Annotated in this window: 45 protein-coding genes, 3 pseudogenes and 2 CRISPR repeat arrays (1 of these 50 running past the window's edge); of the genes and pseudogenes, 14 read left to right on the top strand and 34 right to left on the bottom strand. The window is 38.0% G+C overall.

The genetic code is table 11. The annotated features are described in order from the left end of the window. The first annotated feature begins 779 nt into the window (after positions 1-779). On the top strand, positions 780-2,591 hold the full coding sequence (locus tag CAL6303_RS08460; protein ID WP_015197426.1) for a bifunctional serine/threonine-protein kinase/formylglycine-generating enzyme family protein: 1,812 nt from the start codon (positions 780-782) through the stop codon (positions 2,589-2,591). Between the two features lie 217 nt (positions 2,592-2,808). Here CAL6303_RS08460 and CAL6303_RS08455 read toward each other — a convergent pair whose 3' ends face one another. After that, positions 2,809-3,783, bottom strand: a complete 975-nt coding sequence (locus CAL6303_RS08455) for a DUF1517 domain-containing protein (RefSeq protein WP_015197425.1) — start codon at positions 3,781-3,783, stop codon at positions 2,809-2,811. 603 nt (positions 3,784-4,386) lie between these two features. Next, entirely contained in the window at positions 4,387-7,815 is a 3,429-nt protein-coding gene (gene nrdJ, locus CAL6303_RS08450) for a ribonucleoside-triphosphate reductase, adenosylcobalamin-dependent (RefSeq protein WP_041739284.1), read from the bottom strand. A 261-nt stretch (positions 7,816-8,076) separates the two neighbouring features. Here nrdJ and CAL6303_RS08445 point away from each other — a divergent pair, with 261 nt between their 5' ends. The 7 genes from CAL6303_RS08445 (at position 8,077) to CAL6303_RS08410 (ending at position 14,202) form a co-directional block, all read left to right on the top strand. Further along, on the top strand, positions 8,077-8,658 hold the full coding sequence (locus CAL6303_RS08445; RefSeq protein ID WP_015197423.1) for a DUF3611 family protein: 582 nt from the start codon (positions 8,077-8,079) through the stop codon (positions 8,656-8,658). A 166-nt stretch (positions 8,659-8,824) separates the two neighbouring features. Further along, positions 8,825-10,108 (top strand): serine--tRNA ligase, encoded by a 1,284-nt coding sequence (gene serS / locus CAL6303_RS08440; RefSeq protein ID WP_015197422.1) that lies wholly within the window; start codon positions 8,825-8,827, stop codon positions 10,106-10,108. Positions 10,109-10,239: 131 nt separating this feature from the next. Next, complete coding sequence (locus CAL6303_RS08435) at positions 10,240-10,596, top strand: DUF705 domain-containing protein (RefSeq protein WP_015197421.1); 357 nt, start codon at positions 10,240-10,242, stop codon at positions 10,594-10,596. Positions 10,597-10,761: 165 nt separating this feature from the next. Beyond that, entirely contained in the window at positions 10,762-11,088 is a 327-nt protein-coding gene (locus CAL6303_RS08430; protein ID WP_015197419.1) for a hypothetical protein, read from the top strand. Between the two features lie 5 nt (positions 11,089-11,093). Further along, positions 11,094-11,714 carry a Uma2 family endonuclease gene (locus tag CAL6303_RS08425; RefSeq protein ID WP_015197418.1) on the top strand — a complete coding sequence of 207 codons (621 nt, stop codon included), beginning with the start codon at positions 11,094-11,096 and terminating at the stop codon, positions 11,712-11,714. A gap of 632 nt (positions 11,715-12,346) precedes the next feature. Continuing rightward, positions 12,347-12,613: a hypothetical protein gene (locus CAL6303_RS08415; RefSeq protein ID WP_015197417.1), complete on the top strand. Its 267-nt coding sequence runs from the start codon at positions 12,347-12,349 to the stop codon at positions 12,611-12,613. A 248-nt stretch (positions 12,614-12,861) separates the two neighbouring features. Continuing rightward, the gene (locus tag CAL6303_RS08410; protein WP_015197416.1) at positions 12,862-14,202 is read left to right on the top strand and encodes a sensor histidine kinase; all 1,341 of its coding nucleotides are present in this window, start codon (positions 12,862-12,864) and stop codon (positions 14,200-14,202) included. Positions 14,203-14,339: 137 nt separating this feature from the next. Here CAL6303_RS08410 and cpdA read toward each other — a convergent pair whose 3' ends face one another. The 7 genes from cpdA to CAL6303_RS08380 form a co-directional block, all read right to left on the bottom strand. Continuing rightward, a complete protein-coding gene (cpdA, locus tag CAL6303_RS08405) occupies positions 14,340-15,137 on the bottom strand; it encodes a 3',5'-cyclic-AMP phosphodiesterase (protein ID WP_015197415.1) in 798 nt (265 codons plus the stop codon). Between the two features lie 390 nt (positions 15,138-15,527). Continuing rightward, a complete protein-coding gene (locus CAL6303_RS29830) occupies positions 15,528-15,755 on the bottom strand; it encodes a hypothetical protein (protein ID WP_144051013.1) in 228 nt (75 codons plus the stop codon). A gap of 173 nt (positions 15,756-15,928) precedes the next feature. Further along, positions 15,929-16,861, bottom strand: coding sequence for an FTR1 family iron permease (locus tag CAL6303_RS08400; protein ID WP_015197414.1), 933 nt, complete (start codon positions 16,859-16,861; stop codon positions 15,929-15,931). Between the two features lie 248 nt (positions 16,862-17,109). Further along, positions 17,110-18,153, bottom strand: a complete 1,044-nt coding sequence (locus CAL6303_RS08395; protein ID WP_015197413.1) for a ComEA family DNA-binding protein — start codon at positions 18,151-18,153, stop codon at positions 17,110-17,112. Between the two features lie 179 nt (positions 18,154-18,332). After that, positions 18,333-19,286 carry a multicopper oxidase domain-containing protein gene (locus CAL6303_RS08390; RefSeq protein WP_051036780.1) on the bottom strand — a complete coding sequence of 318 codons (954 nt, stop codon included), beginning with the start codon at positions 19,284-19,286 and terminating at the stop codon, positions 18,333-18,335. 336 nt (positions 19,287-19,622) lie between these two features. Continuing rightward, positions 19,623-19,982: a FeoA family protein gene (locus tag CAL6303_RS28405; RefSeq protein ID WP_015197411.1), complete on the bottom strand. Its 360-nt coding sequence runs from the start codon at positions 19,980-19,982 to the stop codon at positions 19,623-19,625. 333 nt (positions 19,983-20,315) lie between these two features. Further along, positions 20,316-20,909: a chromophore lyase CpcT/CpeT gene (locus CAL6303_RS08380; protein WP_015197410.1), complete on the bottom strand. Its 594-nt coding sequence runs from the start codon at positions 20,907-20,909 to the stop codon at positions 20,316-20,318. A 169-nt stretch (positions 20,910-21,078) separates the two neighbouring features. Here CAL6303_RS08380 and CAL6303_RS08375 point away from each other — a divergent pair, with 169 nt between their 5' ends. After that, entirely contained in the window at positions 21,079-22,281 is a 1,203-nt protein-coding gene (locus CAL6303_RS08375; protein WP_015197409.1) for a tetratricopeptide repeat protein, read from the top strand. Between the two features lie 137 nt (positions 22,282-22,418). Here the strand turns inward: CAL6303_RS08375 and CAL6303_RS08370 are convergent, their stop codons facing one another. From CAL6303_RS08370 to CAL6303_RS08335, 8 genes are all read right to left on the bottom strand, one after another. Then, a complete protein-coding gene (locus CAL6303_RS08370) occupies positions 22,419-23,039 on the bottom strand; it encodes a class I SAM-dependent methyltransferase (RefSeq protein ID WP_015197408.1) in 621 nt (206 codons plus the stop codon). 122 nt (positions 23,040-23,161) lie between these two features. Next, positions 23,162-24,544, bottom strand: a complete 1,383-nt coding sequence (locus CAL6303_RS08365; protein ID WP_015197407.1) for an APC family permease — start codon at positions 24,542-24,544, stop codon at positions 23,162-23,164. Between the two features lie 475 nt (positions 24,545-25,019). After that, a complete protein-coding gene (locus CAL6303_RS08360; RefSeq protein WP_015197406.1) occupies positions 25,020-26,273 on the bottom strand; it encodes a glycosyltransferase in 1,254 nt (417 codons plus the stop codon). Positions 26,274-26,407: 134 nt separating this feature from the next. Next, positions 26,408-26,869: a DUF2141 domain-containing protein gene (locus tag CAL6303_RS08355; RefSeq protein WP_015197405.1), complete on the bottom strand. Its 462-nt coding sequence runs from the start codon at positions 26,867-26,869 to the stop codon at positions 26,408-26,410. Between the two features lie 207 nt (positions 26,870-27,076). After that, positions 27,077-29,014, bottom strand: a complete 1,938-nt coding sequence (locus CAL6303_RS08350) for a glycosyltransferase (protein ID WP_015197404.1) — start codon at positions 29,012-29,014, stop codon at positions 27,077-27,079. A 160-nt stretch (positions 29,015-29,174) separates the two neighbouring features. Continuing rightward, positions 29,175-30,173, bottom strand: a complete 999-nt coding sequence (locus CAL6303_RS08345; protein WP_015197403.1) for a glycosyltransferase family 2 protein — start codon at positions 30,171-30,173, stop codon at positions 29,175-29,177. A gap of 102 nt (positions 30,174-30,275) precedes the next feature. Continuing rightward, entirely contained in the window at positions 30,276-31,259 is a 984-nt protein-coding gene (locus CAL6303_RS08340; protein ID WP_015197401.1) for an NAD-dependent epimerase/dehydratase family protein, read from the bottom strand. A 225-nt stretch (positions 31,260-31,484) separates the two neighbouring features. Next, positions 31,485-32,693, bottom strand: a complete 1,209-nt coding sequence (locus CAL6303_RS08335) for an ABC exporter membrane fusion protein (protein WP_015197400.1) — start codon at positions 32,691-32,693, stop codon at positions 31,485-31,487. Between the two features lie 940 nt (positions 32,694-33,633). On the opposite strand from CAL6303_RS08335, the gene CAL6303_RS08330 reads away from it, so the two are divergent. From CAL6303_RS08330 to CAL6303_RS08320, 3 genes and pseudogenes are all read left to right on the top strand, one after another. Further along, positions 33,634-34,926, top strand: a complete 1,293-nt coding sequence (locus CAL6303_RS08330) for a ParB/RepB/Spo0J family partition protein (RefSeq protein ID WP_015197399.1) — start codon at positions 33,634-33,636, stop codon at positions 34,924-34,926. Between the two features lie 660 nt (positions 34,927-35,586). Continuing rightward, the gene (locus CAL6303_RS08325; RefSeq protein ID WP_015197398.1) at positions 35,587-35,865 is read left to right on the top strand and encodes a hypothetical protein; all 279 of its coding nucleotides are present in this window, start codon (positions 35,587-35,589) and stop codon (positions 35,863-35,865) included. A gap of 455 nt (positions 35,866-36,320) precedes the next feature. Next, a pseudogene (locus tag CAL6303_RS08320) lies at positions 36,321-36,848 on the top strand (beta-ketoacyl synthase N-terminal-like domain-containing protein); the annotation flags it as partial. Positions 36,849-36,886: 38 nt separating this feature from the next. Next, a CRISPR array of direct repeats spans positions 36,887-38,089; the repeat unit is 37 nt; unit sequence GTTTCAATCCCTGATAGGGATTTTAGTTTATAGGAAC. A gap of 259 nt (positions 38,090-38,348) precedes the next feature. Here the strand turns inward: CAL6303_RS08320 and cas2 are convergent. The 15 genes from cas2 to CAL6303_RS08250 form a co-directional block, all read right to left on the bottom strand. Then, positions 38,349-38,621, bottom strand: a complete 273-nt coding sequence (gene cas2, locus CAL6303_RS08315; RefSeq protein ID WP_015197396.1) for a CRISPR-associated endonuclease Cas2 — start codon at positions 38,619-38,621, stop codon at positions 38,349-38,351. Between the two features lie 21 nt (positions 38,622-38,642). Beyond that, positions 38,643-39,647 (bottom strand): type I-D CRISPR-associated endonuclease Cas1d, encoded by a 1,005-nt coding sequence (gene cas1d, locus CAL6303_RS08310; RefSeq protein ID WP_015197395.1) that lies wholly within the window; start codon positions 39,645-39,647, stop codon positions 38,643-38,645. Between the two features lie 110 nt (positions 39,648-39,757). Further along, complete coding sequence (cas4, locus tag CAL6303_RS08305; protein WP_015197394.1) at positions 39,758-40,348, bottom strand: CRISPR-associated protein Cas4; 591 nt, start codon at positions 40,346-40,348, stop codon at positions 39,758-39,760. A 42-nt stretch (positions 40,349-40,390) separates the two neighbouring features. Continuing rightward, positions 40,391-41,230, bottom strand: a complete 840-nt coding sequence (cas6, locus tag CAL6303_RS08300) for a CRISPR-associated endoribonuclease Cas6 (protein WP_015197393.1) — start codon at positions 41,228-41,230, stop codon at positions 40,391-40,393. Between the two features lie 459 nt (positions 41,231-41,689). Next, on the bottom strand, positions 41,690-42,397 hold the full coding sequence (gene cas5d / locus CAL6303_RS08295; protein ID WP_015197392.1) for a type I-D CRISPR-associated protein Cas5/Csc1: 708 nt from the start codon (positions 42,395-42,397) through the stop codon (positions 41,690-41,692). A gap of 5 nt (positions 42,398-42,402) precedes the next feature. Beyond that, positions 42,403-43,428 carry a type I-D CRISPR-associated protein Cas7/Csc2 gene (cas7d, locus tag CAL6303_RS08290; RefSeq protein ID WP_015197391.1) on the bottom strand — a complete coding sequence of 342 codons (1,026 nt, stop codon included), beginning with the start codon at positions 43,426-43,428 and terminating at the stop codon, positions 42,403-42,405. 113 nt (positions 43,429-43,541) lie between these two features. Further along, positions 43,542-46,898: a type I-D CRISPR-associated protein Cas10d/Csc3 gene (gene cas10d / locus CAL6303_RS08285; protein ID WP_015197390.1), complete on the bottom strand. Its 3,357-nt coding sequence runs from the start codon at positions 46,896-46,898 to the stop codon at positions 43,542-43,544. A gap of 24 nt (positions 46,899-46,922) precedes the next feature. Then, on the bottom strand, positions 46,923-47,942 hold the full coding sequence (locus CAL6303_RS08280) for a PDDEXK nuclease domain-containing protein (protein WP_015197389.1): 1,020 nt from the start codon (positions 47,940-47,942) through the stop codon (positions 46,923-46,925). Positions 47,943-47,960: 18 nt separating this feature from the next. Then, the gene (gene hepT / locus CAL6303_RS08275; RefSeq protein ID WP_015197388.1) at positions 47,961-48,404 is read right to left on the bottom strand and encodes a type VII toxin-antitoxin system HepT family RNase toxin; all 444 of its coding nucleotides are present in this window, start codon (positions 48,402-48,404) and stop codon (positions 47,961-47,963) included. Beyond that, positions 48,401-48,847, bottom strand: coding sequence for a type VII toxin-antitoxin system MntA family adenylyltransferase antitoxin (gene mntA, locus CAL6303_RS08270; RefSeq protein WP_015197387.1), 447 nt, complete (start codon positions 48,845-48,847; stop codon positions 48,401-48,403). The genes hepT and mntA overlap by 4 nt, the downstream gene beginning before the upstream one ends. Positions 48,848-48,972: 125 nt before the next feature. Next, positions 48,973-49,095 carry a hypothetical protein gene (locus tag CAL6303_RS31410; protein WP_255348452.1) on the bottom strand — a complete coding sequence of 41 codons (123 nt, stop codon included), beginning with the start codon at positions 49,093-49,095 and terminating at the stop codon, positions 48,973-48,975. Between the two features lie 13 nt (positions 49,096-49,108). After that, complete coding sequence (locus CAL6303_RS08265; RefSeq protein ID WP_015197386.1) at positions 49,109-49,378, bottom strand: hypothetical protein; 270 nt, start codon at positions 49,376-49,378, stop codon at positions 49,109-49,111. A gap of 217 nt (positions 49,379-49,595) precedes the next feature. Continuing rightward, positions 49,596-51,782, bottom strand: a complete 2,187-nt coding sequence (cas3, locus tag CAL6303_RS08260) for a type I-D CRISPR-associated helicase Cas3' (protein WP_015197385.1) — start codon at positions 51,780-51,782, stop codon at positions 49,596-49,598. 5 nt (positions 51,783-51,787) lie between these two features. Further along, on the bottom strand, positions 51,788-52,153 hold the full coding sequence (locus tag CAL6303_RS08255) for a DUF5615 family PIN-like protein (protein WP_015197384.1): 366 nt from the start codon (positions 52,151-52,153) through the stop codon (positions 51,788-51,790). Then, a complete protein-coding gene (locus CAL6303_RS08250; RefSeq protein ID WP_015197383.1) occupies positions 52,150-52,410 on the bottom strand; it encodes a DUF433 domain-containing protein in 261 nt (86 codons plus the stop codon). Before CAL6303_RS08250 ends, CAL6303_RS08255 begins: the two co-directional genes overlap by 4 nt. A gap of 163 nt (positions 52,411-52,573) precedes the next feature. Here CAL6303_RS08250 and CAL6303_RS31695 point away from each other — a divergent pair, with 163 nt between their 5' ends. Continuing rightward, positions 52,574-53,425, top strand: coding sequence for a helix-turn-helix transcriptional regulator (locus CAL6303_RS31695; protein ID WP_015197382.1), 852 nt, complete (start codon positions 52,574-52,576; stop codon positions 53,423-53,425). A gap of 52 nt (positions 53,426-53,477) precedes the next feature. Beyond that, positions 53,478-54,310: a CRISPR direct-repeat array (repeat unit 37 nt; unit sequence GTTTCAATCCCTGATAGGGATTTTAGTTTATAGGAAC). Positions 54,311-54,806: 496 nt separating this feature from the next. On the opposite strand, the pseudogene CAL6303_RS08240 reads toward CAL6303_RS31695, so the two are convergent. Continuing rightward, positions 54,807-56,475 (bottom strand): annotated as a pseudogene (locus tag CAL6303_RS08240) (IS1634 family transposase). 265 nt (positions 56,476-56,740) lie between these two features. Between CAL6303_RS08240 and CAL6303_RS08235 the strand changes: the two are divergent. Further along, positions 56,741-57,232, top strand: a pseudogene (locus CAL6303_RS08235) (IS4 family transposase); the annotation flags it as partial. Between the two features lie 360 nt (positions 57,233-57,592). Here CAL6303_RS08235 and CAL6303_RS08230 read toward each other — a convergent pair. Continuing rightward, positions 57,593-57,671 carry the final stretch of a recombinase family protein gene (locus CAL6303_RS08230; protein ID WP_015197381.1) on the bottom strand. 1,394 nt of this gene lie beyond the right edge of the window, so only the last 79 of its 1,473 coding nucleotides appear in the window; its start codon lies beyond the right edge, outside the window — the gene reads right to left on this strand; it ends in the stop codon at positions 57,593-57,595.

The raw sequence follows: 57,671 nt of genomic DNA, 5'->3' as shown, positions 1-57,671 counted from the left end.
CTAATTTCTAGTTCTTTAAATTAGTTATACCAATTCAAATAATGATTGCAGCATATCCAATGCTAGAGACGTAGCAGTGCTACGTCTCTACAAATATCTATCTGTCGCATTGTTTTTTCAAATTGGTATTAGTATTTGACCGGAAAATTTGGGATACAGAACTACGTCGTTTTAGGACTGTTTTAAGGGAATGAGTAATGGGTAAGGAAATAATTTTAATCTTCACTTATTACCTAGAGGATGTTTGGAAAGTCGTAAAGTTTACTGAAATACCTCTCTCCAAATCTCTCTCCTTGCAGGAGAGAGGCTTTGAAATACTCATTCCCTTGTAGGGAAGGGGGGTTAGGTTTCGAGGGGTTTGGTGTTTCATACAATACTTTTTAAACATCCTCTTATTATTTATTACTTATTATTTATTACTTTAGGATCAGCTACCATTCATGGCGGTGAGGATGTCAAAAATTTAAATTAGGTTTATGTGGAATTTTTGTAACTATTAAATCAAATTTTCAGTATAAATTTTTGCTGATGAAAAATTCTTGACAAGCCTAGTATTTAACAGATAGTATTCTCCATATATATATAGAAAAGGTACGCCCATATATAGCCATATTCAAGAATCCGATTATAGATGTGAAATTAATTAAAAACTTGCTCTTATCTGTCAAATTGGGCAAATTTAGATAAAATTATAACTTATTGGTTTAATTCCATACATATCGGTTTTAAAAATACTCATATTGGGGCTAACTTTGGATAAGGTACGATATCTTCCTGTTATGCGAATCTGCCAAAATCCCAATTGCTCAAGTCCATTCAATGCTGATGAGAATCGATTCTGTACAACTTGTGGACATCCTAATTTTAGTGACTTGCTACGAAATCGCTTTCAAGTATTGCGATTACTAGGGGAGGGCGGTTTTAGCCGTACCTACGCAGCTAAAGATGCAGATAGACTAGATGCCCCCTGTGTCATCAAGCAGTTTTTGCCGCAGCTACAAGGAACCTCTTCCCGTGCTAAAGCTGCCCAATTATTTAAGGAAGAAGCATTTCGCCTGTATGAATTGGGCGAAAATCACATTCAAATTCCCCGTTTGTTGGCTTATTTTGAACAGGGTGCGAGTCTATACTTAGTTCAGGAATTTATTGAAGGAAAAACACTTTTTCAAGAATTGCAGGAACAAGCATTTAGTGAATTAAAAATTCGCCAGTTACTGACAGATTTATTACCTGTACTTCACTTTATTCATTCGCGTAATGTAATTCATCGTGATATTAAGCCGGAAAATATTATTCGTCGTGAGAATGACGGCAGATTAGTATTAATTGATTTTGGAGGTGCCAAACAAATTACCCAAACTAGTCTTGCCAGACAAGCAACGGTAATTTATACAATTGGTTACGCACCCAGCGAACAAATGGCTGGATTTGCTTGTCATGCCAGTGATTTATATTCTTTGGGTGTAACATGTGTGCGCTTGCTAACACAATGTTTGCCACAACAAGATATCAATGGATATTTTTATGATCCAATTTACGATGCCATGAATGCACGATGGCGTTGGCGAGAAGTTTTGGATGAAAAAGGCTGGAGAGTTGGAGAACAGTTAGGGAATATTCTAGATAAGTTGCTGAAAAATGTTGCCCAAGAGAGATATCAATCGGCTGCGGAAGTTTTACATGATTTGAGTCTGACAGAATTGCGTAATCCTACGGCAAAAACAGAGTTCATATCAGTACCTTCGGAATTAAAGCTGTTTCCCGTCTTAAAAACCTTTGAGTTTGATGTGGTAAAGGTGAATGTGTTTGGTGTGGAGATACAACGCGATCGCTTAAGTGCTAGATACTTTATAGAAGAGTTGGGAAATAATATTTCTCTAGAGATGGTTTCTATCCCTGGAGGCTCATTTATGATGGGTTCTAAGGATAGCGAAGGTGATGCAGATGAGCGTCCTCAACATCAGGTTAATATCGAACCATTTTTTATCGGTAAATTTCCTATTTCTCAGGCACAGTGGAAGATAGCAGCGACATTGCCGAAGGTAAATTACGCTTTAAACCCCAATCCTTCCAAATTCAAAGCCCCAAATCGTCCCGTTGAAAATGTTTCTTGGCATGAAGCGCAGGAATTTTGTGCCAGAATCTCGAAACATACAGGACATAAATATCGTTTACCCAGTGAAGCCGAATGGGAATATGCTTGTCGTGCAGGAACAACCACACCTTTTCATTTTGGCGATACCCTAACTTTAGAAATTGCCAATTGTGCCAGTGGTGAAACAAATTTGAGCGAAACTCGGCATCGTAAAGAGACTACACCCGTAGGTAACTTTGAAGTTGCCAACGCTTTTGGTTTGTATGATATGCACGGTTTAGTGTGGGAATGGTGCGCTGATCCTTGGCACAATAACTATAATGGTGCCCCTACGGATGGTAGCGTGTGGGAGACAGAAGGCGATCGCAATCGGCGTGTGTTGCGCGGAGGTTCGTGGAGTTTTAGCCCGGTGTTATGTCGTAGTGCTAGTCGTAGTTGGAATGAATCGGATGGGGGATTGAGGATTTGTGGATTTAGAGTGGTGGTAGATATTTGAAGAAAAGGAGCAGGGAGCAGGGGGAGCAGGGGGAGTAGGGGGAGCAGGGGAAGCAGGGGGAGCAGGGGGAGCAGGAGCAGGGGGAGTAGGGGGGAGGGGGAGTAGGGGGAGCAGGAGCAGGGAGCAGGGAGAAAAGGGGAGATGTTTCTCTTCTTTTCTCCGACTGATATCTGTAGGGTTTAGCTAATCGCTAAAAGCTAATTGCTTTTTTTGACTCTTACACCAATCTCAAATCAGCATACTCAGCCACCAAATCATCAGATGTGAGGGTGTCACCTTCAGCTTGGGGAGTCCACAGAACTTCAATTGCTAACAATTTGTCGCTGGAAAGGCTACCAATCTGACGCAATACCTGACGTAAATCATCGGCACTGTTGACAGTGGGGAGTTCTAGTTTACCTAGAGTTGCAGCTAATAATGTGACAACTATATACTCTCCAGGACCCTCTGTAATTAGACGGGTAGGATTATCAAGTTCTCCTGAAGTTGGTAAGGCAGCTTTCGGACTTGCCCCTTTTAATTGATTATTTACATTAGAAAGGGTTTCTTCACTAAACTTACTACGTTCAGCCAACGCCAAGCGGTTAAATTCAGATTCAGCGGAAGTTAAACGTGCTTGTTGTGTACCGCTACCACCATATACCCAGTATTCGGGGTGGCGAAGTAATGCTAAACTTGCTTCTTGGATAACTTCGGTTCTACCTTCAGCAGTATTGGTATCAGCAGTTTCGGCAATGCGATTTAATTCACCTTGAAGCTCACGGGCGCTTGCCAGTAAACCTACTTGTACCTTGGTTACAGCTACAGTTGAGTTGGAATTATAACCCATATCCTCAGTAGTTTCGCCACTGGAAACACGACGAAAAGTCTGTAGAAGGAAATTAGCGATCGCAATAAAGACGAAAAGCCCTAATAAGCCACTAAAGCCACCGCCGATTCCCAAAAATGGCAACATAAAGGGGAAGCCAAATCCACCACCGGGATAGTAGCCACCGCCGCCAGGTGCATAGGTACGGGGTGCAGAATAGCCACGACTACTACTAGGAACTCGGAACGAACCACCACCGATTCTACCGCCACTACGTCCTGCTAATGCTCCATCGGCGTGACTAAATGCCAAGCTGAACACTAGAGACAGCAGTAATAAACTTTTTAAAATTGGTTTGATAGCTTGTTGTAGTTTGTTATGCATAATGCACTCGCCCAAAAATTTATCAGTTATGTTTTCCTGTCTCAGCTACGAGTGTGACGCTAGTTTGTTAACGTATCCAATGAGCTTAAGGAAATTTTAAGTTATCAGTAGCCGAGAACATTAGTTACTTCAACTACCAATGTACCGTTTCTAATATTTCTGTGCCGCTAACTCTGGAGAGATTTCTGGAGGGGATAACCGAACATATCTTATTGTGGCGCTTTTGCGACGGCTTCACAATAATTCGTAATATGCCGATAGGGCAGCCTAGACAAACTGCTGTAATATGTTTTTCTTTTTTCGCATGAAATCCCCTGCTATTTACGGCTGTACACACAAGTCGGTAAATCCCTCACTCCGCCTCTTGTTGAAAATCCCAGTCTCACAGCACAAGTCCATTTCAATGGAGTAAAAACCAAAAATATTCAGTCATCTTGCAGATGACTTTAGGTATTAGACGGCGAGCAGCGCGTTGCGGGGGTTCCCCCCGTTGTAGCGACTGCGGTGGGTTTCAACCGTTGGCGGGCGTGGGATTATAGAAAATCGAGGGAATTCAAGACTTGTCTGTACACCGTAGCTGCCCCTTCCCTCTTCTGACTCTCCTTAATTTGGGCTTTGTTCAGGCATCATGCACTTATCAGAATCACAACCAGCGGGACCAGCTTCCGACATTTCTCCTAAATCATAGCGGCTGAGAGCAGCATGAAAATCATTGGTTTGTTGTCGAGTTTTAACTTCCTGCATCAATTGTTCATATTTCTGTTTAGAAATAGGTTCAAATGGCAGACGGGGGAAGGTTTGTAAGTCATCAAACCGGGCTAAAAGGGCAGCACTCATATAACCTTCGTTGTCACGGATTGCTTCGTAAATCCGGGTTCCGAGGGTTTCGATTTCGTTTTCCCGCAGTTCGATGGTGGCAGAGGTGTTGTGAGTGACGTAGTATTTTTGCACCTGCATGTAAAAATCCATCTGTGCCATGGCATTAAATTTACTGATATCGATGGTGTCAGCACCAGGTAAATCAGCCCAAGCAACAGCGACGGGAATCTCAACTAACCATTCAGTACAGCGCGGATCGAAAGGATCATTTAGTAAGTTGCCGTTCTCGTCTTTATCAGATTGAGAAGGTACAATACTATACCCATACTCTAAACAAGCTAAGGCTACAGGGTCATTTTTGCGGCAGGTAATGCGGCGCAGAAAACGCTGTGCCTTGGGTGGGTGCCAACCGGGTGAAGCCCCTGTAAGGAGGGATTTGGTACCGCTAGGTTGGACTGTGGTGCAACGATTGGGGCGTTTGATGTGTGTAGAATTATTTATCTCGTTAATTCTGTCGCAGTATTCCCAAACTACCCGATGTACCGTTTCTTTCCATCTGGTAAGATATTCTTGCTCTTTGTGTTTAAATGCTAATCCTTGGGGTGTTTCAGGTCTACCTGCTTCCCACCACCGTAACCAATCTACACCAAAAGCGTTGACGAAGAAGTCAAATAACCCGGTGAAGGAAACGCCAACAATGGGGTCGAGTTCGCGGCTATATTGATAACGTGGTTCGATAAATTGGTGGTGTAGTAGCACAGCAACAGATAAAGCCCCAGCGGTGAATGCTTCTTCCTGTTCTTTGTAGTTGTCAGGATCGATTTGATTGAGGTGAATTTCCGCCAAGTTACAGTGGAAATTACTACCAATTATTTCTCCACAATTGTGTGCCACAAAACCATTAGCATCAAATCGTGAGGGACCAGGAACAGTGCAATCGTAAACGGCTTCTTCACCATCTGGAATGATATCAGAAACTGTGACTGCAAATCTTTCTCGGTTGATTTGGCGTTTATATCCTAATAGTAATTCTTGCAGACGCTCTGCTTTTGCGGGTTCTTGAAAACCCACGATTTCTTGAAACACCAAAATATTGTTCTTGGCAATTACCAACTCATGTTGAGCTTTGCAAAAATATTCAGCAGGTTCCCCTTGGGAATCGGGCATCAAGCGTACACCTTCTGGTCTACGATTTTGATAAATGCAAGCAGAAATACCGATGCGGAGTAACATTCGCTGAACGGCTTCTAACAAAAGTAAATTGCTTTGAGATAAGCGGATACTAATGCCTTTATCGTGATTACCTTGTACACTACCATCGGCATCAAATAAACCACGGAGAAACCCTCGGTAGAAATCATAGCTAGCTTGCTCGATTTCTGGTGTTACTGTTTTGTTTCCTGGCTTAATTCCGTAGCTGTTGGCTAATTTTGCTACATTGGCAGAGCCAATTTCATAGTATTTGTGGCGTGGATGATAGCAACCATTTAATCCTGACTGTGGGAAACCAACGGCTGTCTGAACTAAATCCAGCGCGTATGCTTTCATCTCCTCTTGGCTTTCTCCCCAGAATCGTAATTTAGCTTGGTAACTATAATTCGACTCATTAATACCGAAACAGCCATCACCGACGAAATTTCCCAACAACCAGCCTTCTTCCGATGTACCCTTTCCATCCCAAGGTTGCAGGTTGCGGTGATTGTGAATGAGAACTTGATCACCTGGTTGCAGTTCAGATACTTCAACCCATTCAGAATATTGTTTTTTCTGAGTTTGGGCTGTGACTTTCAGAACTTGGTGATTACTAGTAAGTCTGAGGCTGTAGCCTTCTTTTGTTGTCAACTTGACTACAGGTTTGACTCCAGTAAAGAAAAACCCTTCTGGTGTGGTGCTGAATAATTCGCCATTTACAAATGTACTATGTTGCTGACCAATTAAATCTTTAACCAGTCTGGCTCCATATTCTGTGTGAATCCAAGTATCAGCAGTTACACAGGGATTGAGTCCATATCTTGCCAAGCGATGCTCTAATTCTTGCTCACTCAAATTAGGGTGATGCTTTTGTAACCATTCTCCAGCTTTTCCTTGTTCATAAGCTTGGAGAAAATCAGCTTTTAATTCGGCTGTGGAAACTAAATCAATATTTGCCCTGGCAACAGCTTCTCCAGCCCATTGGATGGCACCTTCACCGCTGTAATATTGTTTGCGAACGGCGGCAATGGATTCTTCCAAGGTGGGTTTGCGATGGAAAACACGGGTATGATTTGCCATGCGTAATGCATCCCGTTCGGGGTCAATGCGCCAATTTCCTTCTGTGTCCTGCTGCCATAAATTTGACTTGGCATCCGCAAATAAATCGTCAGTGCTGCCACCTTGACGCATCCCCGCACTGCGTCTAACGTTCCCGGCAACAACCACAACGGCAGCTTCATCGATGAGTAGACAGCATTCCACTGGATTCAGCTTTCTACCCACTGCCTTGTTCAAGATTGCCGCACAACGAATGTAGAGTTCTGGTAACTTAATGGGGTTGGCAACACCACCAAATCCTTTGAGGGTTTCACCCGATTGGCGAACATCGCTGAGATCAATAGTAACTTGGACATCTCCAGTAAATCTTTCATTGGTGGAGAGTTCTAGTAAAGTTTGATACGATGTCACCCAACCTTGGCGGCTATCGCCAACGTGGATATTTACTTGATTTTCTTGAATTTGGATTTCAGTCTCTTCTCTTCGCTGTGCTTCAGGAGTTGTGCCAATTTCCCCAGCGAGAGTTACATGAATATAATTACGGATAGCTGGTAGTTTATTAGTATATTTAGGCTCTAAAACTGCACCCGTACCACAACCCATCATTGCCAAACCCATCATTAACCCAAAGGCTTTCCAGTCTTCCAGGTTGGTAGAAGTGCAATTGTAGCCGCCGGAGAAATTTTTGGGATTTTTCATCCAATCTGTTCCCCCAACCCACAACCAGCGTCCACTGGGAAGGGCTTTGAGTTGGCGTTGCATTCGTTCGATAATGGTGGCTTCCTGGGGGGTAATTTGACCCAATTCCAGGAATCCTTGGAGAGTGCGATCGCATACTTGATCCCAAGTCTCTCTTTTACCATCTTGGCGACGGCTATAAGTCCGGAAAAATACAGGATTTGCTACAGGGGCATTCTCAGGGAAGTCTACACTCTGACGTTTTCGTTCTAGCTCACGAACCATAATTCTTATATCTGACAGCTCACAGATATAAGAATATACGCTAACTAGAGGCAGCAAAGAAAGCGTTGCCAAATGACGGAACATACGCTACTCAGCCTGAAATAGTTGTGTTGTCAGTATGATAAGAATTTGTTATGGCGTTGACTGGTGTTTGGATTTGTAAATACAGCAGCACAAACAAGAAGAATTCAAAACTTAGCGCTCATAAACTAGACCAATTGCTGTAATATAATCTAGCCCCTAGCACATTGGTGATTTTGTATGTCAGAAAAGTCCGACTACCAGTCGTCATCGTCGCAAATTCAAGCGATCGCTAAATTGTTCCGACTCACAGGTTGGATTACTTTTTGGTCACAGTTGGCACTTGGTATCGTTTCTGGGGGAATTTTGTTGTTCGCTAGTATACCTCGTAACACTGGCGGTACAGTCAATAATTCTGGTGCTGGAATTGGGGTGTTTTTTGCCATCACCGGGTTGGTGGCTTTGGGAATAGGTCTTTTTATTTCCTTCCGTTATATTCGTATCGGTAGACAGTTAGATTCTGGCAACCCTAGCAATCGTCCCCGCAAAATAGAAACCGTCCAAGTTGTGCGTCTCGGACTTGTAGTGCATTTGGTGGGAATTCTCTTAACTTTGGTGGGAGCGCAGGCAATTGTCGGGATATTATTAACAAAATCCCTCACCGTTTCCCAAGTTATACCTGGAACAATTACCCAAGTTGATCCCAGTCGGGTGATTCAACCTTTGGATATTCTTGTTGTACAGGCAAATACAAATACAGTTTCGGCTCACTTTGCCGGATTACTCGGATCTATTTGGTTGCTAAACAAGATTACGAAGTGAAGAGAAGGCAGAAGAAGAAAAGGAGCAGGGGGCAGGGGGCAGGGAGAGGTTAAAATTTTAATGGTTAATAACATCTACAGTAAATTTCCAACCCTGTAGAGACGAGACATGTCGCGTCTCTCTCTATGTATTTAAAATTATTCAAAAAAATATCGAGAAAAAGTAAGTGTTAGATATAAAACAGATCCGGGAGAACCCAGAATTAGTCCAGAAACGATTAAGCGATCGCGCTGAGTCAACTTTTGAGATTCAACCCATATTAGAATTAGATACTAAGCAGCGGGAATTGGAAGCTGCAAAGAACAAAATGCAGGCTCGTAGTAACGAAATTGCCGAGTTAATTCCCCAAAAAATTAAAGCTGGTTCTGATCCCAAGGGTGAGGAAATCTTCGCGCTACGTGAAGAAGGAAAAACTGTTAAAGCTCAAGTTGCCGAAGTTGAATCCCAAGGTAGGGAAATTAAAGAGCAAATTTATCAACTTCTCCTCGCACTTCCCAATTTACCCAGTGAATCCACACCCATTGGGAAAAGTGAAGATGATAACGTCGAAGTTAGACGTTGGGGTGACGAATACCTTCCCCAAAACCCACAAATTCTCCCTCATTGGGAAATTGGTGAAAAAATGGGAATTCTCAACTTTGAACGCGCTGTCAAAGTTGCCCAAAGCCGCTTTGTTACCTTAGTTGGTGCAGGTGCAGCTTTGGAAAGAGCATTAATTCAATTTATGCTCAATACCCACATTGCTACTGGATATATTGAAATTGCTCCACCAGTTTTAGTTAATACCGAATCCCTCACCACGACTGGGCAATTACCGAAGTTCGCCGAAGATAGCTTTAGATGTGCTGAGGATGATTTATGGCTAGCAGCAACCGCCGAAATCCCCGTTACCAACCTCTATCGCGGTGAAATTATCGCTGCTGAAGAATTACCCATCTACCACTGTGCATACACACCCTGCTTCCGTCGAGAAGCTGGTAGTGCCGGAAGAGACACCCGTGGATTAATTCGCTTACATCAATTCAATAAGGTGGAATTGGTAAAATTTGTCCATCCCAGCACCTCCTTTGATGAATTGGAAAAACTCCTCAACAACGCCGAAGCAATTCTCCAAGCTTTAAAATTACCTTACCGAGTCATTGACTTATGCACAGGTGATATTGGTTTTAGCTCCACAAAAACCTACGATATTGAGGTTTGGTTGCCTTCCTCTGGTAAATATCGGGAAATTTCCAGTTGTTCTAATTTTGTTGATTTCCAAGCACGTCGCGGAGACATTCGCTTTAAGGAAGCAGGTAAAAAGGGAACCCAGTTTGTTCACACCCTCAATGGTTCCGGTTTAGCAATTGGACGCACAATGGCGGCTGTTTTAGAGAACTATCAACAAACTGATGGCAGCATCAAAATCCCTGAAGTTTTGCAACCATTTATGGGACGCGACATTTTATAGTTTTGAGATTGTTTAAAGATGCGGGAATATATAGCGAGACTTTTCTTAGAATTTTACATATCTTAGAAAATCTTTCAATATGGAAGGAGTTCAGACAACTTTGAATTTAAATAATCATCGGAATTAAATGTGTGCAACAATTCACTATTTATATTGATGTAGATGATACGCTTATACGTACATGTAGTGGTAAGCATATTCGTATTCCGGCAACGATAAACCATATTAAAGAACTTAAACAACAAGGTGCTATGCTTTACTGCTGGAGTTCCGGCGGAGCAGATTATGCGCGAATGATTGCTGAAGAACTTAATATATCAGACCTATTTGTCGCTTTTCTACCAAAGCCAAATATGTTACTTGACGATCAAAATGTAAATGATTGGAAATATTTAATCCAAGTTCATCCAATATCCATACCTTGTGATTCTAAAAGTTTAGATGATTATCGACAACAACTTATTGATAGAGCATCTAGATGTTTTTAATTGGAAGTAAAGTCCCAATTGTAGGTTTGGTGAAGCAAAACCCGACAAACCCGGTAAAAGTTGGGTTTCGCTCCGCTCTAACCAACCTACAATATATTCAAGTATTTTGCGTGGATTCATTAAACTAGAAAACATAGCTACAATTCTGAGATTAAGAATCAAGCAATGGAAGGGATAAAAGTAAAAATTATTGAAGTTGCAACAAAAATAATCAATGATGACATAGATTTATTATACGGATGTCGTACATTGGTAAATCTTGAAAGGTATCTGGAAGATTCACCAAATGAATTCTTGATATTAAGAGGAATAGATTCTGAAACAGATATTTTCCCTATTGATCAGACAGAAAGAAAACAATGGAATCCAGATAAATTATTAGAGTTAGATAAGGAAAAAAGCGAATATATTGCTTTAGTAAAGAACCAAATAATAGAAGCTTGTAAAACAATAATAACTAGTATGAATAGTTTAAATAAACTCTACGAGTAATTTTTATGACTCCAAAACTACCACTACAAGAGTTATATACCTTTGAAGAATTTATTGAATGTTTCCCCAGCGACGGGAAACGATATGAGCTATACGACGGAGTAATTGTTGAGATGCCACCACCAACTGGTGATCATGAAGACGTTTTGGGTTTTATAACGGAAGAAATTGCAGCCGAATTTAAACGTTGTAAGCTACCCTACCGCATCCCCAAAACGGGTTTAGTTAAACCACCATCAGCTAAATCGGCTTTCATCCCTGATGTCATGATTGTCAACCGCGATAACCTTAAAAATGAACCTTTATGGCAAAAACAATCCACGCTTATTTATCCCGAATCCGTACCATTAGTTGTTGAGGTTGTTTCAACTAATTGGCAAGATGATTATTATAAAAAGTTTGCTGATTATGAAAACATGCTTATTCCAGAATACTGGATTACAGATTATAGAGCGTTAGGTGGACGTAAGTTTGTCGGTAATCCCAAACAACCTACTATCTTTGTATGCGAACTAATTGATGGTGAGTATCAAATGACACCCTTTAGAGGTAATGACCGGATTATATCGCCTACTTTCCCACAGTTGAATCTAACCGCTCAACAGGTTTTTGACTCAGTTATTTGAGTGAACTACCACACACTGACCTATGCCTGCGGCAGGCTAACGCCAACGGTACAGTGTGGGCTTCCCAATTCATCGGGAATAGCCTCCAGAACTCCGTAATTCTATTGGTCTGACATCCTCCAAGGGCAGGAATCCTGGTTCCCAAGACCCAAATCTTTATTCTTGCAACGTATACCTATTAGCTTGGTTTTCGCTTATGGCATTGATGGTCAAGATTCCAATATTCTATCAAAAAAACAAGCGGGATTCTTCATCTATCTCATAGATAATATTTGGAAAAACCTCAAATGTTCTCCGCCCTCACTCGGCTATGCCTCGTATTGATTGAGAACGATTTCGGTTTTTCCCGCCTTATATCCCGCCACTGATTTGGATTACCAAATTCAATGGGGGACTTACGGCGATATAGTTAAAAATTCCCCCATCAACTGGGTTTCTGCACAAAAAATCACACTTGCGCGTATCCCGCTGAACCCCAACATCACCAATTGAGTAAGTAATAAGTAATGAGTAATAAGTAATAAGTTCGTTTTTGAGACAGGGATTCAAACCCCGCCCCAAAAACTATCTGCCTCAAGGCAGGGGCTTTGAACCCTTGTTACTTGGTAAAGAAAAACATATAGAGTGTTTAGATGCACATGATCTCACATTTACCCCTCATCTTAGTTTTTGGTGCCGCAGGTTTCGGGATTGTTTCAATTTTTATTGGCGCTTTTAGACGTTCGATGCGAGAAGACGGATATCGCCGCTCTCCTGGAGTTTATATTGATGGTGGCGTTAGTGATGATTTATGGATCAATTCTGTTGATAACTACCACCCTCATCACGACTGTAGTAGCAGCGAGTTTGGAGGTTTTGGTGACAGTGGTGGAGATGCTGGAGTTGGTTGTGATGGTTAAATAGTGTAGTTATGGAAAGCGATATTTGATTCACTAACTGGGCTAGTGGGTTTGTAAATGCGAAACTGTTAGGTATGCGACTCAGACAAAGGCAGTATTTAAATTTGTCCTACGTCTCTACAATCGTGGTTCTGAGGTTGATCTGATCACTTTGGATAGATATAAAAAATCTGCGAAGAATTTTGTTATTAGTGGGTGATTAAGAGGGAACTTTAACAATATAAATTCTTTTCATTAAAATAAGGGCTATGCACCACAGTTTAGAAGCAACACAACTTACTGGGTTAATACTTGGTGAAAATATTATTATTGCTTGTTCCTATTTTGCCATTTCCTGGGGTGTGGCTTTGGGAATTTGGCGCAATCGGGAAGTTGGTATTGATCCCCTGATAGTTGTGGTTGCTCTTATTTTTTTGAGTTGTGGTTTTGGTCATAGTTTCCACGGTTTACAGGGACTGGGGTTGCCCTATTCCCTAGTTTTACAAACTTTAGCAGACGGCTTTACGGTTATTATCGCTTTGCGATTTTTAAGTTATTATCGGAGCTTTGATTTGCTTGCTCGTTTTAGCCAGATTTTTACATCTAAAATCCAACTGGAAAAAAAGAATGAACTTTTGGAGATAACCACGAAGGAAGCGGAGCAAAAGAATAAACTCTTAGAAATAGCCATGAAGGAGGTGGAACAAAAGAACGAACTTTTGGAAGTAACCATGACAAAACTAAAACAAACCTATACTCAATTAGTTCAACAAGAAAAAATGTCGAGTTTGGGTCAGTTAGTTGCTGGTGTCGCGCACGAGATTAATAATCCGATAAATTTTATCCACGGCAACTTGACTTACGTAGAACAATATGCCGATACATTATTGAATTTGCTGGAAGCCTACCAAAATTATTGTCCAACTCTGCCTATAGAAATCCCAGACTTAAGCGAAGAAGATAATTTAGAGTTTATTCAAGCAGACTTACCGAAAATTATTTCTTCTATGAAAATCGGTACTGAGCGTATCAGACAAATTGTCCTATCATTGCGAAATTTCTCCCGTATAGATGAAGCTGAACTAAAAGCAGTGAATATTCACGAGGGAATTGATAGCACACTGACGATTTTGGAACATCGTCTCAAAGCAAAGCCAGATTTTCCGGAAATTAGAGTTTTGAGAGACTATTGTGATTTACCTAATGTTGAGTGTTTCCCAAGTTCGCTAAACCAGGTGTTCATGAATATTCTGGCAAATGCAATCGATGCATTAGAAGAGGTAAGGTTAAAACCTCAGGTTCAATTAATTCAAGAGGATCATGTCCAAATTATAATTCGGACTTCTATTATTGATGCACGATGGATACAAATTGCGATCGCAGATAACGGAGTTGGTGTTTCTGAAGATGTTCTGCCTCGAATATTCGATCCATTTTTTACGACTAAGGCTATAGGTAAAGGAACCGGAATCGGTATGTCTATTAGTCACCAAATTATTGTGGAGAAGCATCGCGGTAAGCTAACCTGTTTTTCTACCTTGGGTAAGGGAACAGAATTTTTGATTGAGATTCCGCTGAAGCAGGAAATCAAAGTAGTCACGCAAAACTAGATACGAAATTACACCAATTTGAAGAAAGATTTGGGAAGCAAAAACCCCGAAATGTTTGCGCTTACTCCTACTCACTATTCGCTACTCACTACTGACTCCCCACAACGACAACTTTCAACACTAACCTATCTACCTACTTAATATCCCAATGCTGTTAATTCCAATGTCTGCTCAAAGGCAACTCTGGGAACAGAAGTTTCCCAAGTTCCGTTTCCGTGAAGCTTGAGCAAACGAAACCCTGGGTAAATAGGATCGAGGGTAAAATCTTGACTCCCAGGTTGAAACTGAATACAGGTGGATGGTGTTCCCAAATAGCCTACACCTTGACGGTGTTTCTCGAATTCTTGATGAATATGCCCAAATAGTACCAGCTTTACTTTGGGATAAGCATCTAAAACTGCGAATAATTCCTCTGGATTCTGTAATCTGCTACTATCCAACCAACTGGAATTAACTAAGAATGGTGGATGATGTAAGGCAATAAGGGTAGGTATGTCTTTAGTTGCCTTTAATTGGGAATCTAACCAAAAAAGGGTTTCCTGAGATAAATGACCATGCACCTTCCCAGGAACTGAAGAATCAAGTAAGATAAAATTCCAACCACCCCGCTCAAAGGATTTACGCTGGGAAATTAAGCCAAAACTTAAAAATTCCGACATTGCGATCGCATGATCGTGATTTCCAGGTAAGCAGTAGGTTGGTATTTGCAGTGGAGATAATAAGTTTCGCAGATTTTCGTAGGATTCACTTTCCCCATCTCCAGATAAATCACCTGTCAATAATAGTAAATCTAACTCTTGCTCATGCATTTGTAAGTATTCAATTACTGCACCTAGTGATTCCATGGTTGGTACTCCCAGCAGCTTTTGATCCTCATTTGCAAACAGATGTATATCTGTAATCTGGGCGATTGATAATGGGAAAACTTGTTTCATTTTAACTGGTGGCAAGATCTACCACTTTCATGTTGAGCTTTTTTAAAAAAAATCATTATCTAAACCGCAAAGTTAACTATGCTTTTGTCTTGATGATGCATATGTTTTTATACTTATTTTTCAATAATGGATAATCATAGCAGCATCTTGTCAAAAAAAAATCATCTATCTTTAGATAGATATCAATATTTTTATTATGTATTATATAGTACTTGCCTGCAAAAGTATTAATACTGGTATGTTTTGAATTTTAGATGTATATTTAAAAACAATTTTTCGGTCAATTTATTATGCAAATTCTGCTGTAAAAGACAATATGTATTGTGTGGGCTTTAAACCCCTATGGGGCTAGGGAGCATCCCACTTTTTTGCTTGTCATTGCGTTCGCTCTTAGCGTGCGCGATAGCGCTTACGTAAGGTTCGTCGAAGACGTTCCCGTTCCCAGAAGGGGTTGCCGTTCGCGTAGCGTCTCGAAGAGAAGGCTAGGGTAGTGGGGCGTGGCAATCTCATCAACTCGTTAATATTGAAGGTTGTGGGATTACTACCCTGTGGGTAGACACGTAGTGGCTTCTGAAAGTAGCAAGCAACGCCGTTCCTCCATCCTACGAGAGAAGACATAGATTTTGCCCTGAATACTTCCCAGCCTAAAAGTTGGGAACCAATTCTGAGAGCCTCTCTATACTCAGGACTCCTAAATTTTACCTAGAAGGGAACAGAGAGCAGGGAATGGCAAAGATCTCAAAATTGCTTTGAGTTACGAGTTTTCCTCTCTCTATTTTCTCAAATCTGATCTAAAGAGCAACCTTATTTCTTTTTGGGGTGGCATTATTAGAAATATTACGTATATATGTCCCTCCAACCGTAAATAAAAATACAATATATCCAATAGTTTGAACAAGATAGAGGTGCTCTTTATAGCCAAATAAAGCGCTGAAAACTACACCAGGAAAATTTTCTTCGGGAAGGATCTTGGCAGTATTCCAAACCATTGGACCTAAAATACAGGAATGGATTTTTGTAAATCTTTCGTAATAAAAACAAAGACTTGCAGATGCGCGATCAGCAGAAGCAAGGGCGGCTATGGTTTCATCAAAGCGTTGTAGGGTTGTGACGACTAAGCCAGCAACAATAAATACTAAAAAAATGCCCATAACTTGGAAAAATTGCCGAATATTAATTTTGATGCCCCATTTAAACATAAGTACACCGATGGCAACCGCAGTTAACAAACCACCCAAAGCGCCCAAAGCTGGCATAAAACCTTGTTGAAAATTGGCGGCAACAAAAAAAACCGTTTCAAAGCCTTCTCGCAACACGGCAATTAAGACTAAGCTAAAAATTCCCCAGCCAGTATTTTGTGAGAGTGCGTTACCCACAGCACCCTCAACTTGGGCTTTCATAAATCTAGCTTGTTTTGTCATCCAAATCAGCATCCAACTGAGTAGAAAAATAGCAATCAGGCTAAACACAGCTTCGAGGGCAACTTCTGTAACTGATGCATATTGGGGGTTTGCAGCACTGAGGGCTTTGGTTGCCCAAGTCAATAGCATCCCCACAAAGCCGCTAAGGGCAATTCCAGTACCGACCCCGGCATATACCCAAATATTCAGCCGCGATTGCTTGGCTTTTTTGAGTAAAGCTAGCACAATCCCAACTATAAGGGCTGCTTCTACCCCTTCTCGGAGTGTAATTACAAAAGTAGGTAAAGCGGTACTAAAGTCCATTGTTTTTTTTGATTAAATTACTAGTCTGTTCAATGTTAAATAAAAAAAAATTAAGTGCGGTAAGGGATTTGCTTTTTAATAACGTACCAATCTAACCGTAGTTATCATTGGTGCGTGACGCTACAAATACTAATCATTCCAGGATCATATTGTCGTAGCGTCACACACCCTACAAATTGATATTTTATTTTCCCGGAAGTCCCTAAGGAGTAATGAGAATTCAACTTTTCTAACTCCTTTTTGCTAATCTATTTCTGGGCTTGGGTACTTCCTTTATCTATGAGTTTTTGAGATTCTAACTCAATAGTTTTGACAAGTTTAGTCACCTCTTCAGGGGTTTTAACTGCTGCTGCTGGGGGAATAGCTGCGGGCCAGTTTTTAACTAAATCTGCCATTGCGGTGGTAATGGTTTTATCTGCATCTGGGCTATCTTTAGCTACTTGGGCAGAAATTCCTTTATAAAGTTCTTGAGCATAAATAACGAAGCCACGGGAATCTTGATATTCTATAGGTGCAGAAATTTTTCCACCTGCTACGGCTGCTGTATACTCAGAATTAGCGGAATCTAATAATCCATTGATAATTTGGAGAACAAATGCAGGTTTGTTACGTTGCCCTTCTGGTAAAACAGCGATCGCATTCTCCACAGACTGCATAGAAGTCTTAAAATCAGGATTGAGTTTATCTGATTTGGGGTTAGATTTGACCAAATCTTCCAAGCTGACTAAGGTTGTCTTGAATTCCTTGACTTTGCGCTCATTTAGTTGTTCTTCCACATCCACATAGATTTCTTCCACTGGGTGTCCAATATGTGGTTCTGCCTGTTTCGGTTGGTTTTGATCTAATAATTCTTTTGCCACCAACAGGTGTCCTTTCATCAATCCCAATTTCGTCATATAATCTACGTCTTTGGCTTCACCTTCCAAGACAATCTCTTTGATTGTCACCAAATCTTTAATTTGATCAAACTGTGCTTGAGAAATAATCTTCTTAGTTACCAACTCTTCAGGAGATTTGTAAGGACGATTTGCTTGGATTTTATTTGAGAGTGCCGGAATCCCCAACTTCCCTTCTAACTTATCCAATTCTGACAAAATCGCATCGTTAATATTAATCTGCTTCCCACCATGTCCGCTATGTCCATTCTGACTTGCAGCTTCTGTTGCTGGGTTAGTTACACCTGCTACAGGAGATGAGGAAGTTTCAGCAGTTGGTGTGTTGCCATTGCAGGAACTGAGGGAAACGACAGTGCAAGCTGCCACTGCCATAAATATGTAATGAAGTTTTTTCATTTTTGCTCCTGAAGGGTATCTGAAACTAGTGTTGATAATATGACGCTCTGTCGTAGCTTTACTTTTGCATAGAATGACATTTTTTATCAACTAGCTTAGTCAAATATAGATAGAAATTAATAATTTTTCTGATTTGGCTATGATACTGAGTGATTTTATTTGCCTTTTCACTTCTAGCTCTAAGCTTTCTTTCCCTTTACATCCTCTGGAATCACTTCAAATTGCCCCATACAACCATTTTCGGCTATCCAATCTTGGTGCGGGTGAAACATGTACTTGCCGGGATAACGAAAACTAAATTCTAAAATGTGTCTTTCTGCCACACCCATGGTGATGACATCGCTTTTATAGCTAGGAGTCATTGTCATTCCAGTACGGTACACATCAAAGAAGTTTGCGTGCAGGTGAAAAGTTACCGCTGGATCAAATTCTATAATATTGAGAACATATGCCCGAATTAACTGGTTTTGGTAGATAGGAATCGGGTTTTTCATCAAATAATGAGGTAATCCGTTGAAAGCATAAAATTCATTACGGTTATCTTCATTGGGATCATACCCAGACATAATCAAAACAATTTCATCAGCTGGGGGTCTGGCTTTGGGTGGATCTATAATAAACATGCCATACAACCCTTTAGAAATATGTCGGGTGACTGGTTCAATATGGCAGTGATAAAGATGCACACCGTATGGTTCAGCATCAAATTCATAGATGGTTGCTTTATTATTGGCAATTGGGCGCACACCATCCATTTCCGCAGTGTGAACACCATGGAAGTGCAGAGAGTGGGAATGTCCACCTTGGTTAAAAAATAAAACCCGAATTCTCTCCCCTGCTTTTGCCCTTAATGTTGGTCCGGGGATACGTCCATTTAAATCCCAAATATTGTAGCTAACAGCGGTATTGAGTTGAATTTCCGAAGTTCCGGCTGTGAGGCGGAATTCTCTGACTGTACGTCCATTTTCCTTTGTAACAGTCCCATATTCAAAGTCTCGTACCACCTTCATCGGGTTGGTAGCCCCCAAAGATGTGGGTAGTTCTATAGGTGGTATTTTGGGTAACTTCCCTTGGGCATTCAAAGCTTGCCATACGGCGGCTGTAGTCGCTGCACCTGCACCCACCAATCCCATTTTTATTAATTGGCGGCGACTCCACAGCTTTTCTTTGGTTAAAATCAAGATTTTTAAATCCTCAATTCGGTTAATGGGTTAAGAATGGCGAAAGTAAGTAGGTGGGTGTTGAAAATTGTAATTAAGACAAGGCAGTGGGCAGTAGGCAGTAGGCAGTAGGCAGTAGGCAGTAGGGGTAAGGGTTTGAGGTGAGTTTACGTTCTGTTACGTAGTTCGGTTTATTTCTGCCTACTTACTTAGGAATTTGATTAGTGATAAATATTTTCATAAAAATAACGCCGCAGGTGATTGGCAAAATCCCATGAGAGATGTGTCTAAAGTAGCTGAAAACTACTGCTAATATTTAGTGCAAATAACTTTCTGAGCCATACTTGCACCTAAACCAAGGCGATTGTTGGCAATTGAGAATATGACTGATCCGTTGATAATATTTAGGATTTCCAATTCTGCACCCGGAAGCAAGCCCATTTCGCTTAACTGGGATAAGGTACTGTTGGAAGCGTGAATTTGAGCTATTTTTAAGCGTTCTCCCACAGATGCAAGACTTAATGAGAAAGATTGGACTTCTTCTACGTCTGCTTTTTCCCCAAAACTATCTTCTGTTTTAGTAGTTTCTGGTGTCCCTCCGCAATAGGTAAATCCTTTTCCCAGTTGGTTTTGGCTCTTCTGCTCTTGTTTGTGATGAATTTTTGTCATTTTTCTTTGTCAAATTTCTGATAAATTCAAGAGTTTATTTAATCTAAATGAGAATTTATCTTATATTAGCAGAAAGAATAAAGCTGGGTATGGTATATATTGGTGGGGAATATAGAAAATTTAGAATCTTAATTAGAAGATATATTTTCTCTTCTAGATACATGATCAAAAATTGCTACTTATTAGTAATAATTCTAAATATGTTGCGATGAGTTACGATCTGCTGAATGCAGTGTAGGTTTGTCGGATTAGCGATCGCTTTTTGTCACAAAACGGAACCCTAACGCGGGAGAAAAGTTCACACCGCGTTTTACCTTCTTGGCAAAGTAGTTCCTAACCTAATTTGACTTCCTCGGCAAAATTATGCCACCGTCGGAAGTGAAATGCACCAGCAATGGAACCCCAAGCATGTTCGTTGGTTTCTAAATCCCGTCCTCTGTCTAAGCTAAAAAATTCCTGTTCATCGATTTCAAATTCGTTGTCTAGGTAGGTTTCTTTGCCATCGCGCACTACACGGCAACCTTTTCCTGGTTCCACATGACCTTTGAAACTTTTACCAGTCCATTGGACAATCATATTACAACCGGGCATTGGTTTTAATTCGTCCACCGAGAGTTTGGCTAAACGGGACAAATCACGGGATGCACCATAGTAGTTTTGTTCTTCGTTGATTGTGAAATGGGTGATTGCGATGTGATCATTTTCTGTGGTGAGTTTCATCACTCGCATTCTGTAGGGTTGATTCAGGGCAAAATCATAAGCTTGTTCTAAAAATAAACCCACTTCCGAAAATAATTCAAAGGGTAAGGGACGGATACAAACGCGGATGTGGGCAAAAAAAGGTGGATTTTCGTAAGCTTGTTCTTGGTTACTAAAATCAGCGGACATCCACCGTGCTAAGGTGGCAATATCTGTAGAATGTGTCATTTATATAGATTTTTATTTGTACTCAACATCTCACATAAATATTTTAAAGCTTAAGGATGTCAACAGTTACTTTCCCTGCAAGGAAAAGTGCTGGGTTAACTTCGTCAGTTTTACAGGAGAATTTTGAGATAGATGTCGTCATGGTAAATGGTATTATCCCCAATTCCCTATGCTAAATCGTTCTACAATCAGCATCACATTCGCTTTAGTCTTGGTTTTTAGTAATTCTGTACTGGCGGCACCCAAAAAAACACCAACTCCAGATAAGTTTCCTCCTAATCCAATTGAAATTACCACACCTGACCCGTTACTGCCTGGGAATCGGGGGAAACAACCTCTGACTACCCAGGAATTGCGGGAGTTGGAGACGGCTTTGGATAATTTGAACCAGGAAGCAAATACCCTGTTTCAATCTGGAGATAAAATTGGTGCTTTTGATACTTGGAATCGAGAATTACGGTTACGTCGTTATTTGGGTAACGTCTCTGAATTGCAAGCTTTGGGGAGAGTTGGGGAAATTGCTTGGCAAAATAACGAGCGGTTGCAGGTGCAGTATATTACACAGCGGTTGCAAAAAATTCAAAAACAAACCGTCGCGGATACAGATTTAGAGACTTTGCAAAGCCTAGCCCAAGGATATCAAAAAGTGCGATCGCCTAAAAGCGCAATTGAGGTATATGAGCAGATTTTGGGTCGGGTGCGACAACAACCAGGTAGTATGAGTGAGGCTGAAGTTTTGAATGCGATCGCTAACTTGCATATGAGTTGGTTTGATTATGGCAAAGCTGCCACTACCTACCAACAATTGTTGGGGATAGCGACAGCTAAGGGTGAGGGAGTTAACCAAGTTAATTATTTAAAGCAATTGGCTTATGTGTACCAACAAGCTAGACTACCAGAGGAATCGATTAAAATTCAGAATCAGTTAGCTGGGATTTATGCTCAGGATAACCCGATTTTGGTACCCGGAATCAAAATAGCGATCGCATCCGACTACGAACTGTTAGTAAAATCAAACCCGGAACTGTTACCGGAAGTATTTAAGAACTACCAAGAAGCCTATCAGATTGCTTGGGCACAACAGCAGTATGCGACTGCGGGAGAAGCATTGCAAAAGTTGGTGGCAATATATCGTTCCCAAGGACAAATTGATGCGGCGTTGGAAACTAGTAAAATTCTTTTAGAGACAGAAGAAATCGCCGCCGACTTTTATGGTTTGATGGAAGCATACAAGCAGATGGGAGAATTGTACACAGATAAGCAAGATACCGCCAATGCGATCGCATCTTACCAGAAAGGCTTAGAAATTGCGATTCAACTCAACCATCAGCAAGATTACTTTACTCAACAAATCCAAAAGTTATCTTCATAGCGATACTAATCATCGGTTGTGTACAAATCGGCAACCCTGTAGAGACGCGAAATTTCCCTGCGGGTAGACACGGAGTGTCTTCTGCAAGTAGCAAGCTACGCGTCTCTACAACCATCATTTTTATCTTGACAGACCACTTAACGCAAATTAGTAGGGACATTTTCGGGAACAACCCATAGGTAAATAGTTTTACCATCTACTTGCTGTACTTGTTGTGGTTTCCAATCACCCATATCAAAGGCATGGGAAACAATGCGCGTCCCTGGCTTAAGTTCTTGTAATAACTTAGGGCGGAGTTTTAAATTAATTTCTGGTAGTAAATAGAGCGTCACTACTGAGGCTTGGCTGAAATCTGTTTCAAATAAATCTTGTTGGCGGAACTCTACAAGATTTCCCACTCCAGCACTTTGAAGATTCTGTTTTGCCTCTTTGACTCGTTGCGGATCAATATCTATACCAACACCACGCGCCCCATATTTCTGCGCTGCCGTAATGGGAATTCTGCCATCTCCACTACCTAAGTCGTAAATGAGATCCTTATTGTTAACTTTTGCCAGTCTTAACATGGCATCCACTACAGATTGTGGAGTTGGCACATAAGGTACATCGGTTTTAACTTGTTGTACGGGGATGGCAGGGGCAGTGGTTTGGGCATCTGCTTCCGAATCACGCCCTGTGGTTGTGGTGCATCCAATAACACCTAAGCTAACAGCACTAAGAGTTGTAATTAGTAAAAGTGCAATTCGTTTTGATTTCATGATTTTCTCCTGGAATAATTGTTAGTTATTTGAGCAAAACAACAGATTTGAAATTTAGTCCAAGCAAATGAGAAATAGAAAAATTAAGTTTGTTGATCAGCTATTTACGGTTGCTTTAACTATTAGCTTCTGAGATTATATTTTTTGCCTCGGTACCCATTCCAAACCCACAAAGGAATACCTGCACCCACAACTAAAATACCTACTATTGCTCCTATGCTTGTATATGCCAAACTGGAGTAGAGCAAGTAACCACAAATAATGCAAAATAGCAATGGAGTCCAAGGGTAAAGTGGCACTCTAAAAGGTCGAGGTATGTGAGGATCTCGTCTTCGTAAAATAAAGAGTGAAATAGCAGAAAGTAGGAAGAAAAACCAAAATACAGGTGCGGTATATTCCACCATTGTTTCAAACCCATTACGGGTAATTGTTCCTAGAAACACCAATGAGAGGGCAATTACACCTTGAATTAATAAGGCTTGAGTGGGGGTTTCCTTTTGTTGTTGCCAGCCTCCCATAAAGGAAAATAGTGAGAAGTCTTTTCCCAGAGCGTAATTACTCCGTGCGCCTGTCAAAATTGTGGCGTTAATTGCTCCCAAGGTACAAATTGCTACTAATACACTCAGGAATAAGGAGCCTGTTTTACCTACAGTTTGATCCATTAAAGTAGCGGCAACGGCTTCAGATTTTGCCATTGTCGTTAATCCCAAGCCTCGCAAATAGGCGAAGTTAATTAGTAGGTAAATAACGGTAATAATACCAATACTCCAAACAAGCGATCGCACTATGTTGCGTTTCCCATCTTTTATATCTGCTGAGATATAAGCCGCTTCATTCCACCCACCAAAGGAGAGTAAGACAAATACCATTGCCAATCCCCAGTTTGTTGAAGTTGAGGGAGTAGGAAGAGTTGCAGGATTTAGGGGGGCATTAGAGCAAACTCCAATCACGACAACTAGGAGTAAACCCACGATTTTAGCCACTGTGAGCCAGTTTTGCGTCCATTTACCAGGGTACAAACCGAGAATGTTTAAACCCGTCAGCAGGACAATTGCAATGGCAGCATAGATAGAAGGTGAGTAAGTTCCTAACTGCCATAAAGCAGAGAAATAATCACCAAAAACAAATGCTAACAAAACAATTGAACCACTTTGAATTACCGTCATTCTTGCCCAGGCAAATAGAAACGCAACTGAACGCCCAAAAGCAAGTTTCAAGTAATAGTAAGTTCCTCCCACATCAGGGTAAGTTGTGGCTAATTCTGCGTAGCATAAAGCCCCGACTAAGGAGATTGCACCACCAAGTAACCACAGGATTAATAAATTAATACCACTACCTGCATTCGCTGCCACAAATGCCGGAGTTTGAAAAATTCCCGCACCAATTACAATGCCAACGATTAAAGCAACAGCATCCAAAAAAGCTAATGATTGTTTTGGTGCTGTCGCCGAATTTATAGTAGTAGTAGCTTCCTGTACAACAGCGTAGTTTTTGCGTTTATTCACGAATTACTACCTTTTAAGTTTGTTTTCTAGATTAGTAAATAGATGCGATTTTTAAGTCACATCTGCTATTTGCCACGAATTTTTAGCTTCGACTAAAATTATTAATCACCTTACGAATCTATTCGTTCGAGGATTGATTTAGCCATTTTTCATCTACCCACGGGGATTAAATGTGCTTTCTAGAAATTTAATTACACAAGTATCTTAAAAAAACGTTAAATATTCCACATCTTCCAATAGGAATAGGAATATAAATTATTCAGCATCAAATCGATATTTTTACATATGATCTGAATTGCATTTTATTTCGATAGATAGTTATCAAATTGATAAAAGTTTGCGTCGAAAGCAATAATAGTCTAAATGTACTATATCCCCGGCTTTTTTAAAAAGCCGGGGATATCGATTGGGACTTTATGTACTTTTAATTAGAAAAAGTATCCAAGACTGACACTATTTTCCTGTCTTCCATCTCCTACTCACTTCCTTTCTTTGCTTCCACAACTTCATAAAGCTTATCTTCAAACTTTTGTGAACAAGCTGCCCAATCAAAAGGTAAAATAGATAATCTAGCTTGTTTTGACATTTCTGCTTTTAATTGGGGATTTCCCAAAATTTCTACAATTTTATTGGCGAAATCTACAATATCATTTGCTTCAGCCAAAAAGCCATTTTTACCCACAATTACTTGTTCGGCAGTCGAAGGTGCTTTCGCGGCAACAACTGGAGTTCCTGAAGCTAAAGCTTCGTTATTTGCAGTACAGAAATTCTCAGTTAAGGATGGATTCACAAATAAATCTGCACGGGTGTACCATCCCAATAATTCATTCCCATGAGATTCGCCCCAAATAGTTATTCCTGGTACATATTTCTCTGCACGCGTTCTCATTTCTGCATCCAAAGGACCACTACCAATAATTACCAAATGCACATCAGGTATTTTGGCAGCAACTAATGGATAAATATCAATTAATTGGGTGACATTTTTCTCTGCTGTGATTCTACCAACAAATAGTAAAGTTGGTCGTTTATCTTCGGGAATTGGATTATAGCAGATATTTTTTGGCTGGAATTTTTGACAGTCTACACCTTGATATGGTAGGTATTCACTACGTTGTGATTTCAAATCTTGATATTTTTTTAATTCTTCCCGTGAAGGGAAAAAATTGGCATCATATTCTTCACTAAATTTTTTGATGATACCAGGTAAAATTAGGCTAATTAAATTAAATATTTGGTTGCCCAAATAGTAGCGGATATAAGCAACAATATCTGTGTGGAACAATGAAATTATTGGTGTACCTGTTTTTCTGGCATAATCAATTCCCACAGGACGACCATAACCCTGTAGAAAAAGTGAATAAAAGCCACGTAATTGTGGTGCTTCTTCAACGATAATAATATCAGGTTTGAAGTTTTCTAAAAGTTTTGTATCGCTCCAATGACGATGATTTAAAGGTTGTGGTAAAGACTTGTAAAAAATCAATGGTTCTGTGGGAAAAGCAAATGAATAAAAGTTGGGAAAAGCCTGATTTTCTTCTATACTTGGCATGGGACGATTGCTAACTTTTTGAGGGAATTTATCGTTAATTTCTGGATGAATCAAAAATACTTCATGTCCCTGTTTTAACAACCAATTAACCCGTTGATGAACTGCGACTGAAACACCAGTTAAAAAGGGAGCATATAAACTAGTTATGATAGCAATTCTGAGGGGTTGTTTTTGCATGGTGATAAATTGGTTTTACGGAGATAAATGTGAGTAGCTTGGTGTAAATTGGTGATGCTGATTTTAGGTAGGTAAGGTATTTAATGTAGAGACGAGACATATCGCGTCTCTCTTTCTATTCTGTAAATCAGTAATTAATCAAGAGAATATTTCATCCGAATATTAATAACAGTATTTTTATTCAATGAAAAGCTTGCCTTACTAAATTTTGGTGTACCTGTTGTGATAGAAACTGTCGGATTATTAGAAACACCAAAACCTTCTTGAGGAATACCCAGAAAATCAGTATTTAATTTTCCATCTCGGTTACTATCATCAATTACTGTAACTGCATAATTTCCAGGTTTTAATCCAACAAATTGTTTTTTAACCACGCTACCAGTTTTTTCGACGCAACCACTTTGCACCTCACTTTTATTACTAAATGGAAACCCCTGATCACTGGAGTAAACTCGAAAACAAACTCTTCCTGATTCGGATTTGATACCATTAACAACAACCGTCATGTTCGATGTTGATTGAGCAAGAACTGGATTATAAAATGCATTAGTAGTAGCAAAAGTTAAGCAAAGTAAAGGAAGCAAATTGAAGCGCATAAATTTACAAACTAGGTAATAACTGTGTTAAAAATTGCCGTTATGACAAGGTAGAAAGGAAAAGATTTTTGGAGGATTTTACTTTCTATTACATACTACGTTTAGAGAAGCAACTCCAGATGTAGGACTTCTGCACCATTCTAGTTAAATTGGATATCAAGCCAAAAATCAACTCTAGCGGCAAAAGTTTGTAGTGCGACTTTTGCATTAAAAAATGTGTTTTTTCTGCTGGAGTTTAAAATTATATGAAATCCAATCATTGACATAAACATATTTCATCAGTTCCCAACTTTCATCAGAACTAAATTGATTATGAATTGATAAATTTGCTGAACAATCAGACATTGATAGATAAATTGAATCAGGAAGCAAAGCCATCATGTACATCGCTACAAATAATGACTCCTGGGCAAGTATTCTACTGAGATCAAATACTGGTAATCTCGATAACCCTAAACCATAAGAAGTATCAGAAACATATAAACCATTTAAAGCAACCATCAAATTATTATTACCAGATTCAATTACAATTTCGGTAATTGATTTAGCAATTTTTTCTTCGTCTTCAATCACTAATTTTCCTACTTTGTCACCAGGACAGAAAAAATGTCCTCTACTTCCCCTTTCCATGCCAATTAATGGTAAACCACATGCAGCAGCTTCTCCATGAGTAATTCCGTAGGTTTCTGTATCTGAAGCACTAATAAAAAAGCCAGAGTTTTGTCTAAGAAAGTTGTAGATATCTGGCAAAAGATAATTAGGAACAAAATCTATAATTGTCGCGCTGCTTCCTAAAGTTGATGCAATTTCTGATGCGGCAAAACCAGTACCGATAAAGAGAAAATGTACCTGATTTTGCAGATTATCTTGGTGAAGTAAACGTTCACAAGCATTAAGTAAAAGAGAAATATTTTTCTCATCACTTAATCTACCAACATATATAAAACATCTTTGATTAATTCTCATAGGGTGAGAGATAAAATCAATTAGCTTTTTGGCATTAACTGCTGAGAGATTACCGATTGCTACAGATTTTTCAACTTTAAAAATTAACTCATCAATATTTGGCTGATAGACTTTGAATTTTGCCGTATCATATCCTAAAGGTACTTCCCAAATGTTACTTTTTATGCTATATCTACCAATGTCTTCATGCCTGGAAATAGTTACGCGATCGCATTGATTCACAAACAGAGATATTTGCTGCTTTAATGCCACACCCAGGGTATTACCGAGGATTCCAGCTAATCCAGGTTGTTTTCCAAGTTCATCACCCCGACGCAGAAAATCAAATACTAGTTGAAATGGTTTTGCAATCAGTTTAAATAAACTAAAATTTTTCTCCCGATAGCGCGATAAAATAAAGGGTTCTCGAATAGAATTCATTGCCAATTTGACTTCACTTTCAAATTTGGGATATTTTTTTTGCAAAATTAGCTTATATATGAATCTCACTGCTTTTACTAAAAAATCTTGAATTTGCCCCAGCAAAGATAAATTTAGAAACAGATAATAAGCTGATGCAGCAGAAATAGTATAAAGTACCGATCTTACCTGTCGAGATGGATTTGTACTTTTAACTAAATAGGAACCTCCATCCACACTATCGGCAACAATTTTGAAGAAAGGGGAAGAGTCGATAATTTTGTAAAAAGATATCACAACACGTCGCATGTAATTAGCTGCATAAGTGTCAATTTCACACATCACAGTGTTAATTAGTGTGACTTGTTGCTTTCGCATTTTCATTATCTTAGCGGCAATAAAACCCGCTAATTCAGTAACCCCAAATGTTTGAAATGTATGGATGACATCTGGCTTTTCATGAATAATATCTTTAATTATCTTTGAATGGATAGGAAAAATATCTAAGAGAAAGGGAAAAATATGAGGAGAAACCAATGGTAAAATAGTGCGATTGCTCAGATGTGGCTTATATTGCTTAAACAACACACTATTAAAAGCACGATATACTTTTTCTTCTGTACCTAAGCAATAGACGATAATCTGGATATTTGGGTCTGAAGTTGATTTACTAATCCAATCGGTGATAACTTTTTGAAAACCAGAAAAGCTTCCTTCAACTGCACCATAACCTAAATAATCTGTACAAATGACTATTTTTAAAGGCTTTGTTGTTTGCATTAGTTATTTCCTAAAATTAGTGATGAGTAATAAGTCTGTTTTGCGAAGGGGATTTAGCGCAAACTTAACGGGGGCTGTGCCTCCGTTAAAGTTTGTAAGACAGACCCCGACACAAAACGAGTTGTCAACATCTAAACATGGTTAATTTTGATGTGAAATTTTAGATGGAAACAGATGGTCTGCGAATTTCTACTTTAACGGAAACAGAAACTCTAGGAATATGTTGCCAAATTAACCCAATAGCAACAATTAAATCTTTAATTAATAAAGTCTCTGTACCACTTAATTTTTTAATGATATTAAAGTAACAAATTAAACGCTCGTACCACTCCATTTTACCCATCCATGCCGAGCGTAAATACTCTCCTAAAATTCTCCAATGCGGAAATAGGAGCTTACCTTTATTATTAGTGTCAAACCACTCTGCATATGCATAAAAATCTGGTAATTTATTGGCTATTTTTTGAGGTTTTTTATCAACGCATGACATGTATTCTGGAAAAAACATACTTAGTGATTGCTGCGAATGATGCCGAGCAAAAAATAAGTATTCGGGGATTTCATAGAAGCGTCCAAATAAAGCAAGTCTTAACAAGAAAATTGCATCTGCTGCACCATAACTACCCATTCTAGGGGCATTTTTGAGAATTTTAGTCCGAATTACACCATAGCATTGATAGCATAAATGCTTAGTAATTAACTCACTAAATCTTTGATGTGCTTTTGGTAAATTTGCTTTGATATGAATATTATAGTCTTGGATATATCTGCCAGTTTCATCAATGAATTGGACTTGAGAATGACATAATATTAAATTTGGATCTTGATCGAGGATATTGATGCATTTTTCAATGAAAGTTGAATCATGTAAATCATCATATGCTACCCATTTAAAGTATTCACAGGAAGCTAATTCTAAAACATAATTGAAGTTGCGAGCACAACCAACATTATCCGGATTTCGGTAGTAACGAATTCGACTATCTTTATCTGCATATTCTTGACAAATTGCTTCAGTAGCATCTGTAGAAGCGTTATCAGAAATGATTAATTCAAAATCTTGAAATGTTTGATTTAGGAGTGAATCTAATGCAGGGCGGAGAAATTTCTCACCATTGTATACGGGAAGTCCGATACTGAGTCTAGGTTTATTTTTCATAGTCAGGATACGCAGAGATGAGAATTGCAGAGAATAAGAAATATCTAGATTCGGGGGATTCAGATCTCCGATCTTTTAAAGATGTCGGAGATCTAAATAAAATTAGTTATTTAAAACATTTGCTTGTAACCATTTTTTTGTGAGTTGCAAACCTTCTTCGAGGCTAACTTTAGGTTTGTAATCTAATAGGTCTTTAGCTTTGATGATAGAATATGCGTGGGGACGTGTCATAAAATCAACTGATTCAGGCAGAATATCTGCTTCTTTACGAAATAGTTTTTGTCCTTGATGACGTATTTGTAAAAACAGTTTCATTTCATCTTTAGGGAGAGAAAAAGGTGCTGTTAATTCGGCTATTTCGGCAAGTTTGGTAAAGTATTCTTTCCAGGATGTTTCCTGCCCATCGGTAATATTAAATGTTTCTCCATATGCTTGTTTTTCGATGGCAAGAAAAATTGCATCAATGAGGTTATCGACATAGAGGTGATTCATCACCCCTTTACCTTCATTTGCATAGGCAAAAGTATTCTGACGCATCAAAGTTACAGGACGTACAATCCAAGGAATACTTTCGGGTCCATATACATCACCTGCACGAATAACAATTACACCAAATTCTGGTGGATGATTATATTCAATGATGGCTTTTTCGGCTTCGATTTTACTTTGACAATAGGGATTTTTTTGAGTGTTTAGTGGTGCTGCTTCAGTTATGCGATCGCTATACTCAAAGCCGTATACTAATACCGTGGACAAGTGGACGAATGTCTTGACTCCAGCTTGCTTTGCAGCATTAGCGATATTCTTGGTTCCTTCGACGTTAATTTCGCGGAAAGCTTTAATTGCACCTCCTTCTTTTGCCATTTCTGCTGTATGCAAAACTATATCGACTCCCTGACATGCTTGTTTAGCAATATCTGGTTTGGTAATGTTACCAACAATGATGTCTATTTTGGATTTGTCAAAGTCTTTTACTTTGTCAGAATTACTTAGAATTCCTTTAACTTTCATTCCTTTTGCCACAGCAATTTCTGCTGCACGCAAACCAATACATCCGTCAATTTCGGTGATAAGAATTGTGGTCATGGTAATTATTTTGAGGGGTAATGAAGGGATAATAATGGTTGATAAACTTGTCTATTTTGAGAACTGTAGTTTTAGTAGATATAATCCTGAGGAAGCCTAAAACGTCTACCTTGTGTCGCAATCACAAAACTCTACTTTTAATGATGGGTAAGTCTTAACTGATTACTGTTAACTGTTCACTGTTAACTGTTCACTGTTCACTGTTCACTGTTCACTATTAACTGTTCACTGATTACTGATTTGAATTGCCACATCAACCTGTAGATTAGTTAAACCTGAAACCCGTTGACTATCTTGAGGGTTATCGATACGAATTTTAACTTTCACGACACGACGATCGCTATCAGGACTAGGATTAATACTGACGATACTTTGACGTTCTACTTGTAAACCAATATCACTAACGGTTCCAATAATTTTGCCTTTAAAAGCAGTACTAGTAATGATAGCTTTTTGAGCAATATGAACCTTTTCTAAATCAGTTTGGTACACCTCTGCAACTACATACATTTGAGATGTTTTGCCAATTTGTGCAACACCCTCACTACCAATTACCTCCCCAGTTTTACTATGCACCTTGAGAAGTTTTCCCGCAATTGGTGTTGTAACATAGGTTAGCTCATGTTCAGCTTGGGATTGTTGCAATGATGCGATCGCACTTTTAACTTCAGCCTCTGCTAACTGTACATCAACTGGGCGCACTTCGCTCAAACTTGCTAATTTTGCCCTAGCTTCCCGGAGTTGATCTTGGAGGATATTAGTGCTACGATTCAACCTAGCTCTACCTTCTACCAGTTCTTGCTCAACAGTTTGCATCTGTAACCGTTTACTATCAGCAACAGAAACCGAAACTGCCCCTTGTTGAAGTAACATTTGGTAACGCTGGTTTTCAGCATCGGCATTTTCAACTTGAGCAGCTAGTCTAGTAATTGTGGCACTTTGGGTACTAATTTCCCCCTCCAACTGTGCTTGTAAACTACTAATGACAGCTTTTTGAGCGTTGATATCTCCAATTTTTGCACCTGCTTGGATTTGTGCAAGTTTAGCACGAGCAACTTTAACATTTTCTACAGATTGCTGAACTGCTGCTGCGGTTTTTTTATAACCTTCTAACCAAGCAAGAACTTGTCCCGCTTTAACTATTTGTCCTTCCTTAACTAAGATTTTTTCTGCACGCACACCACTCAAAGAACTAGGGGGAGATAACCTTGTCACCTCTCCTTGGGGTACGATTTTTCCTAATGCGATGACTGCAATTTTTGTAGGTGTAATTTTGATGGGTTCAGTGCTTTGTTTTTGAATATAGAATTGATACTTATAAATTCCATATGAAGATGAAACTATGCCACCCAGAACAATGGGAATTGCAATTAATAAGTGCCAAGGAAATAGAGGTTTATGTTTAAAGAATGGTCTGTCACTGTCCAATGTCATACTGTCATCCTAATGATGCTGCTTGAGATTCCCAAAAATCCAGATTTACCACCAGCAGCAATCAGTTATCAGTAATAAGTTAACAGTTATCAGTAACTTTTTCCTGTTCACTGATTACTATTCACTGATTAATGTTGATTCTGATAATTATTTTGCTGTATGTTGATTTTTCTTCAAGTTGTCTGACAACAATATAGGAATCCGGTTTGAATTTTGTTGGCGTAGCCTGTGCTTTCCACTTACAAAATTAGGTATTGTAGGGTTCGTTAGAACGGAGTTCGTAACGCACCAAATCCTTATAAATGGTGCGTTACGCTGTCGCTAACACACCCTACAGATCTCTTCAAAAATCAAATAGTAATCCTATATATAGGAATACTATTTCCTATAGTCAGAAACTTATACAAAGCTAAAATGTGAATGATGAGGGGATTGCAGATGAAGTTTTGATAAACTTGTCTTTCAAATATGGCAAATAAAGATCATTCTGTCAACATAGTTTTGAGATATTAAGTGTTTTTTGAGGAATCAGTGTGTAATCAAATATGTAGAGATAGCTATTTTGAAATGTTTGATACAAAATCTAATTTCACTAACATTATGTTCAATATTTGGCAGGAACAAATAGATATCAATAAAGTCTTTAAAGTTAACTATGTACTTTTTGAATATTTTTCGTATTCACGTTGATTATTCTGAAAATAAGTAAGACAAAAATCAATATCAAAACTAGTACAGGACGGCGGAAATAAACCTACCATCGCAACCAGACAAAAAGCTTATTTATGGGCTTTATTCCTTAGGTTCCTCTCCGCAGTCCCTACAACGGGGGGTACCCCCGCAACGCGTTGCTCTCTGCCTACTTACTTCTGACGAATTGTACTAGTTAAAAGTTATCAAAAGTTATCAGTGGACTAATTGAAACTCAACTTCATAACCTATGTCTAAAGTAGTTGCATTAGATATTGAACAAATCCGCATCGGTGAAAATCGTCGTCCCATCAAAGATGCAAAAGTCGCAGAATTAATCCAATCAATTCAGGCAAACGGTTTATTAAATCCAATAACTGTAGATCAAAAATTTAATTTAGTTGCTGGATTACACCGTTTGACAGCTTGTAAACTGTTGGGTTCTAAAGAAATTGAATGCAATGTAATTAATTGTAGCGATGCCGATGGGGCAAGACTTGCCGAAATTGATGAGAATTTTGTGCGGAGTGAACTAGAACCCCTTGAACGTTATGAGTTGTGGTTAGAACGCGATCGCATTTTAGAACGGATGGGGTTACGAGCGAAACCGGGAGACAACCAATATAGTCGCAGTGGTGGTGAATTTATTTCACCACCTCCCAAAACAACTTTGGAGTTAGCCCAGTCATTGGGTTACAGTGAACGCAGTTTTCAGCAGGGGAAGCAAATCGCTAAAGATATTCACCCAGAGGTGAAGCGGGAAATAGTGGGTTCATCCCTGGCTAAAAGTCGCACCATTCAACTCCAAATTGCCAGGGCAGCCGCAGCAGAACGGATGGCGGCGGAAATTGCCGAAAAAGCCCTGGAACTGGCAATACAGGCAGAAAATCACCAGGAAGCAGAAGAACAAGCACAGTTAGCAACCCAAGCTAGGGAAAGGCAAAAACAGATACAAATAGAGACTTTGCAAGGTGCTATTTCCCGGAAGGGAAGAAGGGGAGAGGGGAAGAGGGGGGGAGGGGAGGAAGAGGGGGAAGGGGAAGAATGGGTTTTGGGGAGACATTTGGTGTATTGCGGGGATACTGCCAGTGGGGATTTTATCAAGAAATTGCCCGGTCATGCCGCGTTAGCGATCGCTACTTTGACACAATCCCCATGGAGACACGATTATTTGGTGAAGGAAGCACGAATAGTTGCAGTGTTGCGTAGTGCAGGGAACATTTACGAATTTTTTAATTGTCAAAAAATGCCATTTCAATATGAATTTATAATTGATGATGTCTATGTGGGTATATTTTCCCAGCAATCGATTCCTAAACCCCAGGGGAAAATCAATATTGGGGGGGTGGAAGGAATAATTAGTTATTTGTTAGGTACTTATACTCAGCCTAACAACTATGTGATTGCTCCATTTATGGGAAATGGCGAAGTTCTGCTAGGATGCGATCGCATGTCCAGAATTTGCTTTACTGGTGACAAGAATCCCCAATTAGTTAAGGGGGGAATTGAAAGATACCAAAAGTTCGGGAATAAAAGGGAATAAATCTTAATTTTGGGGAATTAATAATTTGTGATTAGCTAACTACAATTATCTGTAATTTTCCCCAATCAAATATTTTAAAAACTCCCAAATAGTTCTATTAGAGATAATAAATTCGCTTATATAACAACCATAATTTAGATTTGTTGCACTCATAACCAAATAAAAGTTTAGTGAGTACATCTCGCTAGTAAAATTCACCAAATCATTATAATAGCTGTAAGATATTTCAATAATAGCCACTAAAAGTAGTTAGCTATACTTTTTTATTCGCACTAACATTTACATTAGTAATACTCACTTCTTAGAAAATTCACAAACACTTTGTTTAACTCTCATCAACACCAAATAGTTAACAGTTATCAGTTAACAATAATTTAATAGCGATGAAATTGAAATAATTCAGGACATAAAACTTAGCTATCCTACGCTGATGTTATGCAAACTAACTATAATTGCTAATCCTGAATTTTGACTTTTGCCCTATACATAATTAATCTTACAAATAACGCGAAATATAAAAACTTCTAAAACAATTTCGCGTAAATCCTAAAGCTGAAAAATAGGTGATTTTTCAGTTTTTCCTTGAAAGGGAATACAAGAGGAGTATTCTCGTCGCAATTTTCCAGCATATTCTTACCATCTTGAACCCTACAAATAGCTATGTCATTTATCAAGATACAGAACATTATCATTAACACCAGTTATATTGCGGCAATTAAACTAGACAATATAACCAGTTCTGGAGAAAATAGTGTTTCTGTTTTAATAGCTACCCCAAGGTTTCCTCTATTTCAGCTAGAATCAACTTCCCAAAACCTTTATCATCAGGAATGGGTTGAATTTACCGGACAAGCAGCACAAGCGTTAGAAAACTACTTTACTAGCTTCAACAATGTGATTGACTTGTTACCAGCACATCAACAATCAACTACTATTTAACTTTCCGAATCCTCACCAAAGTTATTTAAGTTAGTTGCCCAATCAAGAATCAGTTAAATCCTCTACTAATATTCTTGATTATCTTTGCGTATAGAATCACAAGAAGAGATATCCTGTAGGTTAAGTTAAAGCTTTACATTAGCTTGCTACTTCATTTTGAAGTGCCCAACATTCTCATCCCATTAATGTTGGTTAATGTTGGGTTGCTTTACCCTCGGTTTGTAAGCTACAACACACCCAAGCTACTTTCTCTTCCAACTTCTGTAATTCAGATTTAAAAATCTTCACTTTGGGGGATCTCTGTAGATTTAGGTAAATCCCAAATCTATATTGAATCACTATATTTTCAGTAGGTACAAGTCTCTAGGATTACTGCTACCAAAAATCAATTTGCAGTAAGTAGTTATCACCTATCTACAAATTAAACCGCCAAATAAAACCCTAGAAAATTGCCTATGTCTGCTTCTTGGTTGAATAATGCCTTAGCGCAGTTAGAAGAACATATCAACAATTGTGAACAGGCAGTAATTAAACATATTGAGGAGAAAAAACGGATGTCAGATAAATCGGTACCAGTCAATCCCATGAATACGAAATTACAACACAATCCCATTGCCATAGTAGGGATGGCTAGTTTGTTACCCCAATCTCGGAATATGCGGGAATATTGGGAAAATATTATTAAAAAGATTGACTGTATTACTGACATCCCCGATTCTCATTGGAATGTTGATGAATATTACGATCCTAATCCCAGAACACCCGAAGATAAAACCTACTGTAAACGGGGTGGTTTTATTCCCTACGTTGATTTTAATCCGATGGAATTTGGACTACCACCAAATATTTTAGAAGTTACAGATGTCTCCCAACTTCTGAGTTTGGTAGTTGCTAAAGAAGCAATGGAAGATGCAGGTTACGGACAAAATAATGAATTTAATCGGGAGAAAGTTGGTGTAGTTTTGGGTGTGGCATCAGGTAAGCCTTAAGCTAGTTTTACCATGCGATCGCTTTACTCGTCGTTTCAATCCCTGATAGGGATTTTAGTTTATAGGAACAGTACCTTCAGCCCAGAAAATTTCATCGAATAAAGGTTTCAATCCCTGATAGGGATTTTAGTTTATAGGAACGGAACAGAGGACGCAGCGGGTCTATAGCTGCATACCTCGGTTTCAATCCCTGATAGGGATTTTAGTTTATAGGAACCTGCTATTGGTGGAGGATGTGATCAAGATATTAGGTTTCAATCCCTGATAGGGATTTTAGTTTATAGGAACTCCACGTTGACTTTTCGCAGGGGAACAGTAACTGCGGTTTCAATCCCTGATAGGGATTTTAGTTTATAGGAACAATGCACTTAGTAATCCGTCGAAGCTGCCTTCGTCCGTTTCAATCCCTGATAGGGATTTTAGTTTATAGGAACAACTATTTGATTTTTCTTGAAGTTGTACAAAGCTTGGTTTCAATCCCTGATAGGGATTTTAGTTTATAGGAACGTGAAGATCCTACTTTGAGATTTGGCGCGATCGCATATGTTTCAATCCCTGATAGGGATTTTAGTTTATAGGAACTAAGTCCTGTAACGGCTTGACCTAAAAAGGTTTTAGGTTTCAATCCCTGATAGGGATTTTAGTTTATAGGAACTGACCTGGCGCGCAGCGCCAGGTAGCGACCAGAGGTTTCAATCCCTGATAGGGATTTTAGTTTATAGGAACAAAAAGCCGCATTTACAAAAGTTATTGAGGACGCGTTTCAATCCCTGATAGGGATTTTAGTTTATAGGAACACCCAACAACAAAACAGGATGATTGGGGATTTAGTTGGTTTCAATCCCTGATAGGGATTTTAGTTTATAGGAACAGTTCGTCGCTCAATTCTTCGGTCACATTCGCTAAGTTTCAATCCCTGATAGGGATTTTAGTTTATAGGAACTTTAAAATTTCCGACTCGTTGGTAGTTCCTACTAGGTTTCAATCCCTGATAGGGATTTTAGTTTATAGGAACAATATATGCTGATAGCAACCGATTTAAGGTTTGAGTTTCAATCCCTGATAGGGATTTTAGTTTATAGGAACGTGATTTTGCTTCTGCTAATTCTAGCGCCTGCTTTAAAATGTTTCAATCCCTGATAGGGATTTTAGTTTATAGGAACAAAAGGAAATTATGATGATGATTGAGCGTATATCTGTTTCAATCCCTGATAGGGATTTTAGTTTATAGGAACCGCTTTGAGATACAACCCTTACTGTATTTAGTTTTCAAGGTACAAAAGTGAGAACCTCATTTAAAATAACGTTTCAGCCACTAACCTGTCAACTATCGCAGCACATAAAACTGCAAAAAGCCTACAGAGCAATACTTTCAGCAACCGTGCGAACCGATTAAGAAATAGAAAACCCTCAAACGCATATAGCGCAAGTAATACAAGGCGAAAAAAGGCTCACCATTTTTCTACACCCCCAGGTTCGCACAACAAACTAGAATCAAATAAAAAACATTGTATCATTCCTGGGCATTTCACCACCAATACGCTCCACCTTACCTTTACAGCAAGCACAAAGGAAATAAAACCGCACGCTATCTTCTTGAGGCTTGATGAGCTTGGAGAGACGCGATCGCAATTTAGCATACTGGGTATCAGTCAAATCGCACTCAAAGAGAGAATATTGCATCCACTGTCCGTAGGATTTGAGAGTATTGTGAATTTTGGTACGACGCTTATCTTCGGGAATGTCGTAAGAAACAACAACAAACATAGTTAAAAACTGATAATTAAATTACTTCATGATTAATGGGGGATATTTATCTATTTCTCCCATCAAATATTTACCCAATAAACGTGCTTGAACTTCAAAACTTTCTTGATATGTTTTTTGAATTCCTAAAACAGGATGTTTGAACTTTGCCTGTTTTTTCTCCTGGTATAACTTCAAAAAAGTATGTAAACCTTCCTTCGTAAGTGAAACTGCATTGCTAACAGGTTCGGTAATAAAATCAGATGGCTTTAATATTTTCTTGTTAATCGAATTGATAACTACCGCATCAACAATTAAAGGACGAAACTCTTCCATCAAATCTAAAGCCAAAGAAGGTCTTCCGTATCGTTCGACATGTAAATATCCTAGATATGGGTCAAAACCAACAATATTTAATGCACTTTGAATATCATGACGTAATAGGGAATATCCTAAGCTTAAAAGTGAATTTACAGGGTCTACTGGTGGACGGCGATTGCGATTTTTAAAGCTGAAATTATCGACTCGAATGAATTTATCAAAGCAACCAAAATAAACCGCACTACCAGCACCTTCGTAACCTCGAATCGAATCAATATTATTAACTTTTTCCAAAGATTCAATCGATTGCTTTAATTGAATTAAACTTTGACTCAAGTCATGTTCAAGATAACTACGTTGTAATCTTAACAACGCATAGCGATAGTTTTTTAATTTTCCCCTGACAAATGCCTTAGTAACATGAATCGCTTGGGATGAATCTCCTGCCGCTTTCCACTGAGCATTTCGCAAAAATATATTCTTACTCATTTCTGGCTCCAAACGGGCAATATATTTACCATTAATAGTCAGAAAAGTTAGAGGGATTTTATTTTGAATTAATTCCATGATTGCCATTGGAGAAATACTCGCTCTTCCCATAACAACTAAACCATCAATTTTAATCAAAGGTACATCTAAAATTGTCTTTTTCTCAATTCTTACATGCAATCTCTCATCAACTTTACCGATAAAAGCATCATCCTGTGTAACGTAAACAGTACCCATCTTATTTTACTTTGTGCTAGAAAAACTATATTATTTATCTGACAAACTGTACTTTTAGAGTTAGGAGAGCAACTTACTCCTTGCTGTTTCTAGGGTACAAAATACCCGCACTAGTCTTCACAATATTTACCAACTTTTTCTGTGGCTTTTGGTAAACATTGTTCATATAAGCTACAACCCTTACACCTATTGCTGTATATGGCTTGTGGCATTGCCCCAGTTACTAATAGCCTAGTAACATCAGTAATTGTATTAATAGTTTGACGACGCAATTCTGGGTTAATTTCGATTAATTGACGTTGATGAGTTTGAGCATAATAAACATATCCAGTTTGGATATGTTTACCTGTCATTTCTTCCAAACATAAAGCCTGAGCGCAAACCTGTAACTCATCATTGTCCCATTCACCCTTTTTTCCTCGTTTATATTCCACTGGCAACCATCCACTATTCTCCAATTCAATTAAATCCGATTTTCCTATAAGTTTATATTGCTCTGATTTCAACCAAATCGCCCGAACTTGCCAAATTTCGTCCCGATTTCCTTCACCAACAGTATGAACGCGATCGTGCAAACTCGTTCCTTCAATTGTGTATTGATTATCTGTAAATTCCCCAGCACAATGTATTCGCCAACAACGATGCGGACAATAGGTATATTGATTCAATGCCGCAATCGGGATATATTCTTCATTTTTCATTTTTTGAACTATTTTTTATAAAATACGTGATGTATGGCGTTTCTAGATTCTCCTCACCATCCCCATACCCATTGTCGTTTTACGTCCAATCCCTGCATATATAGCAAAGTCAGCTAATGTATTTAATTGTTTAATTTCAATTGGTTCTATATCTCCCATAATCCGGTAGGAAATTTCACCAATACACCCGATAAACTTGCTGCGAGAATCACTGACAATATCGGTTTTAATATTAAAAAAGTTTGGGAAAATTGTATCCAGTTTAGATTCTAAAAATTCTAATCCAGCATATTTATTCCAACTCCGAAGTAAACTATTAAAGACACTTTCACGAGTTGGTAAACAGGAATCATAACTACCCTGACGGAAACAAACTGGTGTTGAAAATAGAAAGTTTAAAATGCGATCGCTCTCGCTTGCTTGTTCATAAAGTTGATGATAACTGCAAGCATTTGCCCAAGGTTGAGTTTGTCTAAGTGTGGCTAAAATACTGGTAATAAATAAATCTGCACTTCCTAAGAGCCAGGGTTGTTTGGGATTTATATCCAACCACAAGGGTGTTAGTTTACTGAATAAAGTATCATCTAGAAGCGAAATTCTCCACCAACAGGGAGTACCCGGAGGAATCGGTTCGTTTTGGTTTACTTGTAATAAATTACTGCGCGGTGTTTTTTTTGGATAGTTATGATGAATGCGATCGCTTACTTGCAATGGAGAAAGGGTAAAAGCCTTATCTGCGGTAGAATCATGTAGCTTGTCCCCTAAACTGCGATCAACCGAACTAATAAGACTGAGGAATAAAGCATGGTAATGTCTCCCCGTCAGGTAATTGGGGTAGATAGTTGACTGTGGGAGGATATTTAGAATTAAACTGTAGGGCATAGACTTTAACAAATTAGGTAAAAACCTGGAAAAAGCTAAAAATTAGGAAAAAACTTCTGAAAATTGATGATCGTAATCATGCGATCGCACTAACTGAGAAATTAAAAGCCAGCTTAGGAGCGTGGATTAAATAAAGTACAAAAGTAGGGTGTGTAAGCGGAGCGTAACGCACCATTTCATTGTCTAGCAAAATTGCATGTTATTAAATTCCCGTTCCTTACCAATGAAAGTACTACGCAATCACAGGTTAAATTTATTATGTCATCGAGGAATAAAAACTGGGATGCACCCGAATTAAAAGAATATCAACGTCAGTGTACTCGCAAGTTATTTTTACAAGAGAAAAGGTAGTTTTGCAAACGAATTTCTAGCAATTCAATCTGTAAAATCGAAGAAGCGTAGTTCTAGTTTTGTAAAATAGGGACGCAACTTATTGCGTCCTCAATTTAATTGAGAAACTTAATTCCGAAAACGGTACGAAATATTCACGGGTAATCTCACATCTTTGACATTTTCAAAATAGTAATATTGTCCACGCATTTGCACATTTTGAATTAAACTAACTGGTGGCATATTTATCACATCATAACTAATTACTTGATTAGTAAACATCACATCCAGCGGGTTTAATGGGTGAGTACAGATAAATAAATCAGTTTTAGTTTTTGGTTCTGGTAATTTTTCCACAGTAACCTCAGCTTTACTCATCCATTTACCCAAGCGAATCCATTTTGGTAGCTTTAATTCATTTTGAGAAATTATCAAAAACTCAAATACACTTTCCGGTGCAATTTCCTTTGCTCTACCAAAGCTGGGAATATTCTTTTGGGTTTTTTCCATCTCCACATGGTAGTTATTATTCGCATATTTCCATGTGTTGAGTATGGATGTATGGCTAATAGAACAAGCTGGAGTTACATAAATACCCTGTTTATTTAACGGGGTTAAATGTTCCTCATATTTTGGTACTTGTTCAGGACAAAAATAGCGATAGGAATGTTCTTCAGAGACAGTGGTTGCATATTTTTCGCTATCTACTAATCCGAGTGCATAACAGAGCGCGTAATTATGAATGATTGGCTCAGTTTCGTAGAGTCTACCAATTTCGCGGGTTGCGTAATAAACACTATCGTGTAATTCAATTTGACAACGGTAAATTATCGTCATGGCTATTACTTAGCTGCTGCTTTATCTTTATCCTTTTCTTTGTCTTTGCCTTTAATGTGAACTTTTGCATAAGCTTTCGCTTCATCATCAGCTTTTTTCAGCATTTTTTTCAGTTCTTCCTCGTTTGCAGTAATTGCTTTTACTTCTTTCAACAATGCTGCAAATTTATCACCGAGAAAATCTTCATGCACGATAAACTCATCCTCCATTAATGTTGATATTGAAACTTTCGCAGATACAAACACCTCATCTTCATTTAATGGATCGGGAGAATTTAGGGTATTATTACTTTTCATCTGGTCATAAATTGCTTGAGTCCAACGTAAATTGCTAACTATTTCACCATCGGCAAATATTACCCCAATTAATTCATTTCTTACCCTTCCCGTGCGGGTAGTTTGCGCTCCATAATGACGAGTTCTGAGGATGTTATTAAACACATACAAGAAACTTGCTTCTGTTGGGTCTTTTAATGTGACAATACTGGGGAAAAATACTTGGGGTTTAATATGGTCTTGTTGATTAATTCTACTAGTTACTTCACCCACTTTAGAACCATTTTCACCCTTAGATGCCATCGTGCCATTTTCAAAAGGTGCATTTAAAGTAAATGTTTCGTGGGATTCATCAAAGGATTTAATCGAAAATGCCGTATCAACAACAACTTTTGATTTTTCAGAACCAGAATCACCGATTGCAAATCCGTAAATAATGCAATCGGGGTTATTCATCGCAAATTTGACATTATATTCACATTCCTCAGCAGTCATTAAGCCATAATTACGTAATAATTCCCTCCCCACTAAACGTTCTGGTGTAGATTGCTTACGTTTGAACATAGAAAGTCTACTAATGGTAGTTTTATCTACGATTCCCGCTCTTACTCTTGCTTTATTTAGTTCGCTATCTGTTTGAAATAATGGATAGGATTCAGTAACCCTAACTGTTAAAAAATGTACGTATTTACCCATTGGTTTGTAGGGAATTTCGGAATGAAAAAATTTCGCATCGACAGTTTTCAAAAATGACATGATTTATCTCCTGAGATAATTGATAAAAAACTTATTCAGCGTAGGTTGCTTGTAGCGAAGCGGAACCCAACATTTTTTAGGTGCTAATTAGAGAATACAAGCTAACTCTAATTTCAATCTTCATTTTTATCATTTTCCTCCTCTTTAACATCTTTATTCGCATTTTCTTTATCATCTTCTAAGCGATATAAAAACTCACAAGTATCTTTAATTAAGTTCAATTGCCTACCAGCTAAACGAGCGCGATCGCTTGAAAATGAGTTTTCAAAAACATCCATCACAAAATACCTCGCAAAGTCCAAAACTGCCTGTCTTTCTTCTTCCCGTTTGCTCATTACCCAGCGTCCATCCGCAGTATTTGCATGAACTCTATCCATTAATTTAAATACTTCTGCTGCAACTGCTGCGACTAATGTTTCTCCAGAAAAAACGCTAACTTCAGCTTTGAGAATTGTTTCTGCGGCAATATCAATTGGTTTTAATACCGCGTTTGATTTGGGATTATAGCGTTTGTTTGCACGGTAAAATTTACGATATAAATCAGTTAATTTTTTCGGATGATTTAATTGTGATTCTGGCATTAATTTCCATTCCTTTGATTCAAAATCATATTGTGCATAGGGGTCAAAACAAGGATAAAATTTATGGGCATAAAGCCTAATTTTTTCAATGCGTGCTGTTTCCACTCCTTGACTTCTTACCCAACGATTGAGATAAGCAAATACATAAAGTGGAGTCGTTTCAAAATCCTTTGCCAGTTCTGTAAATCTACCCCAGTTCGCATCATAACCAGACTTTCCACTTTTAGCATTAACATCTATATGAATTGCGTAAGCTGCGGTAAGTACGTTGAGTGGTGCAGGATAAGATTTATTATTTTCTGTCCATCCTTCGAGGATATAATCAAGTCGAAATCTATCCCTTCCTACCAAAGTTCGGAAAGCATGAGGTGCGCTATCCAGAAATACGCTTTCTTCAAATTCTGCACCGTCATTAAATGGGGGAATTGGTGATTCTGAAACCACTGTTTTCACGTCTAAAATCATCGGAAAAGCAAATGCTAACCAAGTTGGCATTACCCAAGATTCGGTGTCGCTGCTATCCCTTCCTGGTGGCATTGCCATAAAGTAAAATGTCAAAGGTTGGTCATCTGGATAGGAAAGTTTAAAGGTTCTATCTTTGTCTGAATCTAAGTTTTCATCAATTAGGAAAGCATCAACATTTTGATATGTATCTTTATCAAAATTAGCTTGTAAATCTTTACTAATAAAGTGATTACGAATCCTGGTATCGAATCGAGTTTGAGAAATTCCAGTGTAAGCTTTTTGCAAAAATTTATTAGTTTCCGGGGTGAAGTAATAAGTAGGGTAAAAATAGAGATAGCGGTATTTACCATCTTCAAATCGTTTACCAACAGCTTGAGTTTGATTCATCAATATTTGCCGTAGCATCATTTCTAATCCCGCAATACTAGAAATATTACGTTTGGCATTAGAACCATTCAACATCTGTTTATTTGTATACACCTGGGGAGTAAACAAAACAGCAGATTCCATTTGTTCTGTGACAGTATAAGCAGAATGGGAAATGGAACAAATTAACTGTCTTCCCCGTCCCGATTTTTTGGCAGCATTGTAATTAGCAAGTTCGTTCAAGAAATTATCAGGTGTTTGTGTTTCCTGATTTCCTGGTAACATTACAACTTGTTTTACCCAGAGTCGTAAATCATTCCAACCATCGGGTAGTTCGTATTGAGAAATAATTGGGGAAATTAAGTTATTAATATACTCAATAACTTGCTGACAGCTTTCTCTCACATTCTCAATACCGGGATGTTTTTCCAGAAATTTAGCTGCAAGATAATACCATTCGTAGGGAACTCCCCCAGTATTACCCTTTAATTTATTTTCCTTGAGACTTTCATTAATGCGTTGAATCTCTCGGATTTGAGGTAAATATTCTGCTAATTCCCAAAATTCTGCCACTTTGTAAGTTAAATCTAACTGTGTTAATTTGGGTAGATTTTTATCTTTTTTACAAGCTACTTCAATCCTATTTGCACTCTCATCCCAAATTTTTCGACAGATTAAATCTCCGAATTCTGCTATTTGGTCGATACGAATGTCATCAGTAAATTTGAAGTCGTAATCTACAGATAATACTTTTTGTTGCTGAAACTTAACTAGATTATCGCTACGACTTTTAGCAACCGAATCTTTGTTAGGATTTAATATCCTTAATGTAGCATCTAAAGCTACTTTCATCAAGCCAATTTCATCGAAAAATAAATTATAATACTCGGCATATTTCATCCCTTTCCCATCACGTCCAAATCCTGTTTGTCTAAGTTTTAATTGCCCAGAACAAAGTGATTTGATATTTTCAATAACTTGATTAGGTACATCATCTAATGAAATTTCTGGAGCATCTCTTCTGGCAAGGTAAATCACTCCTGTTGGTAGATATAATAGAGGTTCATAATAGATATTTTCATCTGTATTGAGTTTAGTATGTACCTGAATTAACGCATTATTTACCACATTTGTTAACACACCTCGGTTTTCTGAAATGCGGTGATAGGTAAATTTTAATTTCCCATCACTCAAACTGTGAATAATCTCATTCAGTCTAGGATTTTCCGCATCTTGAGGATGTTTAATAATGGAAGCAAGAGAATCTGCAAGACAAGTTAAATCTGATAAACTGCGAAGTGTTCTATCTTTAAGAAGGGGATTTAAGCCAAATTCCGAAAAGTTCCAGTTAGTATCCCAGCGTCGTTGTGCATTATAAGCCATACACAACAAATCATCAATATACTCTTTATAAGCTTCGGTATTTTCGGAATCGATAAATTTATCTAGTCCTAATTGTCTTACCTTTTCATCAATAATTTGCCGATGTTCTTCGAGTGGTAATTTGCGACAATCATTAGGAACATCAGGAAATTTTTCAAAATCATGGAGAATAAATCCAGCAATTACCAATCTCCTTTCCCGTTCCCTAACAACTCTTTGTACAGTAGTATCGAGTTTATGCAAACGTCTCTCAATTAAATTTGCAGGAAATAATCCATTAAGTAAATGAGTATTTAAAGATTGATCAGCAGCATTATCCCGTCTAACTTTAGCTTTACCTTCTGCTTCTCGTTTTTCGTCGATTTCATCAAAGAATTTACCACCTTTAGCTGTAACTCCAATAGCAATACTCAGCAAATTAGGTAATACATATTCGCCAAAATCTGCCATTACTTGGTCATCAGGGTTTTGTGCTTTAATCGCTTCCCGTAATAACTTAAGAGTTAGTAATTCACTTTTGGTTTCTATAGTTCTGTCAGAATCACCATCAAATCCAAAATCACCCTCTAACCAGTTATCATCTGCTTCATCTGTAATTTCTGAGTTTAAATCTAATCCACTTTCAAATAATGAAAGCTGTTTAGATTCCTCAGATTTTTTTGTTTTTTTAGCCATTGACAACCTCTAAATTATTAATTATTACTCTATTCCCTGTAACAGTTTTGCTACTTGTTCTGGTTCGGGAAGTTGATTTATAAGCTCTTGTGGAACAGTTGAAACTATTTGATAAGTTGCCACACCAATTGGCTTATTTGATTCTCGTAATGCGTACTCAACAATCGTTTTATTTTTAGATTTGCAAAGAATAATCCCAATCGATGGATTTTCGTCAGGTTGTCTTACCTTGTCATCCAATGCGGCCAAATAAAACTGCATTTTGCCAATATATTCAGGTAAAAACTTACCAATTTTTAACTCGACTGCAATTAAGCATTTGAGAATTCGATGGTATAACAAAATATCTATGAAATATTCCTCATCATCAATTTCTAGTCGATATTGACTGCCAATAAAGGCAAACATTCCACCCATTTCTTTCAAAAATGGTTCAACCCTGGTCAAAATTGCTTGCTCTAACTGTCTTTCGCTATGTTCGTCCGCTAATTCTAAAAAATCAAATGTATATTCATCTTTGACTGCTAATTTTGCTTGGTTGCGAATTTCTTCCGAAACAGTTTGGTTAAAATTCGTTTGATTGAGTAGAGTTTTTTCGTATGTTTGATTTTCAATTTGATGGATTAAAACATTTTTAGTCCAGCCAAATTTACGAGTCATTCTGATATAGAATTCTCTTTCTAAATCATCTTTACACTTCTCTAAGATGACTAAGTTATGAGTCCAGCCAATTTCTCGCACCATTGGTGCGAGTTTTTCATTGTTAGCAAAAGTGTCATAAAATAAGCGCATTCTCCAAAGGTTAGCGGTAGAAAATCCACTAATTCCTGGAAATTCATTTTGTAAGTCTTTTGCTAGTTGCTCAACAACCGATTTACCCCAAGTTGCACCTTCTTGACGGGTAACAATCATTTTGCCGATATCCCAGTAAAGTGCAATCAATTCTTTATTGACTGCTTTAAGTGCTTCATATTGTGCAGAACGAATACGTTGTTTTACTTCTACTAATAAATTTATGTATTCTTCTGAAGTGGGTTTATTCATACTGGAAACTTGTTATTATTAGCTACTTTCCGTATCAAGAGAAATAAGATAAGCATTTATTTGTTGTACGTACAAAGGATATTGTTGTAAAGCAAATTTGATAGCTTGATAAACCTGGTTAGGGTCTATGTCATCATATTCATGAACTAAGCGATTCCTTAAACTTCCTGATGGTGCAAGTTGCTTTGCTAATTCCGAAGTAATAACCTCATACTTACCAAGTTCGATAAATGCTTCAAAGTTAGTAGCTGAATTTCCAGGATTCAATCTTGATAAAATATGGTCATTAATATCTATCGCGGCTTGAATCATCAATTGTAAAAGTCTTTCGACAATTAACTGTTGCCTAAATTCCGCTAAAAACTCATTTATATTTATAGACCTAAACTCCTCTAAAGTATTTTTATACTTTGTGATTAATCTCAATCTAGCTAACACAATTTCTGGGTCTATCTTACTCATATTGACCACTGCTTAAGTTGCATTTCAATAAGTTGATGTTGTTCTTTTCTGAATTTCTTTAATTCTGATTCAGGTCTTAATGACGTGAGGCGAAAATATTCAAATCCTGATGATTCTTTTTCAAAAATTAAAATGCCATCACGCGCTACAAAATGAGCAATTAACCACGAACAATGATTGAGTTCTACAATATCAATTTTGTCAGGATTAATATTTAATATTTCTCCGATAAACATTGATAGTCCAAATGCACCCCAAGCATTATCTTTTGTATAAATCTCTTGTTGTGCTTTATCTATAAGAACAGCAAAATCCCAATCACTATTTACGTGGGTTTCCCCTGTTGCTCTCGAACCAAATAAAACTAACATTTTGAGATAAGGAATTTTCTCAGGAATTTGTTGAGCAAGTTGTTTGAGTTTTTCTATTGTTGGTGTGTTCATTGTTATGTTGTGTGTGAAGAGTTATCGAGATACTGTATAAACTAAACAAGCTTGTATATCTTCTCGTTCCAACCAGGGATATGCTTAAAGTAAGGTTTCTGTTGTGTCTCCTGCTGCTAACATTCTTAAAATATGCTCAACTGCAAGACGACGAAGCTTGCGCGACGAAGTCGTTCGCGGATTATTGGTTTACCTCCAAATATTTTGGGGTTGACTGTGATTCGTTCTAAGAGTTTTTGTTCGTTCATTGTTGATCTTTGTTTAATCAGGTGGACAATAAAAATCTACAAGGTTCTGTAATTCTTCATTTTGGTCAACGAGGTGTCTAAGATAAGGAATCTCATTGTAAATATTTTCCAAATTATCAAGTTTTTGTAATATTTCTTCATTTTGTGACTCTAGGGTATCGATACGATGCTTAAAACCGCAGTTTTCAGTAACTAATCGAAGAATTAAAGCTTGGTTAATTTGCTCAAGATCAGCATTCATCAATAGATTGAGCAAGTGGGGGTCAGCATTATGACTAAGCATGAAGACACCTCGAATGATTAAGGCTATTATATTGGATAACTCGTAACCATTATAGATTTTGTCTCAATATTTTGCTATCCTTTTTAGTGGGGAGAGAAAAGCTTAGTCAAACCTTAATCCCTATCAGGGATTGAAACACGAGCTATCCTTATAATGATTGGCTTCTCCCTTGCTTGCATAAAACACAAGTCTCTAATCCCTATTAGGGATTGAAACCCTAAATTATCCATGATTCATCCCCCTTACTCTTAAAGGTGTACGCTAACGTATCTAATAACAACGCAGATTGACCAAACGCGATCGCATACGGTGCAGAACTATCATGTAAACTAAGCTCATCGCAGATTGGGTACAGTTGAAAGTGCATCGGTAAACGTAAGCGATTTCTCACCTCTGCAATGGGACGACGCAACACATAACAAACTAAAGCTTGTTTTTTCAAGCGTTTGTTAATCTCCCTGACATAATTATTATCAGGTTGCCAAACTTCAATCCCCGTCAGTACTTGCACTTTCCAAGCATCAGCTACTGGTTGCAAGTCTCCGGGATATACAAATTTCCAATTCAACCTTTCCTCACGGTAGCTACGCAACTTCATAAACCCCAAACAATACTCATACTTACCTTTGGGAATGGGTTGTCCAGTGACTTGTGCGGTTTCCTTCAATGTCCGCATAAATCCCGTTTCCGTCCACATTTCGATTTCTAAATTCCCCAATATTCCCGGTAAATCGTAGGTTTTAAACCTGTCTGCTGGGTTTTCTTCCGTCAAATCGTACAAACCACATTGCAGGGAACTCGCACCACGGAAACTAGAAGCATCTTCAGCGATGGGATTACCAGATTTCCCAGAAGCATTTTTCCAATCTTTTGCCCAACCAGAAACACGTCCAGCGATCGATTTTAAACTAGTATTAAATACACTTTCGCAAGCTTTTTGGAATTTTTCACGACTTTGAGCGTATGGTTGTTGAATAGTGCGATCGCTCAATTTGTGAAACAGGTAAAATGACTGTACTGCACCCCAACGTTTGTAGTAACCACGAAAATCATTGATTTGCCGATATTTGTCTTTGATTGTGGCGTTTAAAAATGCGCGATTGTAATTTTCAGTATTTTTTAAAGGTGGATTATCTCCTAAAAATAACCGTTCAACTAGAAAATTTGGAACTAGTGCGTAAGCGGTATATTTCTCAAATTTAATATCCTCACCGTCTTTATTATAACCATCATGTCTTCCCAATCTTCCCAAACGCTGAATAAAATTACCTGCATCGGAAGACTCAAATATTAATAGGTTGATTTTAAAATCGACACCAACGTCAATTGTACTTGTGCCAAAAACTAAGTCAGCTAAAAGTGATTTTTCTTTGGTGATTTTTCCCGATAAACCAGTATTTTCACCAACTATTAAACCATGTGTTTGAAAAATTTCCTGAAAAAAGGACACAAGTCGCTTAACTGCGGCAATGGAATTGAGAATAATTGCACCTTTACTACCTGGGTTGTTTTGAAAATACTCTAAAATCAGATTACTGTTTTCTTTTATCCAAGTTTCTGAAGCTTTAAATGATGGCTCTAAAGAGATAAAATTCAGGTTGATAGAGCGTGATACTTGTCGCCAATTTTGAAGCTGTAATTCCTGCTCTTGCTCTAAGTTGTCAGGAAACTGATATTTTTGATTATCGAGTGGATTAATTTCTTGGCAGCGAAAACCTGCTAACTTTAACTTATCAATAAAATCTTTATCTGGTGTTGCAGAGAGAAATAGAAACTTTTTGTGACGATTCGTGCAATTCATTAACAACATTGTGTTAATGACACCTGCAATTTGTGGTGCTGCAAAAATATGAAATTCATCAAAAATGAATAAATTAAAATCTTTGTCAATACGTCCCCATAATTTATCAGGACTATCTCCGGGAATTAAATAAGCTCCACGATGTAAGTAATGTAAAATATCAGGATTGGTAAGTATAACTTCTCGTTGATTTGTCAGAGTGGAAATCGCGGCACTTTTTTTTAACCCTTCATTCTCGGCATAAATTTCTAATTCTGCACTGCTCAACCTTGCCACACGGGGATTATTCGCAGGTTTAAAAGTATCAATATACCCTTTTATTTGTATTTCTTGGTCGCGGGCAAGTTCATTTGTTGGGTATAATCCAATGGCAGAAAATTCTCCTTGCAGCACTTCCAAATATGCTGCCAAACTTTTACCATCCCCTGTCATTGCAGTATTTATAATAACGTCAATATTTGGGTTACGTAATGCTTTTAAAGTTTCTGCTTGATGCCAAGAAAGTCTCCAATTCTTGGGTAAAGTGACATCTTGTAATTCTGACTCTACTGGTGATGAATATACTGATTTTAAATTAACTTGGTAGATACTTTCATTAATCATATATCTTACTCAATTGCTTGATATTCCTGAATATTGCCACGTTGAATAATCCATAACTTTCCTGTAACTTCTGCTGACTCTAATCCTTGAATTAATATCTCTATTGCTTGCTGGCAATCAGCAAAAGTATATCGAGAAGGCAAACGAATAATGACAATTCCTGCGTAATTTGAGGGATTATATTTAACCCGATTACCAAAACCTCTATCACAAGTAACTAAGCACCTTTCTTCACGACGACAGACTTCAATCACTTCCTCATCTGGTGCTGACATCAAACCTTTTTCCGGTACAGTTGCAACATCATGTCCAGCTAAACGCAACAAGGTAATAACACGAGCATCAATATTTTCATCTAACTTTAAATTCACGCAGTTGCTTCCTTTTTTTTAGTTAAAGGAATCTCCACAAAAGCACCCCGTGACATCTCTGCACCATAGGCAATACAAGCTAAAATATCCTCTCTTTCAATGCTGGGGTAAGCTTCAAGAATCCCCTCAATTGTTTCTCCCCCTGCTAAATAATCCAAAATCATTGATACCCAAATTCGATGTCCCTTAATACAAGGTTTACCAAAGCAAATGTTGGGGTCGATGGAAATTCGAGCAAGTAAATTCTCGCTAGTCATAACCTTTAACCTGTCATTATTTTCTCTAATTTATCTTGATTTTTGAGTTTTGACTTGGCAAATGCAAAGTTTGATAGTGGCTTAGATTGGTTATTTAACTTGTATACAGTTACAATAACTCTATATAACCAAATATGTCAATAATGTAATTACATTTTTGCAAATGTCTAGGAAAAAAGAAACAATTACACTGTCAATACCCGATGGAAGCAAAGAACAACTGGAAGAAATTGCCCGTCGTTTAGGTATATTCTGGGGAAAGTCGCCTAGTATATCAGGGTTATTGGTGGCGATCGCACAACAGCAGTATGAGGTCGGTGAACCTTTCCGCTTTAACCCATCCCAAGTTACAGCACTCCAACAAGCGATCGCATTACTCAAGGATTCAGGATTTATCGAACAGGCTCAAATTACTTCCAGTTTGTTATTAGAGCGGGGAAATCTTGAAGCTCCCATGCGTCAATTGCTGTTGCAGCAGGTTAGTCAACCCACGGAAGCGTGGAGAATTCTCATCGATCAACTGCGCCAAAATCAACAACCATTCCACCTGCTTTACGGGAATGCTCAAGGAGAGGATTTATCCTATACAGTACGTTATGCGGAAATTTCTTTTGAAGAGAAACGCTTTTACTTAGATATTTGGTGTGACGAGACTGAAGACATCAAAGATACTGATTTTCCAGAACTCATCCACAATCGCTGTTTGCGTCTAGATCGAGTTAAGGGTGTTGTGCCAGTGAACGGACAATGGCGACAGGAAGGTTTAGATTACCTAAAAGTGTACTTACACTTTTTTAGAGGAATGATCAAAGGCTACGAAACTAAAGCAAATGATATTAGCAACGAAGTTATAGGAGATGTGCGTCAAGTTGAGCGAAAGGTATCGAATCCGTTTTGGTTGATTCGGGAAATATTAAAGTATGGGGAAGATTGTGTAATTGTATCGCCAGATAATTTGCGCGATCGCATGAAGCAAAAATTATCAATTCTTTGCACACTATACGATATGGCTTAGGAATTTTACTTTATAGGAACGCGATCGCAATCGGCGATCGCACTCGTGCTGGGTTTCAATCCCTGATAGGGATTTTAGTTTATAGGAACAGTATGGGTAAAGATTCCGCGAACGAATGGTTACTGTTTCAATCCCTGATAGGGATTTTAGTTTATAGGAACAATTACACCAGAGTATTCAGAATACTATTATCAAGTTTCAATCCCTGATAGGGATTTTGGTTTATAGGAACCTACAGCCTTGTCGCCAGGTTGATAGCTAATCAAAGGGTTTCAATCCCTGATAGGGATTTTGGTTTATAGGAACAGGGATATTCAGACTTATTCAGACTTATACTTCTTTGTTTCAATCCCTGATAGGGATTTTGGTTTATAGGAACTCATTATTTATCCCCCAAGTTGCACCGTTATGAGTTTCAATCCCTGATAGGGATTTTGGTTTATAGGAACTTCGTGAAATGAGTTAACTCGTCATAGCCCAGATGTTTCAATCCCTGATAGGGATTTTGGTTTATAGGAACAAGAATTGCCTGATTGCTTGCTGCCTGGTTTCTGCGCTAACTGTTTCAATCCCTGATAGGGATTTTAGTTTATAGGAACAGCAAAATTAGCCCTAAAATCATCTAGATTTTCGTTGTTTCAATCCCTGATAGGGATTTTAGTTTATAGGAACGCTAGAATTCTTTGGCGCTCACTCTTAGGGGTTGGTTTCAATCCCTGATAGGGATTTTAGTTTATAGGAACGTCATTCAGTTGCTGATATCTTCCTGCTGAGTAAGGTTTCAATCCCTGATAGGGATTTTAGTTTATAGGAACTTTTCCGGGCAATCTTTATCAGGAAAAGCAACTGTTTCAATCCCTGATAGGGATTTTAGTTTATAGGAACCGCTTTGAGATACAACCCTTACTCTATTTAGTTTTCAAGGTGCAAAAGTGAGAACCTCATTTAAAATAACGTTTCAGCCACTAGCCTGTCAACTATTGCGGCACATAAAACTGCAAAAAGCCTACAGAGCAATACTTTCAGCAACGGTGCGAACCAATTAAGAAATAGAAAACCCTCAAACCCACATAGCATAAGCAATACAAGCGGAAAAAAGGCTCACCATTTTTCTACACCCTCAGGTTCGCACCAACGTTTGTTTGTAACCCACATTCCGCACTTCAATTTGAAGTACAAAAAGATTACAAGTAAGGAAAAAGTAAAAAGTCAGGATGATGAAGAAATAGAATGCTGAATGAATATACTTTTAAAAATAAATAATCAAAGACAAAAAGATTGACCCATAAAATAGATTACGTAAGCACTAAAAATTTGAGGAGCAATTACTGCTCCTTGAAATTTCAATAAATTTTTATTTCCTGTCCAAATCTTGTTTAAGTTAAGAAAGTAAATAATATTTTTGACAAGATGAGGGCAGACAACTCAAAATAAAATGACGTTCTGATGTTAAATTAACAATTTGATTAAGACCATCTAACATTAAAAAATGAATTCCTTGAAAACATTGAAATACCCATCTTAATGTCGGAGATAAAGTTAGTTTTCCTAATTGATTCTTGATTCCGATTTTGATTCTTTTTAAGCTATTTCTCAGTTCCCTTTGACCAAGGTTATAGACTAGCAAACATAAAGACATTAAAAATAGCATAGTTTCGATTCTTTCAGGGTTTTCAAGAAAAAAACTATCTGACAAAAAACAAGGGGTCTTTTAGAAATCTAAATCCTCGTTCACAAGACTGTTGATTTTTATAAGTCGTAATAATTTCTTCTGGTTTTAATTTATCGTCGTCATTAACTAGGTTAGTTGCTAAAATAAACCTTCCAGCTTCCTTTCTTTGTATTTCTATTTCTTCGGGTTTTTCATAACTTACTCCTTCCATTTTATAAATAGTTTTATTATTTTTTGATTTACTTTCAATAAAATTAGCTTCTTTAATTTCATGGAATTTTAGCTTTTTATTGATACCTTTTAGTTTATATCGTGCTTGCTCTGGAGTTTCAAAATCTTCTCTTTTTAACTCTTTAAGCAACTTTTCAACTTTATCTTTTTCTTTTATTAGCTTTTTATCTAGCTTTTCTAAATCGCTATCTTTTCTTTTTTGACTTTCTACTATTAGCCAAATTTGTTTAATACCACCATAATTAACTATTTCTTCTTTCCACTTGTATCCGTCTAAATCTTGATATGTCTTTTTCTTCTTTTCTTCCGTTTCTATCTCCTTTTCTTCTGTTTCTATCTCCTCTATCTCTTCCATCTCCTCTGTATTTACAGACTGAACTAATTCTTGTGCTTTCTTAATCGTCATCGGCACTCGACTTATCCATTTTAAATTCTCAATTAATTTGAGATTCTCTTGGCTATATAATGCGCTGTCACAGACCATAATACTGTCAAAAACTATTTGTTTTTTAAATTCTATTAAGATTTTTCCAAATACTGCTTTATCTGCTTCGTTCCCATCTCCTGCTCTCATTAATAATGGTATATCTCCATCACTACTCGTGATTAAATCTAAAACACATTGCTTTAAATCTGGTCTATGGTCACGAGAATATCCTTTGGTTATGAATATTGGTCTTTCTTTAGTGATTTCTTCTTCTTTTTCTTGATTCATTTCTCTTTTATACTTCCCGTGTAAATGAAATGAAGTTGCATCTAAATGTGAGTATTTTGTATCTATTTTAAATTTCTTAATTACTGATAGGACAATTTCTATAAATAAATTATTCAATCCATATTTATATAAATCATCCATGACTCTTCCAATTTTATCGTCGTTGAGATAATTACTTTCTACACCTTCTCCCAATAATAATTCAATTGCTTTATCATCAAAAAACTGCTTGAATAAATATAAAGGTCTTGATACAAATCCTAATCCATTGATTAAAACAGCTTTTACCAATACTCCTGCTGTAATCTTCTCACGGGAGTCTACTCCTAATTTGGAATTAATTGTTTCAACTATTCCTATTTCATCAATTAGCCCAGCTACTATTCCGAGATGATCTATATTTTTAATTTCTGCAATTGAAGTTGGTGACATTTTTACCTCTCAAATATTTTTGAGTTTTTTTAATTGTCTCACTTTTGCTATCTAAGTAATTTGGCACGATAAAACAATATATATTAACTTTTTCTCAAAAGCTTGAAACCAGTATTAATCGCCTACGCAATTTTCTGTATACTTAATAACCTTTGGCTGATTCTTAATACTGTCTTACTTGAATTTTACGAGTATTTTTATTTACTCGTGCCAGAGAGTTCTAATGTAGCATAAAATGCTACATTCTGAAGTGCGGAATGTGGGTTCTAACCCTTGTCAGCGTCCAGTTCGCTTAGTTTCTGTGTTGTGGGGTTCAACTTGGTACTACTACCTGACAAATGTACTTGACCCCCAAAAGTTGTCTGCACAGCAGGTCTGTGAATTATATCGCAGGCGTTGGCGTGTTGAAGACGCATTTTTGCTCACAAAACGACTTTTGGGTTTGGCTTATATTTGGGTTGGCGATACCAACGGCGTACAAATCCAAATTTTTGCCACTTGGATTTTTTATGCTGTTCTCAATCAATTGTGTATTGATGTGGCTGTGGCTTTGAATCAACCATTAGACCTTATTTCTACTGAAATGGTTTTTCGTAGTTTATACCATTTCTCTGCTGCTGTTCTCCGTGGTGAGGCGGCTGACGTTGTGAGCTATCTTGTGGAACGTCACAAGCTGTTTGGATTAGTCAAATACAGGCGTAAGCGCCATCGAGAGATTGACGCTTACACCCAACAAATTTGGGCTTTATCTTCTTAAGTTGACACCAATGGCATTGCTAAACCCCTACCCCACGGTTAATTTATCGCTAAAAACAAATTGGTCAAAGTCTGAAACAAGCTATTTCGGTGAAATCATACCATGACTAATTTGTACAGTGCGTAACTCCTACTTTAATTCCTGGGCTTGACTGCTTTCCCAACAAATCTGTCAGTCAGCTTGATATAGGGGCAAAGGTTCCCCTCTAACAAAAACCGTTATTACTCTCCAGATAAAATAAAACCCCGCTTCAGATAAACTCTAAAACGAGATTATAAAAATGTTAAGTAAAGCCGCTTCAAAAATTATTACTAGGGCTATCGATAGGGCAATTGATAGATTATCCCCCCAAGAGAAAGATTATGTTCTCAACCGTACTTCAAACACACCTGGGGAATCCTTGGAATATTTGCCACCTGGTGATTTTCCTTCTGGGGGT

It is taken from the genome of Calothrix sp. PCC 6303, from assembly GCF_000317435.1.
Lineage (GTDB): Bacteria > Cyanobacteriota > Cyanobacteriia > Cyanobacteriales > Nostocaceae > PCC-6303.
The sequence above is the reverse complement of the archived record's forward strand: the minus strand, read 5'-3'. Positions and strand labels throughout refer to the sequence as shown.

Bases quoted from the DNA above. Each gene is read 5' to 3' on its own strand.
- CAL6303_RS08460 (WP_015197426.1), top strand. From the start codon at position 780: ATGCGAATCTGCCAAAATCCCAATTGCTCAAGTCCATTCAATGCTGAT.
- CAL6303_RS08455 (WP_015197425.1), bottom strand. From the start codon at position 3,783: ATGCATAACAAACTACAACAAGCTATCAAACCAATTTTAAAAAGTTTA.
- nrdJ (WP_041739284.1), bottom strand. From the start codon at position 7,815: ATGGTTCGTGAGCTAGAACGAAAACGTCAGAGTGTAGACTTCCCTGAG.
- CAL6303_RS08445 (WP_015197423.1), top strand. From the start codon at position 8,077: ATGTCAGAAAAGTCCGACTACCAGTCGTCATCGTCGCAAATTCAAGCG.
- CAL6303_RS08430 (WP_015197419.1), top strand. From the start codon at position 10,762: ATGGAAGGGATAAAAGTAAAAATTATTGAAGTTGCAACAAAAATAATC.
- CAL6303_RS08425 (WP_015197418.1), top strand. From the start codon at position 11,094: ATGACTCCAAAACTACCACTACAAGAGTTATATACCTTTGAAGAATTT.
- CAL6303_RS08415 (WP_015197417.1), top strand. From the start codon at position 12,347: ATGCACATGATCTCACATTTACCCCTCATCTTAGTTTTTGGTGCCGCA.
- CAL6303_RS08410 (WP_015197416.1), top strand. From the start codon at position 12,862: ATGCACCACAGTTTAGAAGCAACACAACTTACTGGGTTAATACTTGGT.
- cpdA (WP_015197415.1), bottom strand. From the start codon at position 15,137: ATGAAACAAGTTTTCCCATTATCAATCGCCCAGATTACAGATATACAT.
- CAL6303_RS29830 (WP_144051013.1), bottom strand. From the start codon at position 15,755: ATGTCTTCTCTCGTAGGATGGAGGAACGGCGTTGCTTGCTACTTTCAG.
- CAL6303_RS08400 (WP_015197414.1), bottom strand. From the start codon at position 16,861: ATGGACTTTAGTACCGCTTTACCTACTTTTGTAATTACACTCCGAGAA.
- CAL6303_RS08395 (WP_015197413.1), bottom strand. From the start codon at position 18,153: ATGAAAAAACTTCATTACATATTTATGGCAGTGGCAGCTTGCACTGTC.
- CAL6303_RS08390 (WP_051036780.1), bottom strand. From the start codon at position 19,286: ATGGGATTGGTGGGTGCAGGTGCAGCGACTACAGCCGCCGTATGGCAA.
- CAL6303_RS28405 (WP_015197411.1), bottom strand. From the start codon at position 19,982: ATGACAAAAATTCATCACAAACAAGAGCAGAAGAGCCAAAACCAACTG.
- CAL6303_RS08380 (WP_015197410.1), bottom strand. From the start codon at position 20,909: ATGACACATTCTACAGATATTGCCACCTTAGCACGGTGGATGTCCGCT.
- CAL6303_RS08375 (WP_015197409.1), top strand. From the start codon at position 21,079: ATGCTAAATCGTTCTACAATCAGCATCACATTCGCTTTAGTCTTGGTT.
- CAL6303_RS08370 (WP_015197408.1), bottom strand. From the start codon at position 23,039: ATGAAATCAAAACGAATTGCACTTTTACTAATTACAACTCTTAGTGCT.
- CAL6303_RS08360 (WP_015197406.1), bottom strand. From the start codon at position 26,273: ATGCAAAAACAACCCCTCAGAATTGCTATCATAACTAGTTTATATGCT.
- CAL6303_RS08355 (WP_015197405.1), bottom strand. From the start codon at position 26,869: ATGCGCTTCAATTTGCTTCCTTTACTTTGCTTAACTTTTGCTACTACT.
- CAL6303_RS08350 (WP_015197404.1), bottom strand. From the start codon at position 29,014: ATGCAAACAACAAAGCCTTTAAAAATAGTCATTTGTACAGATTATTTA.
- CAL6303_RS08345 (WP_015197403.1), bottom strand. From the start codon at position 30,173: ATGAAAAATAAACCTAGACTCAGTATCGGACTTCCCGTATACAATGGT.
- CAL6303_RS08340 (WP_015197401.1), bottom strand. From the start codon at position 31,259: ATGACCACAATTCTTATCACCGAAATTGACGGATGTATTGGTTTGCGT.
- CAL6303_RS08335 (WP_015197400.1), bottom strand. From the start codon at position 32,693: ATGACATTGGACAGTGACAGACCATTCTTTAAACATAAACCTCTATTT.
- CAL6303_RS08330 (WP_015197399.1), top strand. From the start codon at position 33,634: ATGTCTAAAGTAGTTGCATTAGATATTGAACAAATCCGCATCGGTGAA.
- CAL6303_RS08325 (WP_015197398.1), top strand. From the start codon at position 35,587: ATGTCATTTATCAAGATACAGAACATTATCATTAACACCAGTTATATT.
- cas2 (WP_015197396.1), bottom strand. From the start codon at position 38,621: ATGTTTGTTGTTGTTTCTTACGACATTCCCGAAGATAAGCGTCGTACC.
- cas1d (WP_015197395.1), bottom strand. From the start codon at position 39,647: ATGGGTACTGTTTACGTTACACAGGATGATGCTTTTATCGGTAAAGTT.
- cas4 (WP_015197394.1), bottom strand. From the start codon at position 40,348: ATGAAAAATGAAGAATATATCCCGATTGCGGCATTGAATCAATATACC.
- cas6 (WP_015197393.1), bottom strand. From the start codon at position 41,230: ATGCCCTACAGTTTAATTCTAAATATCCTCCCACAGTCAACTATCTAC.
- cas5d (WP_015197392.1), bottom strand. From the start codon at position 42,397: ATGACGATAATTTACCGTTGTCAAATTGAATTACACGATAGTGTTTAT.
- cas7d (WP_015197391.1), bottom strand. From the start codon at position 43,428: ATGTCATTTTTGAAAACTGTCGATGCGAAATTTTTTCATTCCGAAATT.
- cas10d (WP_015197390.1), bottom strand. From the start codon at position 46,898: ATGGCTAAAAAAACAAAAAAATCTGAGGAATCTAAACAGCTTTCATTA.
- CAL6303_RS08280 (WP_015197389.1), bottom strand. From the start codon at position 47,942: ATGAATAAACCCACTTCAGAAGAATACATAAATTTATTAGTAGAAGTA.
- hepT (WP_015197388.1), bottom strand. From the start codon at position 48,404: ATGAGTAAGATAGACCCAGAAATTGTGTTAGCTAGATTGAGATTAATC.
- mntA (WP_015197387.1), bottom strand. From the start codon at position 48,847: ATGAACACACCAACAATAGAAAAACTCAAACAACTTGCTCAACAAATT.
- CAL6303_RS31410 (WP_255348452.1), bottom strand. From the start codon at position 49,095: ATGAACGAACAAAAACTCTTAGAACGAATCACAGTCAACCCCAAAATA.
- CAL6303_RS08265 (WP_015197386.1), bottom strand. From the start codon at position 49,378: ATGCTTAGTCATAATGCTGACCCCCACTTGCTCAATCTATTGATGAAT.
- cas3 (WP_015197385.1), bottom strand. From the start codon at position 51,782: ATGATTAATGAAAGTATCTACCAAGTTAATTTAAAATCAGTATATTCA.
- CAL6303_RS08250 (WP_015197383.1), bottom strand. From the start codon at position 52,410: ATGACTAGCGAGAATTTACTTGCTCGAATTTCCATCGACCCCAACATT.
- CAL6303_RS31695 (WP_015197382.1), top strand. From the start codon at position 52,574: ATGTCTAGGAAAAAAGAAACAATTACACTGTCAATACCCGATGGAAGC.